Source organism: Ereboglobus sp. PH5-5 (assembly GCF_029504805.1).
GTDB lineage: Bacteria > Verrucomicrobiota > Verrucomicrobiia > Opitutales > Opitutaceae > Ereboglobus.
Genome location: NZ_JAQFIT010000015.1, coordinates 56767 through 108465 on the forward strand (window position 1 = coordinate 56767; position 51699 = coordinate 108465).

Here is a 51699-nt window from a genome sequence, read left to right on the forward strand (position 1 = left end):
ATCGTCGCCGTCCAGGTCATCCCGCGCCCCCACGAGGACATCGGCGCGCTCGGCAAGTGGATTGCGTGAAGTAATTTTCGATTTTCGATTCTCGATTTTCGATTGCGCGCTCCCGCGCGTGATCGAAATCGGGGTGGGCGCGATAGCTCCCAATCGAAAATCGAAAATCCCAAATCGAAAATTCCGCCATGAACGTTCTCGTCGCCAACCTCGGATCGACCTCGTTTAAATACCGCCTCTACGCCATCGACGGCGCGGAAGCGCGCATGCTCGCGCGCGGTGGCTTTGAGCGAGTCACCGATCACGGCGCGGTCATTGACCAGGCGATGAACGAGCTCGCCGCGGCCGGTCACAAGACAATCGACGCCGTCGGTTTCAAAACCGTGCTCGGCGGCGACATCACCGGCTGCCTCCTCGCCGACGAAAAGGTCGAGCAGGCGCTCCTCGCCACCGCCGACCTCGCGCCCGCGCACAATCCGCCCTACGCCGCGGGCATTCGCACATTTCGCGAACGCCTGCCCGCAGTGCCGCGCGTCGCGCTCTTCGAGACGGCGTTCTATCAATGGGTGCCGCCCAGCGCGCACCGCTACGCCGTTCCCGAGGCGTGGTATCAAGCCGGCATTCGCCGTTACGGTTTCCACGGGGCGAGCCATAAGTTTGTCGCCGAACGCAGCGCCGAGCTTCTCGGCCGCGACGACATCGCCCAAAAAGTTCGCGACCTCTACATCGCCGGCCCGCAATCCTCTGGCACTCTGGCCTCTGGCCTTCTGGCTTCTGGTCTCCGCGTGATTTCCTGCCACTTGGGCGGATCGAGTTCCGTGACCGGTATTCACGACGGCGTTGCCATTGGCACCAGCATGGGACTTAGCCCGCAGTCCGGCCTTCCGCAAAACAACCGCGTCGGCGATCTCGACTCCGGCGCGATTCCCTGCGCGATGCGCCGCCTCAAACTCTCGCTCGATGATGTCGAAAAACAACTCACCAAGGAATCCGGACTGCTCGGCATTTCCGGCGTGAGCAACGACGTGCGCGACATCAAGGCCGCCGCCGACAAAGGCGACGCCCGCGCCCAACTCGCGCTCGATGTATTCATACATTCGATACGCCACTGGGTGGGCGCCTTCTGGCTTGAAATGGGCGGTTGCGACGCGCTCGTTTTCACCGCCGGCATCGGCGAAAACAATTCCTGGCTCCGCGCCGCCGTGTGCGAAAACCTCACCGGGCTCGGCCTCGTGCTCGACCCCGCGAAAAACGCCGCCAACGCCACCGAGCAAAACCTCGCCGCCGCCGATTCGCGCACCCAAGTGCTCGTCATCCCCGCCAACGAGGAACTTGTCGTCGCCCGCGAAACTGCCCGGCTTTTGCAAGCAAAAGCCGGAAGAGTGAATGGTGAAGGGTGAATGGTGAAAACAAACCTAAGACAACCCGCCACAGTTCTCCTGACTCCTATATTCTGACTCCTGACTCCTTTTTTTCTTCAACCACAACAATCAACCAACCAACAAAAAACATCATGGCACAATCCGCCCTTGGACTCCTCGAAACCCGTGGCCTCACCGCGCTCGTCGCCGGTGTGGACGCGATGCTCAAATCCGCCAACGTCAAGCTCGCCGGCCCGATGAAACAGGTCGGCAACGCGCTCGTCACCGCCGTTGTCACCGGTGATGTCGCCGCCGTCAAAGCCGCCGTTGAAGCCGGCGCCGACGCCGCGCGCACCTACGGCGAAGTCGTCAGCGTGCAAGTCATTGCCCGCCCCCACGAAGACGTCGCCACCGTGCTCCCGAAGGCAGCAACCGCGAAAAAGTGATTTTTCGCGGTAAATTCCAATAACCAATACTCAAATTCCAAAGGAACCGCCGCGCGCAAACCGCGCGCCACCTTCTTTGGAATTTGGAAATTGAAAATTGGAATTTTTTTGGAATTTGGCCGCTGGAATTTGGAATTTTTCCACTGTCATTTTCACGAACAACAGCAACCCAAACGCCCACCGCACCATGTTTCTCGCACGCGTCATAGGCTCAGTGGTCTCGACCAAAAAGGACGACACCATGAAAGGCCGCAAACTCCTCGTGCTTCGCCCGGTATTTCCCGACGAGGCAAACCCGACCAAACTCAAACCCGGCGGCAGCACAGTGGTGGCGGTTGACGCCCTCGGCGCGGGCGCGGGCGACCTCGTGCTCTTTTGCCAGGGCAGCTCCGCGCGCATGACCACCGGCATGAAAACGCTTCCCATCGACGCCGCCATAGTCGGCCTCGTCGACACTGTCGAGGTGCTCGGCAAAAACGCGGCGTGATATTCCGCCGATCGTCGAACGGCTCATTTTCCCCTCCGGCAACAAAATAACAAACAGGCAAAACGCATCATGAAAAAACGGCACATTACACCGATCATTGCGTTCATCGTTGCCGCAATATGCCCCGCCGCCTCGCTTCTCGCGCAGGAACAATCGGCGCGTTTTCTGCTCACCGCCGAGGCCGAAATCCTCGCGCAAATCCCGCCGCCGCCCGCACCCGGTTCCCCCGCGGACATGGCCGACATGGAAACGCTTTACCAGGTGCAGAAAAGCCGCACGCCGGAACTGCTCGCGCGCGCCGAGCGCGTCAGTTCGCAAGACATCATGTCGCCGGGCGCGCTTGTGTTCGGATGGGCCTTCAACAGGCAAAATCTTCCGCGCACGGCGGAGATATTGGAGCAGGCATACGTTGAGCACCGCCCCGCCGTCCTTGCCTCGAAAAAACAATGGGGCCGCGTGCGCCCCTACAATCGCGGCATCGACATCACGCCCTGCGTGGAAATCGTGCCGAAGGACGAATCCTACCCGAGCGGACACTCTGCCGAAAGCGGCCTCCTGGCGATTCTCTACAGCGAGGCGATGCCCGAATACAAAAACCTTTTCATGGAGGATGTGCGCGAAACCACCTGGGGCCGCATCATCGCCGGCGTGCATTACCCGAGCGACACCCAGGCCGGATGCCTGCTCGGTTTTACCATCGCGAAGGAAATGCTGAAAAATCCGCACACCAAAAACGCGATCAAGGAAATGCGTGCCGAGATTCTTGCGTTTCTGGAAAAACATCCCGAAGCCGTAATGATCTCCGGCGTCCGTGCCGCCGGCGCCACCGCCGCGGAAATCGCCGCGCGCCCGGCGACAAAGGCGATCCGGATGCACTCCCACAACGACTACAGGCAAAAGCGCCCCTTCTACCTGGCGTATTCCCAGCACGCGGATTCCATCGAGGCGGACATTTACTCCACGCCCGCGCCCGGCGAACTGCGCGTGGCCCATGACAAGGAGGAAGTGCCCTCCGCTCCCACGCTTGACGAAACCTACATCCGCCCGCTCGTCGAGACGTTCAGGCAAAACGGCGGACGCCCTTGGAGCGGATCGGAAAAACAACTCACCCTGTTGATCGACCTGAAAACCTCCGACACCAACACGCTGGACAGGCTGGTTGCCAAGTTGAGAAGGCACCCCGACGTGTTCGACCCCGGCGTCAATCCGCGCGCCGTGCGCGTGGTGCTCACCAGTTCCGCCCCGCTCGCCGAGCGCTTCGGCAATTATCCGGCGTTTATCTTTTTTGACGGCTCGCACGCGAACTACACGCCGGAGCAGTTGGCGCGCGTCTGCATGATCAGCTACAACTTCAAAAAACTGTCGCGCTGGAAGGGCAAAACGCCGCTGCCGGACGAAGACCGCCTGCGCCTGGGCGAGACGATCAAGAAAGTCCACGCGCTCGGAAACCCCGTCCGCTTCTGGGGCGCGCCCGACACCGAAACCGCGTGGAAAACGCTCCTCGAACTCGGCGCCGATTATGTGAACACCGACAAACCCGAAGCCTGCGCCGCCTGGCTCCGAAAATAATCACCAACGAGAAAAACAACAAACGCATCTTCATTCCCAAACCATTTTAACCGCAGATAGACACAGATGAACGCAGATAACAAAACCATCCCAGCCGCCGCCGACACACGCGGCCAAAAGGAAACCTATGAAATCATAGGCTGCGCCATGGAAGTGCTCAACCTGCTTGGTCACGGCCTGCACGAAAAGCCCTACGAAAACGCCCTCGTTGTTGAGTTGAAACTCAGGGGCGTTCCGCACAGCCAGCAAAAAAGTTTTCCCGTTCTCTACAAAGACGTGCAAGTGGCCGAATATATTCCCGACCTCATCGTGCACGGCGGCATCATTGTTGACACGAAAGTCATCGATCGAATCACCGATCACGAACGCGGCCAGATGTTAAATTATCTCCGCATCACGCACCAGCCTGTCGGCCTCATTATCAATTTCAAAAAAGCAAAACTGGAGTGGGAACGAATCATCCTCACTCCGCCAACCGCCGGATAACCTCGCGCCAACAACTCCGTCATCTGCGTTAATCCGCGTCCATCTGCGGTTAAAAAAATCTCCTAAAAACAACCAATAATCTCTCGCATCCCATGGCATTACAAATCGACGAAAATCTAGTCCGCTCAATCGTCAGCGAAGTCGTGCGCAACATCCGCTCCGGCGCCACCGCATCCGCGCCAGCCGCCGCGCCTTCCGCTCCCGCAATCGTCAGCTCCTCCGGCCCCGCATACGGTGTGTTTCAGGACGTGCCGACTGCCGCCGCTGCCGCGCAAAAAGGCTACGAGCAACTCCGCGCAAAAGGCGTCGCCGCGCGCAAGCAAGTTGTCGACATCATCAAAAAACTCGCCATCGCCAACGCCGATGCCTGGGGCAAATTTGAGTTCGAGGAAACCAAGATCGGACGCCTCGAGCACAAGATCGGCAAACTCCACCTCGTCCCCCTCGTGCCCGGCGTCGAATGGTTGCGCCCCTACGCCCTCAGCGGTGACCACGGCCTCATGCACGAGGAATACACGCCCTTCGGCGTCGTCGCGGCCATCCTCCCCGTCACGCACTCCGTCCCCACGCTTTCCGGCAACATCATCAACGCCGTCGCCGCCGGAAACTCCATCCTCTTCAACCCGCACCCCGGCGGCGCGCGCTCCGCGGCCCTCGCCATCCGCGCCTACAACCAGGCCGTGCAAGCCGCCACCGGCATCGAAAACCTCATCTGCACAATCGAGAAACCCACGCTCGAATCGTTCGACGCCATCTGCAAATCCCCGCTCGTAAATCTGCTCGTCGTCACCGGCGGCCCCGGCGTCGTCAACGCCGCCATGAAATCCGGCAAGCGCGCCATCTGCGCCGGCCCCGGCAACCCGCCCGTGCTTGTTGACGACACCGTTTGCCCCGAGAAAGCCGCCAAGGACATCATCCACGGCTGCGGCTTCGACAACAACCTGCTCTGCATCGGTGAAAAACAAGTCTTCGTCCTCGACAAAGTCGCCAACGCGCTCATCCGCGGCCTCGAAAAAGCCGGCGCCGTTCGCCTCCTCCCCGCGCAAGTCGAGAAACTCGCCAGGGAAGTTTTCACCATGAAACCCGACGCCGGCGGCTGCTCGCACCCCGTGCTCAACCGCGAACTCGTTGGCAAAAACGCAAACGTCCTCGCCGCGCGCGCCGGCCTCAACCTCCCCGAGGCCACGCCCATCCTCATCGGCGAAACCGACGCCGACCACCCCTTCGTGATGGAAGAGCAAATGATGCCCATACTCCCCATCGTCCGCGTGAAATCGTTCGAGGAAGGCGTCGCCCTCGCGAAAAAATCCGAGCACGGCTACAAGCACTCCTCGATCATCCACTCGCTCAACGTCGATCGCATGACTGAAATGGGTCGCGCGATGGACACGACGCTCTTCGTGAAAAACGGCCCCAGCACGACCGGCCTCGGCCTCGACGGCGAAGGCTACCTCAGCTACTCGATCGCGACGACAACCGGCGAAGGCATCACCAACCCGCAAACCTTCACAAGAACCCGCCGCTGCGTCCTCGTCGACGCGCTGAAGATTTATTGAGAAAAAATCACCGCGTAGGGGCGTCGCTTGCGACGCCCTCCCGTGATCTCGCCTCCGACCAATGCCTAAACCAGCCAAAGCCAAAAAAGCCCGCGCCCGCGCGACCAAGAAAAAATTGGTCGCCGTGGCAGCGTCGGGCTATGGCAATTTGCTGGGCAGCATCGACACCCTGCTCGCGACCGCCCGCCGCCACACTGCGCGCGCCGTTAACGCCTGCATGACCGCCACCTACTGGCACGTTGGTCGCTACATCGTTGAATATGAGCAAAAGGGGTCTGACCGAGCTGAGTATGGAGATGCGTTGCTCAAAATTTTGGCTGCCGATTTGACCGCAAAACACGGACGCGGATTCTCGGACAGAACCCTCATCAATGCACGCTTGTTTTATCTTACATTTGATCCCGAATGGATTTACAAAACAACAACTTGTGAAATCTCAGGTCAAATTACGCAGACACTGTCTGCGCAATCTTCCGTTGATTCCCAACAACTTACAAACTCACCTTTCACCGCCGACACGCAACTCGTTCCCCGTCAACGAGACAATTTGCTCAACACCCCGCTCTCCGCTTTCGACCTCCCCACACTCGCCAAAGCCTTTCCGCTGCCCTGGTCGCATTACGTGATGCTCATCAGCCGCAGCCGTTCGCCCGAGGCGCGCGAGTTTTATCACCGCGAAGCCCTTCGCGGCGGATGGTCGGTGCGCCAGCTCGATCGCCAGATCGGCACGCAATTCTACGAACGCGCCGCGCTCTCGAAAAACAAGGCGGCGATGCTCAAAAAAGGCGAAACCCCGCGCGCCGGCGAACTCCTCACGCCCGACGAGGAAATCCGCGACCCGCTCGTCCTCGAATTCCTCAATCTCCGCGACGAATACTCCGAAACCGAGCTTGAGGACGCGCTCATCCGCCACCTCGAAACCTTCCTGCTCGAACTCGGCAACGACTTCACCTTCGTCGGACGCCAGCGGCGCCTCCGTCTCGACAACAAATGGTATCGCATTGACCTTCTCTTTTTCCACCGCCGCCTCCGCAGCCTCGTGGTGATCGACCTCAAAGTCGGCGAGTTCACGCATGCCGACGCCGGCCAGATGAACCTCTACGTCAACTACGCCCGCGAGCACTGGACGCATCCCGGCGAAAACCCGCCCGTCGGCCTCATCCTCTGCGCCGAGAAAAACGAAACCATCGCCCGTTACGCGCTCGACGGTCTCGAAACCAAAATCCAAGCCCGCGAATACAAGCACACGCTCCCCTCCGAAAAACTCCTCGCCGCCGAACTCGCCAAAACCGCCAAGCTGCTTGCGCAACGAAAAACTGAAAAATGATACGACTACTCCCAGTTTTAATACTTACCCTTTTCTTCACAGGCTGCGGCCCGAAGAAAGAGGCTCTCTACGTGCCAATTTATTCGACCGTGGAAATTCCTGTATTCGACAATGACGCAGTGAACGAATTTATGGCAATGTATGCCAAGCAACACGATGGTTCATTGGCGGCAATGGATTTGATGATTCAAGGAAATATCGATGCAGGAATGCAGAAATATAAGGAGGTCCTTGATGAAACTTCAGCTAATTCCTTCTTCGAAAGAATGAAGGAAACGACAATGGCTCTTGGCGATAAATCCTCCGAACTTTTGAAATACCAAGAATATGGGCGCAAGATTAGAGAAGAGAATCAGCAGCGCCTGAATGAACTCGCAAAAAAATATCCGGACGCCGCGTCCATGTTTATGCACTGAGACTTGTTCGAAAATACAAGCCAAACACCACGCCGTAAAATTACTTTTTAAATCTCCTTCACCATGAACCTCGCCCGCATAGACGGAACCATCATCGCCCCCGCATGCCATCCCAGCATGCGCGGCACGCGCACCGTCATTTGCCAGCCGCTCGACGAAAACGGCAACGACATCGGCAACCCCGTTCTCGCAATCGACACCCTTGGCGCGGGCCTTCACCAACGCGTCCTCATCAGCACCGACGGCTCGCGCACCCGCGAAATCGTTCGCGACAAACACAGCCCGCTCCGCAACCACATCCTCGGCGTCGTGGACGACGCCAAGGAAAATTCCAAATTCCAATAACCAAACTCCAACCGATCAGCGGCGCGGCAGCGCCCAATCGTTTCGAGGCCGCAGGCCGACAGTCTGCCAAATCGAGAATCGAAAATCCAAAATCGAAAATTTCAACATGCGCCTCGGCACAGTCATCGGCCGCGTCACCATGACGCTTCAGGAACCCGTCTACAAGGGCGGGCGCGTCCTCCTTGTGCAGCCGCTCAACCGCGCCGATTTCGCCGCGCTTTCCAACGCCAAGCTCCAAACCCAAACGGCGCCAAAACTCGCCAACGCCTCCACGCTTGTCGCCTACGATCAACTCGGCGCGGACATCGGCCACATCGTCGGCTTCACCGAAGGCGCCGAGGCCACCGCGCCCTTCACCGCCGACGCCCCCGTTGACGCCTACATCGCCTGCATCGTTGACCAAATCGACTACCGCCCGCCCAAAAGCTAATTCCAGAAACGCGCTGGCATTTCCTCCTGACTCCTGACTCCCGCATCCTGACTCCTTTCCTTAATTTTTAACACTAAACCAAAAACTCTAAACTAAACTCGCACACCATGGCACAATTCCTCACAGCACGCGACGTCGAGAAACTCATTCGCAACGGCCAGCCCGTCCCGGCCGATGCCCGCCTCACACCCGGCGCGCACGATTATCTCCGCGACCACGGCCACTCCAAGCTCAACGCCGCCGCCAAGTCCGGCTCCGCCGCATCCGGCTACGCATCCGCGCCCGTCGCGGGCATTCCCGGCAAAAAATACGACCCCGTTGTTCCCGACTACGAATACAAATGGACGCCCGGCGCCGACCCGAAAACGCCCGCCGAAATCGCCGCGTTCTTCAACTCGCCCGCCATCGTCGCCATCAAGCACCGCATGGTTGACATCGGCCAGCGCATGTGGGCGCGCAACTACACCGACGGCAACGGCGGCAACCTCACCGTGCGCGTCGGCGACAACCTCGTGCTCTGCACCCCCACGCTCATTTCGAAAGGCTTCATGAAGATGGAGGACATCTGCCTCGTTGACATGGACGCCAAGCAACTCGCCGGCGCGCGCAAACGCACCAGCGAGTGCATGACGCACATCGCGATCATGAAGCGCCAGCCCCTCTGCAAATCCTGCTGCCACGCGCACCCCCCGCACGCCACCGCGTTCGCCGTCGCCAAAGTGCAGCCCCCCACCTGCCTCATTCCCGAGGCCGACATCTTCCTCGGCAAAATCGCCATCGCCCGCTACGAAACCCCCGGCTCGCAACAAATGGCCGACACCGTCGGCGAAGTCGGCAAGGACAACCAGTGCGTCCTCCTCGCCAACCACGGCGTCATCACCTGGGGCAAGGACATCGAGGACGCGTATTGGAAAATGGAAAACGCCGACGCCTACTGCCAGACCGTCTGGATCGCCTCGCAACTCGGCGGCGAGCTCGGCTCCGGCGTTGGCGGCGCGAACGCGCGCGAGTTTATCAAAATCCGCAAAGCCCTCGGCATGCCCGACAACCGCGAAGGCCTCAAGGAATGCGAACTGTGCGACAACAGCGAATTCCGCCCCGGCGTGATGTGTCAGGTTCCCGACGCCGCCCCCGCCGAGCCGAGCGCAAACCCCGAAGTCGAGGCCCTCGTGCAACGCCTCACCGGCGAAATAATGAAACAACTCGGCGCGAAATAAGCACGCACGGAGCGGCGTTCTCCAGGACGCCGGACGAGGCGCAACGCGCCTCGCAAAAAAACCGTTCGAAAAACAAGAAAGGCAGAAAGGGCACGACTACGTCGTGTTCGGCGACCTGGAGATCGCCGCTCCGTAACATGCTCTCCAAATTCCGCTGCCATTGCGCTTGCCTCAAACTATTGCGCGCGCATTTTTCGCCATATGGAAGAACTTCGTTTCTTCAGCCCCTATGCGGACACAACGATGCTCCGCAACCGCCTGCCTCATTGGGAGCAAATGGGCGCGACATATTTCGTTACCTTTCGTCTCGCCGATTCGATTCCGCGCGAGTTGCGCGAACGCTGGATATGGGATCGCGACGCGTGGCTGAAACATAATCCGCCACCGCACACGAGTGAGCAGGAAGCGGAATATCATCAGTTGTTTTCCAACCAAATGGAGGCATGGCTTGATACGGGCATGGGCGGTTGCGTGCTGCGAAATTCCGATGCCGCTGCGCTCGTCGCCCGGGCGTTGCAGCACTTCGAGGGAGTGCGTTGTCATCAGCTCGCATTTGTCATCATGCCCAATCACGTGCATACGGTTTTTGCCACGCTCAACGGCGAGCAAGCCCCAGATTTGGTGCAATCGTGGAAAAGTTTTACCTCGCGCAAATTGAGGGAAGCGTTGGCCGGAAAATGGCCCGGCTGGCAAAAAGATTACTACGATCGCATGGTGCGTGACGAAGCGCACTTTGGACGTTGTGTGCGTTACATTCGGAAAAATCCGGGAAAGGCGAAATTGCCCGACGGCGAATTCATACTATTCGAAGGTGAACGCGCGCGCATGTGCTGACGGAGCGGCGTTCTCCAGGCCGCCGAACACGACGTAGTCGTGCCTTTCCTTTCTTGTTTTTCGAATGACTGCTTTTTTGCGAGGCGCGTTGCGCCTCGTCCGGCGACCTGGAGATCGCCGCTCCGTTCGAGCCGCCGCTCCGCAAAGGCATGCGCGTCCGTTTTTACCCAACCAGGTTTTTCAACGCCGTCAGGTATTTGGCCTGGGTGTCGGCGATCACGTTTTCGGGCAGGCGGGGGGCGGGCGGGTTTTTGTCCCAGTTGATTGCGAGCAGGTGGTCGCGCACGAATTGTTTGTCGTAGCTCGGGGGCGATTGGTCGGGCGCGTAGCTTTCGGCGGGCCAGTAGCGCGAGGAGTCGGGCGTGAGCAGCTCGTCGATCAGGATTAGGTTGCCCGCCTCGTCGGTGCCAAATTCAAATTTCGTGTCGGCGAGAATCATGCCCGCTTGCTTGGCGCGGTCGTGACCGAGCTTGTAGAGCGCGATGCTGGCGGCTTTCACTTTTTGATAAAGCGCGGCGCCGACCGCGGCCTCGCCTTGCGCGTCGTTGATCGGCTCGTCGTGCTGGCCTTTGGGCGCCTTGGTTGTCGGGGTGAAAATCGGTTCGGGCAGTTTGTCGGCCTGGCGCAGTCCGGCGGGGAGTTTGATGCCGCAGACATCGCCGGTTTTTTGATAGGAGTCCCAACCGCTGCCCACGAGATAGCCGCGCACCACGCACTCGATTGTGAGGGGCTTGAGTTTGCGCACGATCATCGAGCGCAGTTGCAGGTCGCGATCCTTGATGCCGCGGCGCGCGAACTCGCCCGGCTGGTCGGGCAGCAGGTGGTTGGGCACGATGTTTGCCTTTGCCGCCTGCGCGAACCACCAGTTGCTCATTTGCGTGAGAATGACGCCCTTGCCGGGAATCCCGTCGGGAAGAATCACGTCGAAGGCCGAGAGCCGGTCGCTGGCCGTGATCAACAGGGCGTCCCCGAGGTCAAAGATGTCGCGGACTTTTCCCGAGGCGATTTTTGGGAATGGCAGCCCGTCGATGGAAGTGACGGCCTTGGCGGGCAGGGATGCGGCGATTTCGTCGTAGGTCATGGCGTTGGAAAAAACATACTAGTGAGTGCCGAAAAATGGAAAATAAAAGCCGGAAATTAAAAAACCGGCGGTTTTTCACATTATCGTTGAGATTGCGGGCCCGACATTGCCAATTCTTGCAAAAATAACCGCGTTGGCATATCGCATTGATAGTCCACCGCAATTCAACACACGCACGCACACGGCATTCGCTCATGACCAAATCGCACACACTCTTCAGGGACACGCTTAGTGAAGCTGAGAAAGAGTTTCGCCGCATGTGCGACAACTCGCCCATTTGCATTTGGATGTCCAACACCTCGGGCACCGGGTTTTTCTTCAACAAGGCATGGCGCTCCTACACCGGGGAGGATGTGGTCGAGCGTTTCGATGAGTGGTATGAAAACATCCACCCGGACGAGCGCAACATGGTCAGCGCGCGCCATAATAAACATTTTGCCGCGCGCGCCCCCTACCGCGTCGAGTATCGCCTGCGCAGGCACGATGGCGTTTACCGCTGGATCATCTCGCACGCGTCGCCCTACTACGATTCGAAAAACCATTTCGCCGGCTTCATAAGCGTGTGCATCGATTTTAACGACCAGCACGAGTTTGAAAACACGCTTGCGATGCGCGCGCTCAAGCAGACCGCGCTCGCCGCCTACGGACGCCTCGCGCTCGAAGTGCGCAAGTTCGGCGAGCTCACGCACAAGGCGGTCAACGTGATTCTTGAGACGCTTCACGTCGATTGCGCCTACCTCGCCTCGCTCAACCACGACACGCACGAGCTCACCCTCGAGGCTTTCGCCTGCCGGCTCGGCCAGAACCCGCCGCCCGAGCTCGGCCATGTCAAACCCGCCGCGCTTTCAATCACGCGCGCGATGCAACTGGCCGACGACCGCGAAAATTTTCCGCTCGCGCAGCTCCTTGCCAGCAAGGGTATCCAGTCCTCGCTCATTTGCCCCGTCGGGTCGGGCGGGCAACTTTACGGCTACTTTTTTGCCAACACGCGCAGCGTCCGCACGTTTTCCTCGGACGCCGTTGATTTCATTCAGGGACTTTCCAACGTCCTTGCCGCCGTGCACCAGCGCGAGCACGCCGAGAAGGCGCTGGCCGAAAGCGAGCAGAAACTCCTGCAGGCGCAAAAAGTCGAGGCCGTCGGGCTCCTCGCGGGCGGCATCGCGCATGATTTCAACAACCTGCTCACTGCCATTTGCGGTTACACCGAGCTTCTTCAAAAAGACATCACCCAGCTTTCGCTCAACGAGGCCGCCACGCGAACGCTCCGCGCGCACACCGCCGGCATCGAAAACGCCGCGCTTCGCGCCTCCAAGCTCGTGCGCCAGCTCCTCACCTTCAGCCGCACCCAGTCAACGCAAATTGCCCGCATAGACATCAACGCCCTCATCCTCGATTTCAAGGACCTCATCACGGCCTTTCTTCGCAGCGGCATCCACCTCGAGCTCAAGCTCGGCCCCGAGCCGGTCTACGCCTATGTGGATCGCAACCAAATCGAACAGGTCATCCTCAACCTCGCCATCAACAGCCGCGACGCCATGTCCAAGGGTGGAAGCCTGACGATCAGTGTTGCCAGCGCGGAGGTCGCGGCCTCTTCGGAAGCCAACGGGCTCGAGCCGGGCCGTTACGCGCAAATTTCCATCGCCGACACGGGCTCCGGCATACCGCCCGAGATTCAGGATAAAATTTTCACGCCCTTTTTCACCACAAAACCCAAGAGCCGCGGCACCGGTCTCGGCCTGGTCACTTGCGCCAACATCGTTAAGAACGCGCGCGGGAAAATCAGCTTTGAGACCGCGCAAGGCAAGGGGACGACATTCACGCTGCTCCTCCCCGACATTGCGCCGGCGCGGACAGTCGCGCCCGCCGACGCCTCGGTGTCGCCCTTCTTTCTCGAACGCGACAGCAACCCGCCGATTCCCGCGCCGCGCGCCATGCCGGACGCGCCCTCGGACGAACCCGACCTGCCCACCGGCGCCGAGACGATCATTCTCGTCGAGGATGACGCAGCCATTCGCGAAGTCACCGCCGCCATCCTCGAATCACTCGGCTACACCGTGCGCGCCTATGGCACGGGCGAGGCGCTCCTCACGCAATACCGCGTCGATGTGAACACCGTGCTCGCCGACGCCAGGCTCCTCATCACCGACATCAACATGCCCGGCATCAGCGGACGCCAGCTTGCGGACCGCATGCGCGCCATGCACTCCGGGGAGATGCGCGTGCTCTTTATATCGGGCTTTGTCACCGCCTCCCTTCAAAAAAGCACCGCGCATTTCCTCGAAAAACCTTTCACTCGCGACATCCTTGCCAGAAAAGTGCGTGAAGTTTTGGATGAATAACCTTTCGCTCCATTTCAATGGATCTCATCACAACGCCCGCATTCATATTCTGCCTGTGCACCGTCGTGTGCATTGTGCTCTGCCACGCCATCTGGCGCTGGCGGGAAAATCGCAACAACGAGCGCGTCACACCCGGCTTCAAGCTCCTGCGCGGCCCCGGTGAATCGCTCCAACGGCAAATCGCCGCCATCGACGACAAACTTTTCTCGTGGCTGCTCAACATCCTCGGACTCCCGCTCATCATGCTCGCGAGCACGGCGGGCGCCTACCTCCTGTCCGGAAAAACGGCGTTCGACGGATTTGTCGCCATCCTCATCCAGTATGTGCTGCCCCTTGTTTTCATCTGGACCCTCTACTCGACGATCCACCTCCTGCGCCTCCTCTCCAAGCGCCGCAACCTCTACCTCGGTTATTTCGGCGAGCGCATTGTCAGCGAAAGCCTCGACCCGCTGCGCGCAAAGGGAGCCTGCGTTTTTCACGACGTTCCGGTTTCGGCGGAGCAGGGCCGCGTCAATATTGACCACGTCGTGATTTGCCCCGCCGGTGTTTTTGCCATCGAAACCAAAACCCGCCGCAAAGGCCCCGTGCGCGAAGGCCGCGCCGACGGCAAAATCATCTACGACGGCGCGCAACTCGCCTACCCGTGGGGAGAGGACACCTTCGGCATTTCCCGGGCTGCGAACAACGCGCTTTGGCTCGAAAAAACCATCGCCAAAACCGGCATTCCAAATGTGCCCGCGCACGCCATCCTCACATTCCCCGGCTGGCGCGTCGAGCTGACGGACTCCGCCGCCAACAGTGCCGTGCGCGTGCTCACACCCGCGCAAATCCCCCTCCACCTCGAAACGCTGCCGCCCAGGCTCGCAGCAAACCAAATCAAGCAACTCGCGCAACACATCGAAACCCTCTGTCGCGATGTGGAGTTCTAAAAAGTGGCCCGGGCCGCCAGCCCGTGACTTCGCCGACCGCTCCGCATGACCCTCGCCGAAAAACAACAACGCCTCATCGACGACTTCCTGATTATTCCCGATCCGCAGGAACGGCTCGCCGCCGTCGTGGCGCATGCAACCCGCGCGCCCGCGCTTGATCCCGCCGAACGCATCGACGCCAACCATGTCCCCGGCTGCGTTTCGACCGTGTGGCTCGTTGTCGAACTTGATCCGGTCACGCGCCGCCTCCGTGTGCGCGCCGACGCCGAATCCCCGCTCGTCAAAGGCCTGGTCGCGCTCATCTGCGAACTCCACGACGACACCGATCCCGCCGACGCCGCCACATTTCAGCCGGAGCTTTTGGAAAAACTCCACCTCGCCCAAAACCTCTCGCCCACCCGTCGCGCCGGCCTGCTCGCCGTGCAAAAACGAATCAAGGAAAAGGCCGAAAGACTAAAAGGCTGAATTAATCCAAGACAAACTACGCCTTAAAATCTTCAAGTTTTCCGATTTCAGCCCTTCAGCTCTTCAGTCTTTCAGCCTTTTGTATCACGACGCCCACAATCACCTGCAAGACCCCGCACTCGCGCCGCACCTCGACGAGATCGCCGCGGCCTATGCCGAAATCGGACTTGAACGCGCCGTCGTCAACGGCACCTGCGAAGCCGATTGGCCCGATGTCACCGCGCTCGCCCGCCGTTACCAATTTGTCCTCCCCAGCCATGGCCTGCACCCGTGGGATGCCGGCAACCGCACGCCAAACTGGTTCGACACACTCCGCGCCACCCTTGACGCCAATCCCGGCGCGCACATCGGCGAAATCGGCCTCGATCGCTGGATAATTGATCGCGCGCGTCCCGACGATCCGCGTCTCGCCGGGCTCCGCCGCGCTCCGCTCGACGAACAAGCCGAAGTTTTTCGCGCCCAACTCGCGCTTGCCGCCGAGCGCAATCTTGCCGCGAGCATCCACTGCCTCGACGCCTTCGGCCTGCTTCTAAAAATCCTCGAAACCACGCCGCTCCCCGTGCGCGGTTTTCTCCTGCACGCCTACAGCGGCCCGGTCGAAATGCTCCCGCAATTCATCAAGCTCGGCGCCTATTTCTCCTTCAACGGTTCGTTTCTATCAGAAAAAAACACCCGCCATCGCGAAGTTTTCCGCCAAATCCCCGTCGAGCGCATTCTGGTCGAAACCGACGCGCCCGCCATGCCCGCGCCCGCGAAATACCGCCCGTTTTCATTTTCTGCGCCCGACGATAAACTGAACCATCCCGCCAACATCGCCGACACGCATGCCGGACTCGCCGGCGCGCGAGAGGTTGGGCCGGCGGCGCTCGGCGTTTCTCTCGCGCAAAATTTCGCGCGCCTCTTCGGCGGATAGTCCGGCGAATGCCCACGACGACGTTTTTTGCATTTAATAAGGACTCGCCCTAAATCTCTTTTTCGTTTCCTTACGAGATTCTCAATTTTTTCGTGTAGCTGATTTTTTTATTTATCAACATGGCTTACAATACCGCACTCATCACTGGAATAACCGGCCAAGACGGCGCTTATCTCGCCAGGTTGCTTCTCGGAAAAGGCTACAAGGTTTTTGGCGCATATCGACGCACCAGCTCCGTTAATTTTTGGCGGCTTGAGGAGCTGGGTGTCACCGGGCATCCCAACTTGCAGCTTGTCGAATATGATTTGACGGATCTGGGCGCGACGATCCGGCTTTTGCAGACGGCCAACGTGACGGAGATCTACAATCTCGCCGCCCAGAGTTTTGTCGGCGTGTCCTTTGAGCAGCCCGCCACCACCGCGCAAATCACCGCGCTCGGCCCGCTCAATTTGCTCGAGGCCATCAGGATCGTGAACCCGCAGATTCGGTTTTACCAAGCCTCCACCTCCGAAATGTTCGGCAAGGTTCAGGCCATTCCGCAGTCGGAAACAACGCCCTTCCACCCGCGCAGCCCCTATGGCGTTGCGAAACTCTACGGGCACTGGATCACGATCAACTATCGCGAATCTTACGGCATTTTCGGAGCCAGCGGCATCTTGTTCAACCACGAGTCGCCTCTGCGCGGGCGCGAGTTTGTGACGCGCAAAATCACGGACGCCGCCGCCAGAATCAAGCTGGGCACGCTCGACGTGCTCGAGCTCGGCAACCTCAACGCCAAGCGCGACTGGGGCTTCGCCGGGGAATACGTCGAGGGCATGTGGCGGATGCTTCAAGCGCCCGAGCCCGACACGTTTGTCCTGGCAACGGGACGCACCGAGACGGTTCGCGATTTTGTGATCATGGCGTTCAAGGCCGTCGGAATCACGCTCCAGTGGAAGGGCAAGGACGAGCAGGAAATCGCCGAGGATGCCTCCACGGGAAAACTCCTCGTGCGCGTCAATCCAAAGTTCTACCGTCCCGCCGAGGTCGATTTGCTCATCGGCAGCCCGGCAAAGGCAAAAGAGGTCCTTGGCTGGGAGCCGAAGACCACGCTTGAGCAACTTTGCCAGATGATGGTCGAAGCCGACATGCGCAGAAACACAAACGGCGGAGGCTCCTTTTAACGCTTTAGGCTTTTCGCAACCCGCCCAAGCCTTCTTTGCAACATGCCCGAAAAAAATGCGTTCATAACCGGAATCACCGGACAGGATGGCTCGTATCTCACCGAGTTGCTTTTGGAAAAAGGCTACGCGGTGCACGGGCTTGTGACGCCGCTCGAGTCCGCCGCCAACGGCAACCTTCGCCACCTGGTCGCCGACCCCGCCATCCTCGGCAAGCGCCTGTTTCTCCACGCCGGCTCATTCGAGGAACTCACGCATCTGCGACGCATCATCGACCGGACGAAGCCCGATGAGTTTTACCACTTTGCCGGCCAGTCCAGCCCGCGCCTCAGTTTCGAACTGCCTGAAGTCACGGCAAGCAGCGTTGGGATTGCCACGCTGCGGCTGCTGGAAATCCTGCGCGATCTGCAACACCCGACCCGGTTTTTCAACGCATCCAGCGCCGAGGTGTTCGGCACGCCCGCCAATTCCCGCCAGGACGAGCAGACGCCCGTCAATCCCGCCACGCCCTATGGCGTGGCAAAGGCCTTCGCGCAGCAGATGACGCGCATCTACCGGACCGCCCACAAGCTCCCGGCGTGTTCGGCGATACTCTACAACCACGAATCCCCCCGCCGCAACGAGTCCTTCGTCACCATGAAAATCGCCCGCGCCGCGGCGCGCATAAAAAAGGGGCTCCAGGCGGAGCTAAAACTGGGCAGCATGACGGCGCAACGCGACTGGGGCTGGGCGCCCGACTATGTCGAAGGCATGTGGCGGATGCTTCAAGCCGATCAATGCGACGACTACATCCTGGCGACAGGCGAGCTGCACAGTGTGGCCGACCTTGTCGAAAAAGCCTTCCAATGCGTCGGCCTGAACTGGCGCGACCACGTGAAACAAGACCCCTCCTTGATGACCGCCGCTGAACCGGTCGCCCCATGCGGCAACCCCGCCAAGGCTGAAAAACAGCTAAACTGGTCCCGAACCGTAAACTTCGACAGCATGGTGGAGCGCCTCGTGGCATCCCAATACGACAGTGCCGGGTGATGCTTTTTGCCGTGGAGAACATAATATACAAAAAGCACGCGACATGCCGGTGTCCGGCGAAATGGTAGCCAGCGACCTTTATATCTTCGTGCCGCACACATAATATTGCCCCCCGAACGGAATCCACGACGTGTATTTTTCAAGAGGTCTGAGGAATGACAAATACCCCGGGAAAAACACCCTGAACCGGGTTGCGCATTTTTGAAGGCCGGCAGCGCGCATTATTTTTTTCGCCCTCCAAAAATGGACCAGTTTTGCGTTGATATCAAACTCGCACCTGCTGACAGCGTATAATGTCAGCGGGTTCAGCGTGTTGTGCTCGAATATAATAAAGAAGCCGCCCGGCTTTAGCACACGCCTTATTTCTCCCAAGATCGGGATGTGATCCGCATGGTCAATGTGGTGGAACACGCATGCCGCGAAAACTATATCAAATGTATTATCCGGGGCAGCGATCACATTTGAATCCAGAAAAAGCGTTTTGCATTTGGGAAAAGCGGCGGAAAGCCTGTTCAGGCTTTCCGGGGAAACGTCAGCGGCCACCAAATTGGCATCCGGAAAAAAAGCATTCCAGTAAGGCACGGACGCGCCTGTTCCGGAGCCATAGTCCAGTATTGAAATGTTTCCGGAGCGCTTTTTTTTCAGCGCAATTTTATAAACATCCTCAATTTTATATTTGGCAAAATAATCCAAGTTTTCACCGGAAAACCCTATGCTTTTTTTGTGAAATTTTTTATAGGAATCAGCATACTGATCAAATTCAGGCTTATTATCGTTTTCCTTCGGGGTCATATTGAAGTTTAAAAGAGTTTTTGGCTGGAATTTTTTGGAGGCCCGCTCTTATTTATTAAAAGTTGAGGCGCTCCCGCTCCACGACGAGCGGGCGTTTGGTGACCTTTGTGTGGATCGCTCCTATATATTCACCCAAAATGCCGATAAAGATGAGCTGGACGGCGCCAAGAAAGAAGAACCCCACGACCAGGGGCGCAATGCCGATGGAAAATTGATACCAATAGATCAGTTTGAACACCAGATATACCATGCCTGTTAAAAAAGAAAGGGCCGCCAGGATGAAACCGGTAAAGGCGGCCAGTCGCAAAGGCACTTTGGTGTGACTGGTAAAGCCCAGCATCGCGATATCGTAGAGCGCGTAGAAATTAAAACTGCTTTTGCCGCGCTTGCGCACCGGCTGTTCGAAATCAATGGTCGCCACCGGATATCCGAGCTCGCTTATCTGGCCGCGAAAATAGGGATAGGGGTCGCCCATCTCGCGCAGGTGCTGAATAACCTCCCTGTCATAGAGTCCAAACCCGGTGAAATTTTTCAGCAGGGTCACATCCGCAAGCTTTCCTATCAAATCGTAATAAAAACTGCGAATGGCGAACATGAGTCGCGATTCCTTGCTTCGGTTCTTGATGGCGGCGACAACCTTGCGCCCCTGCTCCCACAACGGGATGAATTGTTCGATGATCTCGGGAGGATCCTGCAAATCGGACGCAAGGTAGATGACCGCGTCGCCACGCGCTTGCAGCAACGCATGGTGAAACGAGCGGACAAAGCCAAAATTGCGCACATTAAAGATCACCTTGATGCGCCGGTCCTCGCCAGCGAACGCGCGCAGCACATCACCGCTTTTATCAGTGGAGCAGTTGTCTATTATAATGTATTCCCAGTTGTATTGCGGAAATTTTTTGGCAACAGCGAAAACCCTGCTGATCAAATCGGGTAGGTTTGCCTCTTCATTGTAACAACCGCTGACTACAGTGATGGTTTTCATATGCTAAGATAATTACGCAGGCGTTCGGCGTCCCCCCAAAAGGCAAAGGGCTCGAAATCACGATATGGATAATGACCCAGGTCCAGCGCGATGCTGGCGTTGTGCTCCGCAAGCCAGTTTTCCACCATGCGCCGGACGGTGGTCGGGCGACCGGAGCAGACGTTCACGACGCCCGTGCGTTTGGAGGTGGCGAGGTCGCATAACATGCGAGCCATTTCCTTCACTGGTAAATAATCGCGCAACTGTTCACCTCCGGACATGCGAAATGAGCGCTCTTTTTTTGCGAGTGCGCGCATCAGTTGGGGGTAAAGAGAATTGGGGTTTTGCCCTTCACCGTAGGTGTAAAACGGACGCGTCCACAGCAATTCAAAGGAACGCCCGGATTGCATGAACTCAAGCTGGCGCAACAGGCTGTATTTGGCCAAGCCATACCATGTCGAGGGGTGGCATGGTTGCGTTTCCTTCAAGGAGCCGTTTTGCAGCCCATACTCGGAGCAGCTGCCGGCGATCACCATTCTGGGCAAGCCGCCTTCGATCAGCCGCGACAGGAAAGTGAAGTGGCGGGGCAGTTCCCTGGTCATGTGCAAGGGGGATTGAACATTTCCGACCCCTTCCCATGCCAGGTGAATAAGCACATCCGGCGCGCCTATGCGTTCGTAAATATCGTCGCCCGCGGAGTCCAAATCGACTGCAATGGCGGACGGGACGACGCCCTGCCCGGCCAGCCAGTCCAAGCCGGGACTGGCAGTGTCGCGGCAAAGCACTGTGACTGTGTGAGGTGTGGCGAATAATGCCTTGCAAAGGTGCCTGCCAATGAAGCCGGTGGCTCCGGTGAGAACGATCTTCATGCTGTGTCGTGTGTGCTAAAGACGGTGTGGCACGTCAAGTCCAGGGCAAGTGCTTGGCGGCTGCGTTTGCCGTGTAGTTTAAAATTTGGTGTCGTGTGTGCGCACCGGCATTGGAAGGCTGCTCGGCTGCAATGCGATACCACTCAATCGTATGCGCGACCGTCTCCTCAAAATTCCACACGGGTTTCCACTCGAGAAGGTGCCGGGCTTTGTCAATGGCAAGGTTGAGAAGGGAGGCTTCATGCGGGGCCTTGGGATCGCTTTGATCGCTCCATTGGCCGGGCCAGTGCTTGAGAATTTCTTGCACGAGCGCGGCAACTGTGCGGTTCGCCTCGGGGTGCGGCCCAAAATTGAAAGCGCCAGTGTAGGCGGTTGCCGGAAAGTGAAAACGCCCGGGCAATTGACCGGAAAGTGCCACCGCTAGCCAGAGATAGCCTCCAAGCGGTTCCATCACATGCTGCCAAGGCCGCGTGGCGATTTTATTGCGCACGGGGATAGGTTCCTTGCGGACAAGGGCGCGGATGCAATCCGGCACGATGCGATCCGCAGCCCAGTCCCCGCCACCGATAACGTTGCCAGCGCGCGCCGAGGCCAGCCGTATCGGTGACCCGGCACTGGCGAAGAATGCCTGGCGGTAGGATTGGATTACAAGTTCCGCGGCGCCTTTCGAGGCGCTATAGGGATCATGCCCCCCCATCGGATCTTCTTCGCGATAGGCGTGGAGCCATTCTTTATTTTCGTAACACTTGTCGGTCGTAACAGCAACAATGGCGCAGGGGTTGGCGGCAAGCCTGGCGGCATCAAGCACATGCACAGTGCCCATGATATTGGTGTCATAGGTTTCAACGGGTTCCCGATAAGAATGGCGCACGAGTGACTGCGCCGCGAGGTGAAATATGAATTCAGGACGAATGGAGGCGACTGTGTCGCGGACGAGCGCCCGGTCGCGAATGTCGCCGATGCGGTGGCGCGAGCCAAGACGTGGCGCGAGGTCGAGTTGATCGAACAGGGCGGGCGTTGTTGGCGGGGGCAGGGAGAAACCGTGGACATCGGCGCCAAGGGCCAGCAGCCATTCAGTGAGCCATGCACCCTTAAATCCAGTGTGCCCGGTAATTAGCACGCGTTTATTCAAGAATACGCCGGAAAAACTTTTAATGTCATCAGGACTCATGTGTCACCAAACTTTCCACGGCGCTTTGCCTGAAGTCCACAATTGATCAAGATACTGGGTTTCCTGATAGGTGTCCATCGGTTGCCAGAAACCCTCGTGCCGGTATGCGTTGAGCTGACCGTCGCGCACGAGATCGTCCATCGGCTGGCGCTCCAGCATGATTCGCGGGTTGTCGGGCAAATAATTGAACATGCGATGATCGCAGACCATGAACCCGCCGTTGACGTAGGATTCCTCAAACTGGGGTTTTTCTGTGAATTGGTGGATGCCGCCGCCATCGCCGATGCTGATGATGCCGAAACGTCCGGCGGGATGCACGGCGGAAATGGTGCACACCTTGCCGGCATTGCGATGCGAAGCTATGGAGGCGTTGATGTCGATGGTGGCGAGACCGTCGCCATAGGTCAGCAGAAACGGTTCGTCGGCGGGGATATAGCGTTGAATGAGTTTGACGCGATAGGCGGTCATTGATTCTTCGCCAGTTTCGGCGAGTGTGACCTTCCAATCCACCTCATCATGAACATCGTGAAACTGCACCTCCGGCTTGGTGCCGAGCATGAGGGAAACATCCGAGGTATTCCACATGTAGTTGCGGAAAAACTCCTTAATCATGTGACCTTTGTAACCAAGGCAGAGGATGAACTCCTTGTGCCCATAATGGGCATAGGTTTTCATAATGTGCCAGAGGATGGGCCGTCCCCCGATGGGAACCATGGGCTTGGGGCGGTATTCAGTTTCTTCGCGCAAGCGGGTGCCTTTGCCGCCGCAGAGGATGACAACTTTCATCTGGAAAACAGTGCCCATGCCCGCGGATTTGTCTATCCTTTTGAACAGCGAGCGAAAAACGAAACCATTGACGCCAATGGGCTTGTTGTTCCTTTTGTCCCGAATGCACACCTTTCGCAAATCAGGACTGGCAGTATTGCGCTCCCCGGCGGTGATCTTGTTACTGCTGACGTTTGTGTTCTTTGCCGATTTGTTCCTGACAGGAAAAACTTTCCTGCTGCGTGACGGCTTTTTTCTTATAATAAAAGCGGACTTGTATGGCTTGCAGACACTGGCGGACGGTAGTTTTCCATTTTGGGATACGCAAGGGGCGGGCAAACCATACATGGAAAATCCGGGCACGGGTTTTTTCTATCCACTCTCGCTGGTTTTTTCCATGTTTTCGGTCGGATGGGCGATCAATCTGTTTTGCCTTTTGAATGTGTGGCTCTTGGGACTTGGCGTCTATTTTTTCACGCGCCAAATGCAAATAGGGCGGACACCGTCGATGGTGGCGGCGATCAGCATCATGTTCAGCACCTTCACGATGGCGTATCTGGAATTTCTGATCGCCCTAGCTGCTATGCCCTGGATTTTTTTTATTCTTGGTGTTCTGGGGCGGTTTTATCACATCGCCAAGGAGGAGGGGGGGCGGACGACCGGAACAATATCCCTTCTATGGCGACACCGCGGGCTAATGGTTGCGCTGACTTTTCTGTTCGTCCTGTCATATTGCGCAAGTTACCACGAGTTTTTCGCCTATCCTTTCCTCGGATATTTATTGTTTATCATATTGACGGCTGCCATTGAAAAAAGTTGGCGACTGTTGCTTTCGATGAGTTTGTTTTGTGGCATCGGGGGCTTTATAGCCATGTTGATTGTGGTGCCGCAACTGGGGTTGATGTGGAGCTTTCTGCCATTCACAGAGCGGGCCATGTCGTTCGACGCGCGGTTTGACATGGCTTCATTGTCGGGCGCGCATTTATTGAAAGCGATATTCCCGATGATCGGGGGGCGCCCGGGCTTTCCCGATGTTTATTGGTCCCCGGGCACGTATGAATTTTGCATCGGCACATTTTACACGGGGGCGCTGGCATTGCTGGCGCTGCCGTTTGCATTTCTCTCGCGCTGGCGCGAACGCAGTCGCGCGGAGCGTGTGTTGCTGATTTGGGGTGTCATTTTGGCGGCGTTCGGCCTGATCATTTCCCTCGGCGACAACACACCGATATATCCCTTGATGTGGAAATATGTGCCCATGATGAATAAATTGCGCTTTGCCTCCAAGTTCCTGCTTTTGGTGCTCATGGGCGAAGTGGCGCTCGTCGGGCTCGGCGTCCAGTATATACTAAAAAACCGCAAGCCGCTTGAAAAACGCGCGGTTCTGGTATTGTGCGCCGAGGCATTGCTGGCCGGACTGGCGGTGATTTTGTTGGTATACGTCATCATGGATCCATCGCGAATGCCCGCGCTTTTTAATTACAAAGGCGCGCCGGTCCCCGACGAAAAACTGGCCGCCGTGCTGCCCAGTTTGCGGTGGTCCTGTGCTTTTCTGGTGCTGGCGCTGGGCTGGATAATATGGACATTGTGGCGGGGCGCCAGCCGCGCAACGCCATTGATTGCGATCGGGCTGGCGGCGATCAATTTGATCATAGTCTCGCGTCCGGTGCAGCCAACCGCGCCCGTCGGGGTGTATGACCGTGTGCCGGCCATGACCCGGCATGCCGCCGACAGCCGGTTTCGGGCATTTTCCTTATATGAAGGCGCGCACCAGTATTTATACGCCGATCCCCGCGTCGACATTTATGAATGGGCGATGGAGTCAGGTGTCAACGCGGCATGGTATCCGTATCCGAACGTGCATATATTGTATCAAAACGGCATTAAAATGCTGAAATATAATATATGGATGCAAAACATATATTCGGGCGATGAGACTGCTAAAAAAAATTTTTTGAATGCAATAGGAGTAAAATGGATCGTCGCCGGCGAGCAGTGGCCCAATATTCTTTGGGGAGGGGCGAAAAGGGAGGCGCGGGTTGTGACGAGGCCGGCGGCGATTCCTCGATTCGCCCTGTATCAGGACTGGCATCCGGTTGCCAGCGATGGCGAGGCGCTAAGGTATTTACAACTCGTTCCGAATTTGCAACTGCATGCGCGGCCAGCCATTGAAGAAACGAGCCTGTTGCGCGGGCGCGGCACGTCCAGCACCCTGCCTCCGCGAACCATGCAATCTTTTTCGGGTTCCCTGACGGTGACGAAAGAGAGCAACAGCCGACTTGAGTTCAAGACCAACGGTGAGAAAACACAATTGCTCGTTGTGAGTGACGCGTGGTATCCCGGCTGGAGCGCGACCATTGATGGCAAAGAAACTCCAATACATCGGGTGAATTACATGTTTCGCGGCGTGTTTGTCCCCCCCGGCGCGCATGAGGTGACGTTTTCTTTCTGGCCGGTAAAACTGGGCTGGTATTGTGCGGCGTCGTGCGCGGGTTTGTTAATGGCGCTAAGCCTGCTGGTGAGTTGCTGGCGAGATTATAAAAAATATGCAAAACCTGTCTCCTGATTTGATCATAGGTTCAAGGCGTTCACCTGTCGCGTTTGAAAATAAACACCACATCCTGGTTGTGATTATAGGTGGTTATCGGTTCGAATCTGCGCCAGAAAAGTTCGGGGCGGTAGAGGTCTTTCCATAACACATCCACTTTCTTTATCAGAACGTAGCGCCCGGGCTGGCGATTATAACGGGACATGACCATCTCTAATTCTCGCAGATAATGCGGGCCGAAAGCCACCACCCAGTCGGGAAGCTCCTCCCCTCTGAAATGCGCCGCCGGCAATGAGGCGAGTTCCGGATTGGCGCGGTCATCGAGTTGCCACGCATAGATCAACTTTGGCGCCAAAAACATCAATGGATAACAACCGTCCAATCCGTTGCTGACATACACGGTGGAGCCAGGGGAGGCATGAGCGTTAAGCCAGTCGGCAACGGGGCGGTAGGGCTCTGGATTGGGATTGATGAGTTCCTTGACGTAGCACCATGTGGTCGATCTCGCGCCACACCATTTGAAAAACATGCCTCCGTGGGTGATGTTGCTGAAAAACACCAGCGCCGCCAACGGCAGCACCACGGCCATGCGCCCAAATGAAAGGCGGCACACCGCCCACGCTGTCAGCGCAACACCGAGCGGCAGCGCGGGGAGCAGATAGCGCACGTCGGCGACTTGGGTGGAGGAGACCAACTGCGTGGTAATGCCGGTCAATACAAGCGTCATTGTCACAATACCGATCAGCGCACGCAGCGCCATGGTCGGAAACGGTGTTTTTTTTATCCTCGCCACGCTCACAACGAAAGCCAGCAGGATTACCGGCCAGGAGAGAAATTCCACAACATTGATGTCGCGCAGGTGCCACCACCAAAGCACGAAACAATCCGTCAATTTATTCACCCATAAATTGCCACTGGTCCCGGTTTTGAGCGGGCACCAAACGAGGAAAACGAATGTGTTGATTATAATCTGCGGCATCCAGACAACCAGCCAGTCGCCGATGGACATCCGTCGCTCACGACGGCGCCACACCAGAAAATCCACGAACAGCGCGGCATAAACCATCACATACATTGTGTAATGGGAGGCAAACAGTAATGACGACGCGGCGGCCAGGCCTGCGAGCCAGCGTTTGCGTCCATCCCAATGCCAGTAGCACCACGCAATTACCACGGTTGCCAGCATCGCCAGCGCATAATAGCGGCAGTTGCGCGCATACAAAAAAAACGAGACATTGCCAACCATGCCCAGCGCCAGCGCCAGCAGATAGCGAAGGCTCGCCCGCCTCGCCCAAAACAACATCAGCGCCACAGTTGCCAGCCCAGCCAGGGCGAACGGCAGTCGCGCCTGCCAGTTGCCGACGCCAAACACAAAAAATGAGGCGCCCGTCGCATAATACATCGCCGGGGGCATGGCGCGAATTTTCTGGCCAACCAGCTCGCGTCCATTCAGCCAGGCCACGATGTTGCCGTTTTTTAACAGTGCCGACGTGTCTCCCGTTTCCGCCACGCTCTCGCTTACCAGCGCCGTCAGCGCCTCATCACCCCACAACGAGTAGGTTCCCAAATTCCAAAACGACAGGAACGCCGTCGCCAATAGCGCGCCAGCGATGATTATTGCCCGCCAGCGGCGGTCGCCGGTTGCCGTCGGTGACGGTGTGTCAGGCGTGTTGTCGGGATTGGTGTTCATTAAATTTTTTTCGGATTGGACTTTTCCTCAATTATCTCCTCCACGAGGTAGTGGGGGCGCCCTTTGATCTCGCGAAAGATTCGCGCCATGTATTCGCCAACGATGCCGAGGCATAACAATTGCACGCCGCCAAGCAGAAAGATGCCCACCGTTTGCGTGGCAAAGCCCATAACCATCCGTTCCGTCCACAAACCGAACCACTGCCCGATGCGTTGCACTAGCACCAGCATGGCGCAAAGCGTCCCGAAGAAACACAGGAACAGGCCGAGCCAAGAGATGAAACGCAGCGGTATTTCGCTGAAACTGGTGATTCCGTTCCATGCGTAGTTGAATAGCTTTGCGTAGGTCTGCTTTGGCGTCCCCGCCCGCTCGTGGCGGTCATACCAGACTGTCGCCTGCCGGTAACCGAGCCAGCAACGCAGCGCCGGCAAAAACAAATTGCGCTCGGGGAGCCGTTTTAATTCATCCACAACCACGCGGTCCATGAGGCCGAAGGTTCCGCTGTCCCGGGGCATCACATTGTTGGTCAGCCGGCCAAAAATCACATGGAAGCCCCGCAGCAGCAGCCCGCGAACACCGCGCTCGGGGCGCGAACGCCGACGTCCCACAACCAGTCGCGCGCCTTCGCGCCAGCGGGCGATCATTTCGGGAATAAACTCCGGGGGGTCCTGCAAGTCGGCATCGAGAAAAACCACGGCATCCCCGCTGGCGTGGTCCAATCCCGCGCGATAGGCCGCCTGCTGTCCGAAGTTGCGCGTCAGGCACACGAGTCGCGCGCCCTCCATGCCGCGCATTTCTTTGCGCACACGCGCCGCCGTGTCATCACTGCTGCCGTCGTTCACCGCCAGCCACTCCCATTTGACCGAGGTGTCCTGAAATAATTTTCGCAGCGCGGCGGCGAGGGCGGAAATCGTGTCGCTCTCGTTCCAAAGCGGCGTCACCACCGTGATGAGCGCTTGCTTGGAATCAGGCCGGGCGGCCGGCCCTGGGGATTGGGATGACGATGATGGATAAACATTATGTGCGCTCATAGCTTCATTCGTTTGAAGATAAATTCAGGAATCGACCTCACTACAAACATGATCAAGCGCCAGAAACAGGGAGTGTAAATCACGTCGCGTTTTTTCTCCGCCGCGCGCACAATGTTTCCTGCCGCACGGTCGGCGGACACTTTCAACGGGCTGCGGATATGCGCGGCCATCGGCGTGTCCACATAGCCCGGTTTGACGGTAAGCACCCGCACTCCCGCCGGGGACAGCCGGTTGCGCAGTCCTTGAAGAAAAACGGTTAATCCGGCCTTGGCTGAGCCGTAAATGTAGTTGCTCTGGCGGCCCCGATCGCCGGCCACCGAGGAGATTACCACGAGTGAGCCATGCCGCGCGGTCTCCATGTGGTTGGCAATTTCCCCGGCAAAAGAAATCGCGCTCAACAGGTTGATTTGAAAGGAATGCAACGCCTCGTCGAAATCACGCTCGCAGTCTTTTTGATTTTTGAGAACGCCGTGGCAAATGAAGGCCGCATCCATGCCGCCCAGCCACTCCCATGCGCGCCGGACCACTTGGCCGTGATTCGCACTCTCTTCAAAAACCACAGCCTCCACCTCCACTTTCACCCCGTGACGCAGCCGCAAGTCACGCGCCATAATGTCAAGTTTTGCCCCGGAGCGACCCGCCAGAAACAGCGTTGCGCCCGCCGCCGCAAGCCGCTCGGCAAGCGCTTGTGCGATGCCGGAGGTGGCTCCGATGATAAATGCTTTTTGAAGACTTGTTTTCATGGATAGGAGGGCTTGCTCAGAGAAGTCCTTTGGTGAGCCTCCGCCATGCGTTTGAGGAAAACGCCGGATCGATATACGCGCTGAATGCATTCAGATTGGGGCAGGTTCTTGCAAAGCACTCCGGCGGCATGAGCGCGTCCTTGCCTGGATTAAACACCGCGCCAGCGTCCTTCCCAATGCGGAAGATCTCATCGAAAAGTTTGCGCGTGCGCGTCCCTTTATTGGGGAAATCAATTCCGAGCGTGATCCCCGGACGCGGAAACGACATCAGGCCGGGCGAGCGCACATCTCCCATTGTTTTCAACACGGCCAGAAACGCGCCCTGCCCCAATCTGGCGGCTTGTTTGAAAATTTCCCTCAACGCTTCCTTGGCGGAATCGAACGGCAGTATGATTTGCGCTTCGTAAAACCCGGGTGTCCCATAGACACGCCTCCAGTTTTTGACCGCGTCCTGCGGATAAAAAAATGTCGAATAGTGCTGAAGTCCGAAGGTTCTTTTTCGCAACTGTCGACTATAGTAAAGCTGGTTAAAAATGCGGATGGACGTCCGATTCAATGCGAATGACGGAAACCCCGGGGGAAAATTCAACGGCGGTTCCCGATGCGGTTTGAGCCCGCCAGTATCGCTATCGGTATTGTTGCCTTGCATCAAGATTCCCCGTCCCCCCGCGACACAATCCACCCATGCGACCGTGTGCTCAAATTTTGTGTTGGAGCCTTCGGACACCTCGAAAAACTCGTTCAGGTTGCGAAACTTGATGGATTCGGTTTCGATCATCGCATTGCGAATGCGCCGCAGGCGAAACTCCACCCACGTGATCAATCCCGTGAGTCCCATGCCGCCGATCGTTGCTGCAAAATAATCGCTGTTTTCCGTGGGTGAACATACGAGTCGCCGGTTGTCCGAGCGCAGCAATTCAAAACGTGTGACATGACAGCCAAACGTTCCCGCGCGATGATGATTCTTGCCATGCACGTCATTAGCGACGGCACCGCCGACGGTGACAAATCGGGTGCCCGGTGTTGTGGGTAAAAACCAGCCGCGCGGAACGACAAGGCGCAACACCTCATCAAGGCTTGTTCCTGCTTCGCAACGGATGAGCCCCGAGTTTTCGTCAAAATCCAGCATTCGATTCATGGCTCGGGTGACAATCACAGTGCCCCCATCGTTCAAGCAAACATCCCCAAAACTGCTGCCCAAGCCATATGGAATCAATGTTCCGCCCGATGGTAATTTCGGCAGGGGCTCGCAACTCCATCGAGCCTGTTTCAACCATGATTTAGTTTTAGGGTTTCTCGAAAAATTTTCGACAACATTCATCTCTCACCTCCCGCCAGCAACGATGTGGCGTCATTTTTCGACAGCACAGGCGCCTCTGGCACCGCGCAGCCAAGTTCGCGGGCGAAGTAGGTGCAAACTTCAGAGCCGATAAGTCCTGACGAACCGGTGACGAGTAGTTTCTTGGGCATGAGTTTTGGCGAAAAAACGTAAGCTAGTTGTGAATGTGTGGATGTAAAGAGCGTAGCTGAACGCCCGGCGTGCCCGCGGGCTTTGGTGTTATGGGCGACGGGGGTCAGCTCAAATCCCGGATGCTGCCGAACTCGGGGTCGACGAGGCGGCGGTAGGTGCGGACGATCATGCCGTCGGTCAGGCCGGCGAGCCAGTCGCAGATGCAGCGGGCCTTGCCTTCGCGCGTCTTGGCCTCGTTGATTTGGTGCGCGGCACGGATGGGGATGACTTTGATCGCACGGCGGGCTTGGGGCGGCTCGACATAGTTTTCCCATGCGGCTTCCCAGAGCGTGTGCAGCACGCGGCGGGCTTTGTATTCGATTTGCTGGAGTTGCGGGCTTTCGAAAATGATGTCGTTCGCCATTTTCTTGTAGAACTCGGCCTCGGCGACGGCGGCGGGCGCGATGGTGAGTTCGAAGCGGTAGCGGTTGGTGAGCGACGACATGAAGTTGATGCGTTCCTTCAGGCGCGTGGCGCGGACGAAGGTGCCGATTTTCGCCGCGAACATGCGCTCGAGCTTGTCGGCGCGAATGCCGTCGATGAGTTTCCTCAAGCAATCACCACGGGCTTTGGCGCTGAGTTTGAGCGGGCCGGTTTGCGCGGTCCAGTGAGATTCCGTTTTTTCGGCCCAGGCCTCGATGCGTTCGATTGTGAGAAAACCGGCTTTCACGCCGTCGACGATGTCGTTGAGCGAATAGGCCGCGTCATCGGCCCAGTCCATGATCTGGCATTCAACGGACTTGAATGCGTTGAGCGCGAGGCCGTCGTGAAGCTCGCCGGGGATCTTGCGGTTCGCGAAAACAAATGAGCGCTGCTTTTCCTGATAATCGTAGAGGAAGTGGTTTGTTGGTTTCGCCTCGGAGCCGGTGAATTCGCGGTAGAGTTTTTTGTATTTGAGAACACCGTCGGTGAGGGCGCGCGTGGGCTGCATGCCGCGCACGGCGGTTTCGGATTCAAAGATGGTCTCGCCGAGGAGGCGGAGCGTTTGCGCGTTGCCCTCGAATCCCCCGTGGTCGCGCATGATTTCTTGAAGCGTGCGCTCGCCCGAGTGGCCGAACGGCGGATGCCCGAGGTCGTGCGCGAGGCAAATGGCTTCGACGAGGTCGTCGTCGATATAAAAATCGGGGGCGAGAAGGCCGCGGCTCGGGCATTCCTCCGAGGCGAGATAGTGGCAGATGGAGCGGCCGATTTGCGCGACTTCCATGGAGTGCGTGAGGCGCGTGCGGTAGAAATCGTATTCGCCGGAGAGGAACACCTGCGTTTTCGATTGGAGCTTGCGGAAGGCGTGCGAGTGAATGAGCCGGTCACGATCAACCTGAAACGCGCTGCGATAGTCTTTTTTGCGGGGTTCGCCGAGCGTTTGCGTGTCGAAGCCGGAATAAAACCGATTGTGTTTCATGGAAGGTAAGCGGCGAGTTGAGCATGAATGCGGCCGGGCAGGCGATGTTTTTTGCGAGTAGAGAAAAATGTGGAAATTAAGGGGTCCGCGGCGCGCCGCCGGGGGGATATTTTTATGTAAGGCGTGCTCGCTTTTGTCTTTGCGGCGTGTTCAGTTTGGACTCTGATTTTTGAGCATCATTTTTCAGCTACCCTTTCATACCATGAGAAAAACACTCCGAGGCGTTCATGCGTTTGTTTTTGCACTGGCGACCGTCGCGCCGCTCGCGCTTTCAGCGGGTCCGTGGGAGCCGCTTTTTAACGGCAGGGATTTGTCCGGTTGGAAACAGGTCAACGGCACCGCGCCCTACAAGGTCGTCGATGGCGCGATCATGGGCACGACGGTGCCGGGTTCGCCGAACAGTTTCCTCGCGACCGAAAAGCTTTACGGCGACTTCATTCTCGAACTCGAGGTGATGCAGGACGCGCCGAGCAACAGCGGCATCCAGTTCCGCAGCGAGTGCCGCGCCTCCGACGGGCGCGTGCACGGCTACCAAATGGAAATCGACCCGACGCCGCGCGCGTGGACGGGCGGCATTTACGATGAGGCGCGGCGCGGCTGGTTTTACACCGGCGCGATGAGCCATGCCGCGCGCGATCTCTACAAGCTCAACCAGTGGAACCGCGTTCGCATCGAGGCCATCGGCCCGTCGATTCGCACTTGGATCAACGGCGAGCCGGTCGCGCATGTGATCGACGACATGGACGCGCGCGGATTCATCGCGCTGCAAATCCACTCGATCTCGAAGAAGAAGCCCGAGGAGGCGGGCCGTCGCGTGTTCTGGCGCAACATCCGCATCCAAACCACCGACCTCAAGCCCTCGCCGGCGGACTCGCTTTTCATTCGCAACGTCATCGCCAACAACCTCGCCGACGCCGAGCGCGCGCAGGGCTGGAAGCTTCTCTGGGACGGCAGGACGACCGCGGGCTGGCGCGGCGCGGGCAAGAAGGCGTTTCCCGAAAAAGGCTGGCGCATCGAAAACGGCGAGCTGGTTGTCCAGAAATCCGACGGCAGGGAGTCGCAGAACGGCGGCGACATCGTGACCGAAGCGGAATACGCGGCGTTCGAGGTTGCGCTGGAATTCAAGCTCACCAAGGGCGCGAACAGCGGCATCAAATATTACGTGACCGAGAAATACGTGACCAAGGGTTCCGCCATCGGGCTGGAGTTCCAGTTGCTCGACGACGCGAATCATCCCGACGCGAAACTCGGCGCCGCGGGCAACCGCCAGCTCGGCTCGCTTTACGACTTGATCCCGATCAACCGGATGCCGGGCAGCCTTGGCGTCAAGCCGCGCCTCGGCGAATGGCAGCACGCGCGCATCATCTCGCGCGCCGACGGCACGGTGGAGCATTGGCTGAACGGCATCAAGGTTGTCGAATACACGCGCGGCTCGCCACTCTTCATGGCGCTTGTGGAACGGAGCAAATACAACAAGCACGAGGGCTTCGGCCTCGCGAAGAGCGGGCGCATTTTGTTGCAGGATCACGGCGACGAAGTGCGCTTCCGCAGCATCAAGCTCCGCGAATTGTGACGAACAACCAGTTCCCGCCCGTTTCACGTTTATTCACCCATCACCTTCACCCTTCACTCTTAGATGAATCGTCGCACGTTTATACAAAGTCTCTCACTCGCAGGGCTTGCCGTCGGGGCAGGCAGTTTGTCGCCGCGCCTGTTCGCGCGTGCGCGCGGCGCGAACGACCGGATTCGCGTGGGTCTGGTCGGGTTTGCCGACCGGTCGCGCGACACGCTCATCCCCGCGTTCCAACGACTGGCGGGCGAACTGAATTGCGAGATCGTCGCCGTTTCCGACATCTGGAACCGCCGCCGCGATGAAGCCGTTGCGTATTTCAAAAAAAAATACAGCCAGGACATCGCCGTTTATCGCAACAACGAGGAGATGTATGAAAAGGCCGGCCTCGACGCGGTCATCATCGCCACGGCGGATTTTCAACACGCGTTGCATTGCATCGAGGCGGTGAACGCCGGGTGCGACGCGTATGTCGAGAAACCCTTCGCCGAAACGATGGCGGACAATCGCGCCGCGCTCAAAACCGTGCGCGCCAGCAAGCAGATCGTGCAGATCGGCTCGCAACGGCGCAGCGGACGCGGTTACCACGCCGCGCATGACTACATAAAGTCGGGGCGGTTTGGTGACATCGTTTTTGCAGAGATGAGCTGGAATGTGAACCAACCCGGCCGCTGGCGCCGCCCCGAGCTCGTCGCGGGAATCAAGGAAAGCGATGTGGACTGGAAGCGTTTTCTCATGAACCGCCCGCGCGTCGCCTGGGACCCGAGAAAGTATGTCGAGTATCGCCTGTTCTGGCCGTATTCGTCGGGCATTCCCGGACAGTGGATGTGCCACCAGATCGACACCGTGCACTGGTTCACCGGACTGCCGCATCCGCGCAGCGTGAGCGCCAACGGCGGCATCTACATGTGGAAGGACGGGCGCACCAATTTCGACACGATGACATCCGTTTTCGACTACGGCCCGCTCGACGACCCGACGAGGGGATTCCAAGTCGTCTACACCTCGCGCTTCAGCAACTCGGCGGGCGGCGTGAAGGAGATTTATTATTCCAACGGCGGCGAGTTGAACCTCGACACAAACGAAGTTTCGCCGAAAGGCGGGCTGACCGAGAAACACGCCACGCGCATGAAGATGCGGCCAAACCGGCTCAAGCCCGCGTCGTTGAAAGGCGACGGCCCCGCCGCGACCGCCGCGAACACCGGCGTGGACAACATGGTGCTCGCGCACATGCGCAACTGGATGGAATGCCTGCGCTCGCGCAAGGAGCCTAACGCGCCCGTCGAGGCCGGCTACCAGCATTCCATCGCCACGATCATGGCCAACGCCGCCGCCCGCACAGGCGAAAAAGTGACCTTCGACGCCGCGCGCCAGGAAGTGCTCGCCGGCGGAAAAGTGTTTCACCTGTGATCCGTCGTCGTCGCGCCCCGCACCGGCATCCTTCCCGCGCGTCCGGTTTGCCCTCATGCCAAACCTTGACACCCCCGCCCGCGAACGCATAACCAATCAACCTTTTAACAATCGGAAAACACACATCCCTCAAACGTAACCAGCACATGCCCGCAGCAAACGACATTCGCAAAGGACAAGTTATCAAATACAATGGCGAGCCGCACCTCGTCATGGAAACACAACACCGCACGCCGGGCAATTTGCGCGCGTTCGTCCAGATCAAGATGCGCAACCTCCGCTACGGAAAGGCGCTCGACCAGCGCTTCGCATCGACCGACACCATCGAGGTTCTCCAGACCGACAAGCGCACGCTCGAGTTCAGCTACGCCGACCGCGACACCTACGCGTTCATGGATCCCGAGACCTACGAGCAGATCGAGCTCAACACGCAGCAGCTCGGCGACGTGGTCAACTACCTCGCCCCCGGCGGCAAGGTCGACATTCTCTTCGTCGATGAAAAACCGCTCAACGTCGATCTCCCCTCGGCCGTCGCGCTCAAGGTCATCGAAAGCGCCGAGGGCATCAAGGGCGACACCGCGAGCAACGTGCAAAAACCCGCCAAGCTCGAAACCGGCCTCACAATCCAAGTGCCGCTCTTTGTGAAGGAAGGCGAAGTCATTCGCGTGAACACCGCCGACGGCACCTACCTCGGACGCGCTTGAAGCGCACCTGAACGAAAAACGATTTTTCGCTTTTTAAAAACAGCCCGCCAAACCGCGGGCTGTTTTTTTTACCGCCTGCAATCAAGGAATTGTTCCTCGCGCACGCGTGCACTCCGGCGGCCTTCAATACCATCGCTTATTCATGGAAACACGGACGCCTTTTCCACTGCCTTGCGACTTGGCAAAGGGTGAAAATCTCGTGAAACTTCGCTCACTTTTCCAACAAAAACCACCACCAATCCATCCATGAATAACAACGAAAACCTGCCCGTCGTCCAACCCAAGCCCGAAGTTTCCGAAGTGCGCAAAGCCAGCTTTTGGGTCAGCCAGATATGCGTCATCATCGCGACCGTCCTCGGCGTGTATCTCGCCGCCACCCAGGGCCTCAAGCAGGCCATCGCGTTCGACGACATCCGCTCCGACAAAAACAACGCCTACCTGCGCATATCGCTCCGCACCGAGATGGCCGGCAATATCGAAGTCGTCAAAGACTACGTCGCCAAGGTGCGCAAGGACGGCTCGCTCGCATCCCGCAAACGCGCGCTCGCGCTCCAAACGTTTGTTTGGGACAACATGAAGTTCTCGTCCAACACCCTCGAAACCCCGTCCGAATTCCTCATGGCCAACGCGGACTTCCTGCGCACCATCACCTATCTCCACGGCGAGATAGCCGGCAGCGGCATCTCCACCGACAACGGACTCAAGCGCATGGAGGCGGCGATCAAAAAACTCGAGGAAACCGTGCTCCCGAAAATCGATTCCAATGTGGATGAACTTCGCACCAGTCTCAAAAAACGCGACATAGACATTTAATCCAGAAACGCCGGGCCCCGCCGCCCGGCATTTTTGCAATGGCGCCTCGCGCCCTCGCTTGCCAAACGCCCGCTTGTTCGCGAACCTGCCGTCAACATCTCCCAACAATAAACACCACACGCATAACTCCCCATGACCTATCACATCGCCCGCAACAACCAGCAACTCGGCACTTTTCTCAAGGATGAAGTAATCGCCCGCTACAACGCCGGGGCAATTCTCCCGACCGATCTCGTGTGGACCGACGGCATGGCCACGTGGGAGCCCGCCTCGAAAGTTTTCGGCGCGCCCGCCGCGCCTGTTCCCGCCGCGCCCCCGCCCGTCACCGGAGTTGCGGAGCCGATGACAACCATGCCTTCGCCGGGATTGGGCGCCGCCGGCCCCTCAATGGATACGCGCCAGCGTCCCGCGAACAACATGACGCTGGCGGTGGTGGCCACGGTGCTGAATGTTATCATATGCAATCTTCTGGGGCTGGCATGCTCGGTCATCGCGATTGTAATGTCAGCCCAGGTGAACAAAAAGTTTGACCAGGGCGATCTTTCCGGCGCCCAGAGCTCGGCCAAAACCAGCAAAGTTTTGGGATGGGTTGCGATAGGTTTGTTTGTTTTTGGCCTTGTCCTTTCAATCTTCGTTTTCGCAACGGGCATGATGGAGGCGATGAAACAATCCCGCTATTAACCAACATCCCGACGGCGACTGTGTGAAACATGGCGCAGGAGCAGCGAGACAAGCCCGCAAGTGGCTGGCTGCGCGCGGCGGCAATTATTTTGCCGCTGCTCATGCTCGCGGGGTTTGCGTGGGTCCGCCTCGCCGGGCCGGTTCCGCCGGCTTGGTATCCGCCGTGTCCGCTGCACGCGCTCACGGGGCTGTTTTGCCCCGGCTGCGGCTCGGCGCGCGTGTTTCATGACCTCGCCCACGGCAACTTCCGCGCGGCCTGCGGACACAACCTGCTCATTGTCGCGGCGATCCCTTTTATTGTTGTATGGGGCGTGCGCTCGTTGAACCGCGTTCTCCGGCGCAATCTCCCGCCGCAACAAGTTTCGCCCGGCCTGGCGCGTGTCGTGCTTGTTGCCGTTGTTGGCTTCATGCTCGCGCGCAATCTCCCGTGGTGGCCGTTCACGCTTCTCGCACCCGGCCCGTAGACGCGTTCAAAAATATAGATGTCTTTATCCGTCAAAACATCCTCGCCCTGAATGCGCAAACTCCGCTCTATTCAGCTTTTCATCGCACGATGATCGCGCCTGAACAGAATTCCGAGCTTCCCAATCCCCAAAACACCGCCTCCGCCTCGTGGCGTCGCGATTTGACATGGCTCGCGCTCATCCTCGTCGCGTGGTTCGGCCTCTTCCTCGGCTCGCGTCCGCTCAGCAATCCCGACGAGGGCCGCTACACGGAAATCCCGCGCGAGATGGCCGCGACCAACGACTACGTGACCCCGCGTCTCAATGGTGTGAAATATTTTGAAAAACCGCCGCTGCTCTACTGGCTCACCGCGCTTACCATCGAGGTTGCCGGCGTCAACGAGTGGACGGCGCGCGCATGGGTCGCCATTTTTGCGACGCTCGGCTGTCTCGCCACGTATGCCGCCGCGCGCGGGCTTTTCGGGCGCGCCGCGGGCTGGTGGGCCGCCGTCGTGCTCGCGACGATGCTGCTCTACTACACGCTCAGCCGCGTTGTGATTCTCGACATGCCCGTGTCGGTTTTTGTCGCGACCGCGCTTTTCGCGTTTCTGTTCGGCATACGCACGCCCGCCGGGCCCGGGCGCCGCTGGCTCTTCTGGGCGTTCTACGCGAGCATGGCGCTCGCCGTCCTCTCGAAAGGCCTCATCGGCTTTCTCCTGCCGTGCACCGTCGCGTTTGTGTGGCTGCTCGTGTTCAACCAATGGAAACGACTGCGGCCCTGCCATCCGTTCACCGGCGCGCTTGTGCTGCTCGCCATCGCCGCGCCGTGGCACGTGCTCGCCGCGCGCGCCAATGCCGACTTCGCGCAATTCTACTTCATCCACGAGCACTGGACGCGCTTCACAACAACCGTGCATGAGCGCTACCAACCGTGGTGGTATTTCGCGCCCGTGCTGCTCGTCGGCATTTTTCCGTGGACCGTCTTTGCGTTCCAAACGCTTCGCGAAAACGCGCGCGGCGGCTGGCGCGCGATTCGCAACGAGCGCGCCGACGAATGGTTTTTCATCGTGTGGGCCGTGGTGATTTTTCTCTTCTTCTCAAAATCGCAGTCGAAACTCCCGCCCTACATCCTGCCGATATTTCCCGCGCTCGCCGTGCTCATCGGCAAATGGCTCGCCGACGCGTGGCGCGCGCGCACGGCGCCGGGATTGCGCGCCGGCCTTGCGGTCTATGCGATTTTTTCCGCGCTACTCGGCCTCGCGCTCGCGCTCTGGCCCCTCGTCTGGTCCGTGCCGGAAAAACACGCCGCGGCCACCAAGCTCATCATCGGCGAGTCCATCTGGTTCGCCGTGATCTTCCTCGGCAGCGCCGCCGCGCTCGCCTGGTGCCTGCGCCGCGGAAAAATGCGCCGCGCCCTGGTCGTGATGACCGCCGGTTTCGCGCTCTGGCTCGCGTCGGGCAACCACCTCGGCGACGAACTCGACACGCGCTCCACAAAATCCCTCTCGCTCGAACTCGCCCGGCGCCTCGCGCCGGGCGACACCGTGTATTCAGTCGGTGAATACATTCAGGACGTCGCGCCCTACACCGGGCGCACGATAAACGTGGCGATAGATTTTGATCCGACGGCCGACGACGACCCTTTCGGCGAGCTCACATTCGGCGTGCGCGCCGAGCCGGAAAAGGCCGCGTCGCGTTTCATCGACAAAGCCGAATTTACCCGCCGCTGGTTTGCCGAATCGCGCGCCTATGCGTTTGTGCAAAAACGAAAGGCCGACCGCTATTTTTCCTCGCTGCCGCACACCGTGGTCGGCGAAACCTCGCGCTACCTGCTCCTTGTGAACAAGCCCGCCGCGCACTAATCAACACGACCATGTTTGCACAAAAACAAAACATCCACGCGAACGCCCCCGCAGGGGCGCGCCTCGCGCGCGCCCTCGCGTTCGCCCGCGTTGTGGATGCGCGCGCAAACAGTCTTTCGCAAACGAGGGCGCGCGCAAGGCGCGCCCCCACATTTCACGCATGAGCCCGATCGACGACACAAAGCCGTTTCTTCCCTTCACGCGCCCCGACATCGACGAGGAAACCATCGCCGGCGTCGCCGACGTGCTTCGCTCCGGCTGGATCACCTCGGGCCCGCAAGTGGAGGCTTTCGAGGCCGCGCTCTCGCAACGCTTCGGCGGACGCCCCGTGCGCGCCTTCAACTCCGGCACCTGCACCATGGAAATCGCGCTGCGCATCGCCGGGGTGGGGGAGGGCGACGAGGTCATCACCACGCCGCTTTCGTGGATCGCCACAAGCAACGTCGTGCTCGAAACCGGCGCGCGCCCCGTCTTCGTGGACATCGACCCGGCCACGCGCAACATCGACCTCGAAAAAATCGAGGCCGCCGTCACGCCGCGCACCAAGGCGATCATCCCCGTCGATCTCGCCGGCCTGCCCGTTGATCGCGACCGCCTCCACGCCATCGCGCAAAAACACAATCTCCGCGTCATCGAGGACGCCGCGCAAGCCGCCGGTTCCAAATGGCGCGGCAACCTCGTCGGCACAAAAGCCGCGAGCCGCGATTTCGCCTCCTTCAGTTTTCATCCCAACAAAAACATAACCTCCATCGAGGGCGGCTGCCTCGTCCTCAACGACGAACGCGAGGCCGCGCTTGCCGGGCAATACCGGCTGCAAGGCGTCGTCCGCACCGGCTTCGACGGGATGGATGCCGAGGTGCTCGGCGGCAAATTCAACCTCACCGATGTCGCCGCCCGCGTCGGTCTCGGCCAGCTCCGCCGCCTCGACGAGTTCAACGCAAAACGCCGCGCCCTCGCGCAACATTACTTCAAACTCTTCGACGCCCCCGCCGCGCGCGCCCTCAACCTCGGCCTGCCGCCCGCCGATTTTGAGAACAGCAACTGGCACATGTATCAAGTGGTGCTCCCCGAGGGCCCCGGCTGCCTCGCGCGCGCGCAAGTGATGGAAAAAATGCGCGCCGCCAACATCGGAACGGGAGTTCATTATCCGCCCATCCACCTCTTCACGCTCTATCGCAACCTCGGCTGGAAGCCCGGCGATTTCCCAAACGCCGAGCGCGTCGGCCGCACAATCCTCACGCTTCCGCTTTTCCCCGCGATGACCACTGATGACGTCGGGCGCGTGGTCGCGACGCTGGGCGAAATTCTTCAAAAGAAATGAACCGCGACATGGAAAGTAGCACAGACATTCCTGTCTGTGCAGAGAGACTTCACGAATCAAGGCACAGACAGGAATGTCTGTGCTACCTTCAAAGTTTCGCGTCCATTAGCGGTTGAAAAATTATGAGCACCGAACCCGCCTCCCTTACCCAAACGCCCTTCGCGCCGCCGTCCCTCGATGTCTCCATCGTCATTCCTGTTTACAACGAACAGGGCAACCTGCCGCTCTTGTTTCAACGGCTTTATCCCGTGCTCGACGCGCTCGGGCGCAGCTACGAAGTCGTCTTCACCAACGACGGCAGTGTGGATGCCTCCATCGAGCTGCTCACCGAGCAATTCAACGCGCGCCCCGATGTCACGCGCGTGATCGACTTCAACGGCAACTACGGCCAGCACATGGCGATCATGGCGGCGTTCGAGCGCGTGCGCGGCAACGTGGTCGTCACGCTCGACGCCGACCTGCAAAACCCGCCCGAGGAAATCCCGAGACTTTTGGAAAAAACCGACGCCGGCTACGATTGTGTCGGCGGCGCGCGCCAGAATCGTCAGGACAGTTTTTTCCGCCGCTACGCCTCGATGTTTGTGAACTTTGTGCGCCGCAGCTCGACGAACATTGAGATGACCGACCAAGGCTGCATGTTGCGCGCCTACAGTCGCGACGTTGTCGAGGGCATCGTGCGCAGCGGCGCGATCAACACCTTCATTCCCGCGCTCGCCTACACGCTCGCAAAAAATCCGACCGAGGTGCCGGTCGCGCACGAGGAACGGCATGCCGGCGTGTCGAATTATTCGCTAGGAAAACTCATCCGTTTGAACTTCGACCTCATCACGGCGTTCACGACGGTTCCGCTGCAACTGTTCACCATACTCGCGATGGCGTGTTCGGCGGGCAGCCTCCTGCTCGTCTGCGTGCTCGCCTTCCGCCGCATCTTCCTCGGCGCCGAGGCCGAGGGGTTGTTCACCCTTTTTGGAATTTTGTTTTTTCTCATCAGCGTCTGCATGGTCGGCATCGGCATCATTGGCGAATACGTGGGAAGAACGTATCAAGTGGTGAGGGGGCGGACGAGGTATCAGGTGAATCGGGTGCTGGAAAAATAATCCGAAAGAATGAACGCTCCATCTAAAAACGGTAAAATACCCCTAAAAAAAATCTCATCGGGATGTTTGAAGGGCATCTTAATATTCCTTGTTGTTGGTATTATTCTGTATGCAGGTTTAATATATGTTATCGATATCGTTACTACTAGGGCAAAAATAGTTGCAGCGACTTCTAACTTCAGGAACTTAGAAAAATATACGGCTACTTATTTGAAAAACCACACTGCTGATGGCAGTATTCCAATAACCGAGGGTGAGGGGCTGTCGGTTGTTGTGGTTGATGACAACGGTAGGGAAACACGAGCGGAATCAAGATTTTATACCCTTGAGCATATTTTGATGGCTTATGGTATTCAAGAACGTCCATTTCACTGTCGAGAACTTGGTAATGATAATTACAATTATCCATATAAAACATTTTCAACTGAAACTCGCGCATTTTTAAAAACTATCAGAAATTATGAAAAAAAAGCAGTGCCTTGTGATGATCAATCCTTGGACTGGACACCATATAATCGTGCAGAAGTATCTTTGATTGACTTGTCTAATTCGCAGGGTGCGTCAAAGAGTTTTCCTGTGATTGTTAAGAACGGCACAATAGATCGAATAAATTTCTACCTTGATGGCGTTGTCCCATTAAAAGGAACTCGCTGTGCCTATGTTGTTTTAAAGAATGTGAGTTATCGCGATGCGTGTGCTCTTTCCGAGCTAATCAATGGGGCGATGGACTGTTCCAGTGAAGCAGGCTTTCAATACGATGGGCGATTAATATTTAATAAACCATCAGCGGATAAGAAAACCGACGTATACTACTACCTGTGTCATACAGATTGATCAAGCTTATGGGTATTAATGATATTTTTCTTTTATTTGCGTCCATTGGTGTTCATTCGCGGTTAAAAAATAAAACATGAGCAAGCCCCGCATTCTCTTTCTCGGTTACAGCGAAGTAGGCTACGAGTGCCTTTCGCTTCTGCTCTCCCGTGGCGACAACGTCGTCGCGCTCATCACGCACGAGGACAATCCCGACGAAAAAATCTGGTTCAAGACACCCGCTGTTGCCGTTCGCGAGTATAATTCCGCAATCCGCAATCCGCAATCCGCATTCCCCGCCATTCCCATTTTTGCTCCCGCTTCCATCAACACGCCCGAATGGTTTGCGCGCATATGCGACGAAATCCGGCCCGACCTGATCCTTTCCGTTTATTATCGCAATATGATCAGCGAGCGCACTCTCGCGCTTCCGCGACTCGGCGCGTTCAACATGCACGGCTCGCTCCTTCCCAAATACCGCGGACGCGCCCCGATCAACTGGGCCGTTCTCAATGGCGAGCCGCGCATTGGCATGACGCTTCACAAAATGGTCAGGCGCGCCGATGCGGGCGACATTGTTGACCAGCAGGGCGTTGACATCGCCCCGCGTGACACCGCCGAACAGGCTTTCCGCAAAGTCCTCCCTTGCGCGCGCGCCATTCTCTCCCGCCAAATCGACGCGCTCCTCGCAGGCACTGCCCAGGCCACGCCGCAGGACGAATCGCAAGCGACCTATTTCGGCGGACGAAAACCCGGGGACGGACGTATTCAATGGACGGATACAAGCGTGCAAATCTTCAACCTAATCCGCGCCGTCACCGATCCCTACCCCGGCGCGTTCACGGATGTCCCACCCGTAGGGGTGTCGCTTGCGACGCCCGGCTTGCGTGGCACGGGCTTCCAGCCCGTGAATCCGAACACCCCCGCTCCAGCTCGCCTCATGGTCTGGTGGGCCGAGCAAATCGCCGCGCCGCGCCGCGCCGCGCCCGGCGAAATCCTTTCACTCTCACCGCTCATCGTCGCCACCGCCGACGGCGCGCTTGAGCTCACCCGCACCGAATGGCGGGGCGCGCCCGCGGCCCCGTTGCAAATCGGACAAATCTTATAACAGGCTCGCCCGCCCGCCGCCCTTGCCTTACTTTCCCATCATGCCACTCAAAGTCCTCATCCTCGGTGCCAACGGATTTATCGGAAGCTGCCTCACCGCCGCGATCCTCCAGCAAAAAGACTGGGAGGTTTACGGCATGGACATCGGCGACAACAAACTCATCGGCAGCCTCGGCAACCCGCGCTTCAAATTCGTCGAGGGCGACATCACCATCAACCGCGAGTGGATCGAGTATCACGTGAAAAAATGCGACGTCGTCATCCCGCTCGTCGCCATCGCGAACCCGAAGCAATACGTAATCGCGCCGCTGCGCGTGTTCGAGCTCGATTTTGAGGCCAACCTCGAGATCGTGCGCAAATGTGTTAAATATAAAAAGCGCGTCCTCTTCCCCTCGACCTCCGAGGTTTACGGCATGAGCCCCGACGCCGTGCTTGACGAAACGACCACGAACCCCGTTTACGGCCCCATCGACAAGCAGCGCTGGATCTACGCCTGCTCGAAACAACTCCTCGACCGCGTCATCTACGCCTACGGCATCCATGAAAACCTCGACTACACACTCTTCCGCCCCTTCAACTGGATCGGCCCGAAACTCGACAACGTGTTCGAGGCGAAGGAAGGCAGCTCGCGCCTCTTCACGCAGTTCATCAGCAACGTGATTTTCAAGAAACCGCTCCAGCTCGTCGATGGCGGCGCGCAAAGCCGCTCGTTCACCTACATCGACGACGGCGTGGATTGCCTGATGCGCATCATTGAAAACAAAAACGGAGCCGCCTCGCGCCGCATTTTCAACATCGGCAACCCGGCCAACAACGTCAGTGTCGCCGACCTCGCAAAAATCGTGATCGAAATCTTCCGCGAATACCCCGCCTGGCGAGAGCACGCCGATCAGGCAAAAATCGAAGTGGTTTCATCCGGCGAATATTTCGGCAAGCACTATCAGGACATCCAGACGCGCGTTCCCTCGATCAATGCGGCGAAGGAAGCCCTCGGCTGGGAACCCAAGACCGACCTCGCCACGGCGATCCGCCTGACCCTCGACTACCACCTCGCCCAAAAAGACCACGACCTCGGCGCGCACGGATGAGGAAATGACGTGAAAGCAGACTAAACGTGAGGCTCCCATGACTGTAATTTGGTCGCAACTTCATCGTCTAATTTACCTTGCTTCGGCGGCCAAATAGCAGATGCGTATTGGGTGTTCGTTTATCCATGTCCACAAAGTTTTTCACCAATGAGGAAGGGCGCGCTCTCATCGAAAAGATTGAGGGCATTTTTGAGCACAAACGAATCCACTTTTTGGATGTTCTAGTCGGCTATTTTCGAGCATCGGGCTATTTTCGCATTCGCCCATTTGTTCAAAAATCGGAACGCATCCGTATTCTCGTCGGAATCAATATCGACCGTTTGGTTCAAGAGGCATGGGACAAGGGACTTCAGTTTGGCGTGAATCCCGCCTCCTCGCGCGCCGAATTCCTAACGCACCTCGCAAGGGACATTCAGGAGTCCGCATACGATCGACCCGTCGAGGAAGGCATGCTCGGCCTTGTTGGTGACATTGTGGATGGCAGGGTGGAAATCCGCATTCACCCCGCGCAAAATATTCATGCCAAACTCTACATTTTTCGCGAAGAAACCAAGCATTCGCATGGTTACGGCGCGGTGATAACAGGCTCGTCCAACCTCACCGACGCCGGACTTGAGCGAAATTTTGAGTTCAATGTCGAGTTGCGTGATGACCACGATATCGAATTTGCCACAACCACGTTCGAGAAACTTTGGGACGAAGGCATCGCCATCAAGCCGGAGCATGTTCAGCAAATCAAACAGCAAACATTTTTGAACGACTCGTTCACGCCTTACGAACTGTTCATTAAATTTCTCACGGAATACTTTGGCGCGGCCATTCATTACGACCCGACTGTCCTTGAGGATCTGCCCTCTGGCTTTAAGAAGCTTTCTTATCAGGCCGATGCCGTCAACGACGGTTACGCAAAACTCCAGAAACATGGCGGGTTTTTTCTCTCCGATGTCGTCGGGCTTGGAAAAACCCTCGTGGCGACGCTCATCGCCAAGCGGTTTTATTATACAAACGGATTCGTCACCAATCACCACTCTGCGACACTCTTTGTTGTTCCGCCTGCCCTTGTCGAATACTGGGAGGAAACCATCCGTCAAATCGACCTCAAAAACACGCGCATCATCACCACTGGCAGTCTTCACAAAATTCGTCACCCGGAGGATTACGACCTCATCATCGTGGATGAAGCGCACAAGTTTCGCACCGACACTTCCGAGATGTATCGAGAGCTCCAGCGCATATGCAAATCACCCACGCGCCGCCGCGACGAATTGGGGCGTCTGTATGACAAAAAAGTTATTCTTATCTCGGCGACTCCGCTCAATAACCGGCCAAGCGACATCGCCAGCCTCGTTTATCTTTTTCAAGACAGCAAGGACTCCACGCTCGACGAAACGGCTAACCTTCAGCACTTCTTCGCACCGCTCATCAAAACCTACGACCGCCTCAAGCGCGAATCCGACCCGGTGGTTGTCCGCGAAGGCGTCCGCGCCATTTACGATCGCATACGCACACACGTCATCCAGCCGCTTACCGTTCGCCGCACGCGGCGGGATTTATGGGCGCACGACTCATACCGCAACGACATTGTCGCCCAAGGCATCAAGTTTCCCGATGTTCAGGCTCCGGAAAAAATTTACTACAAACTGCCGCCCGTCCTTGATGATCTTTACGACCGCACGATATGGTTGCTCTCGGATCCCGCCGGCGGTCTGACCTATAATCGCTACCGCGCCATCGCTCACCTCAAACCGGAAAAGTGCGCGCGTTACCAGCAGGCCAAGCGTATCTCCGACCAGCTCGCCACCATCATGAAGACGCTACTCGTGAAGCGTCTCGACAGCAGTTTTCACGCGTTTCGCAAATCGCTCGGTCGCTTCGCCACGGCCACGCGCCAGATGGTCGGTATGTTCGAAAAAGGCAAAATCTACATCGCGCCAAACCTGCCCGTTTCCGAATATCTCGCCGACGATCGCGAGGAGGATCTGCTCAAGCTCATCGCCGAGACTTCGGACACCGACCCCACGATTCAGGTATGCGAGCCTGATGATTTCGACGCATCCTTCGTCGAGGGACTCCGCCGCGACGCGAGCATATTGGAAAACCTCGTTTCAGCGTGGAACGACATCACCACAGACCCGAAGCTCGACGAATTCATTTCCCGTCTCAAATGCGGACTCTTCGACAAAAAGCTGAACCCCTCGCGCAAACTCATTGTCTTTTCCGAATCCGCCGAGACCACGGATTATCTCGTCCACGCTCTCGCAAACGCAGGCTTTGAGCGCACGCTCGCTGTCACAAGCGCGAATCGCAAGGACATGCTTCCTCTCGCCAAAGCCAACTTCGACGCCAGTGTCGCCGCCAAGGAGCAGGACAGCTGTTACGACATCCTCATTTCCACTGAAGTGCTTGCGGAAGGCGTCAATCTCCACCGCGCCAACATTGTCGTCAATTACGACACCCCGTGGAATTCCACGCGCCTCATGCAGCGCGTCGGTCGCGTCAATCGCATCGGCTCCCCGCACGCCGCGATTCATATCTTCAATTTTTTCCCCACCTCACAAGTCGAGGGCGACATCCAGTTGGAAAAGAAAGCCAAAATGAAACTCCATGCTTTCCACGCCGCCCTTGGCGAGGACAGTCAGATTTATTCCGACGAGGAATCGCCCGAAACCTTCGGCCTTTTTGAAAAAACGGTTAAGGAGGAAGTGGACGAGCGCCTTTCACTTCTCATGGAACTTCGCGCCTTCAAGGGCGAACACCCCGACCGCTTCAAGCAAATCAAGAACCTCCCCCGCCGCGCCCGCACGGGCCGCACTGATGGCACTCATTCCGGATCCACGCTTGCGTTCATTCGCAGCCATCGGCGCGATGCTTTCATCCAAGTCTCCGCCGATGGCGAGCATCAGGAACTCACATTTTTGGAAGCCGCCAGCCGCTTCCGTGCGGAACCTGCCGAAAAAGCGCGGCCGTTTCACCAACACCACCACGAGCAAGTGCAAACCGCCATCGCCCTCTTCAACAACATGCTTCAGGAAGACCTCGCCAGCGAGCAAAAGGTGGACCCGAAGCTCGGCCCCAACGAAAAAAAGGCGCTTCAACTCCTCTCCGCGCTTCGCCAAATGCCCGTCTCCTCGGAAAAGGAGTGCGCCCTGCTCGAATCCGCCCAACACGCCATCCGCGTTGGCAAATTCCAGCAACTTCACCGCGATCTCAACAAACTCCAGAAAGCCGTGAAAGGCACGCCGGTTGCCCCCTCCATCCTCCTTGAGCGCGTTGTTGCCATCCTTGGCAAGTATCCAATCGCGCCCGATGAGGAGGCACCGCCCGAAAGGCCCGGCGAACACACGCCGCGCACCGCCGTTCGCATGCCTGAAATCATCATTTCCGAATCTTTCGTCTGACACCACGCTCTCGTCACATGGACACCTCCACACTCGACCGTATCTTTGCCCAACCTTATCAACGTCATAACTGGTTCTCTGATCAGGGAATCCTCCGTCAAGTCTTCGCCTCGGATCGCGTGGACATCTTCAATCGACCGCGCCGACTTGGGGTTTCCTCCGACGTCACTCGCGACATTTGTCAGCTCGGCAGCATTACGCTTGCGGACGGCAACCGCCTCGGCCTTCTCGAAGTCGAACTCGCCTCCACTCAAACCCAAATCGCCCGCAACCGCATCGGTCTCCGCAACCTCGCTGGCAAGCTCATTGACCAAGCTACCATTCACGGTGCCCTCGCCTTCTATCATCACCCGCAAACCGCCGAATACCGTTTCAGCTTCATTTCCCGGCAATCGCGCCTCAATGCCGACGGCACCCTCACCACCGAGGAAACGCACCCAAGACGCTACTCTTACATTTTCGGCGACAACGCGCAGCATTACAAGACACCCGCGGAACGCTTCCAAAAACTCCAGTCCGCTCCGCCCACCCTCGCCTCCGTCACAGACGCCTTTGCCATCGAACCCCTTGGCAAGCAATTTTACACCGAACTCTTCGACTGGTATCAATGGGCGCTTTCAGATGAGGTTGGAATCACCTTCCCAAACGACGCCGCCACCCCCGTCGACGACCGCCACAACATTGAGGAAAACCTCATCCGCCTCGTCACCCGTCTGATGTTCGTCTGGTTCATCAAACAAAAGAAACTCGTCCCCAATGCACTCTTCGATCCCGGCACCCTTCGCGAAAAAATCCTTCGTGACTTTGATCCCCTGGGCACCAACTCCGGCAATTACTATAACGCCATTCTTCAAAACCTCTTCTTCGCCACCCTGAACAATGAAATTCCCAATCGAGCCTTCGCTATCGCGCATCGAGGCCCGAAAAACCAAGCGTCCGACTACGGCATAAAAACCCTCTTTCGCAACCCTGGCGAAGGTGCCGGCACATGGTTCAAAATTTCCAACAACGAAGTCATCAACCTATTCTCGACCATCCCCTTCCTCAACGGTGGCTTGTTTGAGTGCCTCGACAAGGACACGCCCGACTCCAAAAACCGCATTATCTATGCCGACGGCTTTTCCCGCGCCAGCGGACGCCAAAAACGCGCCTTCATACCCAACAACATCTTTTTCGACCCCAACCGCGGCATTATTCCCCTGCTCTCCCGCTACAACTTCACCATTGAAGAAAACTCGCCGAATGACGCCGTGGTCGCCCTCGACCCTGAACTCCTCGGCCATGTCTTTGAAAACCTCCTCGGCACCTACAACCCCGAAACTCGTGAAACCGCCCGCAAGCAAACAGGCTCCTTCTACACACCCCGCGAAATCGTCGGCTACATGGTGGACGAAAGCATTCGCGCCTTCCTTGCCAATGATTTCCCCAAGGAAACGCTCGATGCACTTTTTGATGAAAGCGCCTTCACCATTGGAAAAATAAAAAATCGCGATGCCATTGCCACCAAACTCCGCTCGCTAAAAGTTCTCGACCCCGCTTGCGGCTCCGGAGCCTTCCCGATGGGCATCTTAAATCGCATGGTCGGACTGCTCCAAAAACTCGAACCGGAGGCCGAGTCCGCCTACGAACAAAAACTCCACCTCATCGAAAACTGCCTCTATGGCGTGGATATCCAAACCATTGCCGTCCAAATCACAAAACTTCGCTTCTTCATCTCCCTTGTTTGCGAACAAGAGCCGACTGCCGACAAAGCCACCAACTACGGCATTCTCCCGCTCCCCAACCTCGAAACCAAATTCGCCGCTGCCAACACCCTCATTGGCATTACCGACGCCATCTCCGGCCTCCTCAGCGAACAGGACCCGAAGCTCCTGCGCTTGCGGAATGATTTGCTGGAAGTGCGCCACCGCCATTTCTCCGCCAAAACCTCCGCCCAAAAGAAAAAATACCGCGACCGCGACAGGGAATTGCGCGAGGAAATGCAAGCCCGCCTTGTCGAAATAGCCAGAAGGCCGGATGCCGAAAAAATCGCCCTCTGGAAACGCGAAATAGCCAAAATTCGAGAAAAGCAAGCATCGGTCGCCGCACCTAAAATCGTTTCCATAAAACGCCATGCCCAGAAAAATCTTTTTGGCGAAACTGAAAAGGAAGGCGACGCCCTTGATCTGACTGTTGATGCCAATAAAGAAGAACGTGAAAAACTTGATGCGCAAATCCGCAACCTTGAACGCGCAATAGGAGAAGAGGACGCCAAGGCCAGGAACACCAACGCCTTCGGCGATGCCGCCCTGCTGGTTCGCTGGAATCCCTATGACCAAAATGCCACCTCCCCCTTCTTTGATCCCAACTGGATGTTCGGCATCACCACTGGCTTCGACATCGTCATCGGCAATCCGCCATACGTTCACCTCGAAGATATAAAAGACGAAGCAGCGCGTTTATACAAGCCGCTCAACTTTGAAACTTACGAACCTCGTGGCGATCTCTATGCTCTTTTCTACGAACGTGGCTGGCAACTTCTCGGTGACAATGCTCACCTTTGCTATATTACATCCAACAAATGGATGCGTGCTGGTTACGGAGAAAGTCTTCGGAAATTCTTTTCCCAAAAAGCACATTCGAAAATACTCATAGACTTTGCTGGGCAAAAAATCTTTGAGTCTGCTACCGTTGATACCAATATTTTTCTTTTTTCCAAAGTAACCACAACTTCCAGTTCACCATCTAAAAACTTGGGTTTGCAGCAAAATGATGGTTCGCCTAATTTCGCACCCACACTTGCAGTTATCGCCACTGAGGAGTGTCGTGAAAATTTGAGCGTTTTTGTTCGCCAGCACGCTACACCCTGCCGCTTCAACACCTCCGCAAGTTGGGTCATCCTTAACCCCATCGAGCAGAGCATAAAAGCAAAGATCGAGAAAATTGGCATCCCTCTCAAAGATTGGGATGTCTCTATCAACTATGGCATCAAAACCGGATTCAACGAGGCGTTCATTATAAATGAGAACAAGCGCGCTGAGATTCTTGCAAACTGCAAAACTGACGATGAGCGCAAGCGGACCGACGAGCTAATACGACCCATTCTTCGCGGCAGGGACATCAAACGGTATTCATACACATGGGCAGGATTATATTTGATAACAACACACAATGGCGTTCCCGAAAAGGGAATGCCAAAAATTGATATTGAAAAGTATCCTGCTGTTAAAAAACACCTTGATACTTATTGGAAAAAAATCGAATCCCGCACCGATCAAGGCGACACACCTTATCATCTCCGTAGTTGTGCTTATATGGAGGATTTTTCTAAACCGAAAATCATATGGATTGAGTTAGTTGATAGACCCAGCTTTGCTTTCGATGAAACTGGAGTTGTTATAAACAATACCGTATTTTTTATTGTTGGGAAAAATATTCATTTTATTTTAGCGATAACGTCCGGAATCTTGCGCACATTTTTTAAAGCTATAGCAGCGGGGGACTACTCCCGATGAACCAAAAAACTGAAAACCCAGATGAAGGC

The 51699-nt window shown here is 57.6% G+C and carries 46 protein-coding genes (1 of these 46 only partly in view); 34 read left to right on the top strand and 12 right to left on the bottom strand.

What is annotated here, in order from left to right; all coding sequences use genetic code 11:
- The 13 genes from M2103_RS10810 to M2103_RS10870 all read left to right on the top strand — a co-directional run.
- Nucleotides 1-69: the 3' end of a BMC domain-containing protein gene (locus M2103_RS10810; RefSeq protein ID WP_277510517.1), read on the top strand. It extends 210 nt beyond the left edge of the window; only the last 69 of its 279 coding nucleotides appear in the window; its start codon lies off the left edge, out of view; its stop codon occupies nucleotides 67-69.
- Nucleotides 70-188: 119 nt separating this feature from the next.
- A complete protein-coding gene (locus tag M2103_RS10815) occupies nucleotides 189-1400 on the top strand; it encodes an acetate kinase (RefSeq protein WP_277510518.1) in 1212 nt (403 codons plus the stop codon).
- A gap of 113 nt (nucleotides 1401-1513) precedes the next feature.
- Nucleotides 1514-1807 (top strand): BMC domain-containing protein, encoded by a 294-nt coding sequence (locus M2103_RS10820; RefSeq protein ID WP_108824623.1) that lies wholly within the window; start codon nucleotides 1514-1516, stop codon nucleotides 1805-1807.
- A 187-nt stretch (nucleotides 1808-1994) separates the two neighbouring features.
- On the top strand, nucleotides 1995-2294 hold the full coding sequence (locus M2103_RS10825; protein WP_108826439.1) for a EutN/CcmL family microcompartment protein: 300 nt from the start codon (nucleotides 1995-1997) through the stop codon (nucleotides 2292-2294).
- 69 nt (nucleotides 2295-2363) lie between these two features.
- The gene (locus M2103_RS10830; protein ID WP_277510519.1) at nucleotides 2364-3863 is read left to right on the top strand and encodes a phosphatase PAP2 family protein; all 1500 of its coding nucleotides are present in this window, start codon (nucleotides 2364-2366) and stop codon (nucleotides 3861-3863) included.
- A gap of 66 nt (nucleotides 3864-3929) precedes the next feature.
- Nucleotides 3930-4349 carry a GxxExxY protein gene (locus M2103_RS10835; protein ID WP_277510521.1) on the top strand — a complete coding sequence of 140 codons (420 nt, stop codon included), beginning with the start codon at nucleotides 3930-3932 and terminating at the stop codon, nucleotides 4347-4349.
- 92 nt (nucleotides 4350-4441) lie between these two features.
- The gene (locus tag M2103_RS10840) at nucleotides 4442-5905 is read left to right on the top strand and encodes an aldehyde dehydrogenase family protein (protein ID WP_277510523.1); all 1464 of its coding nucleotides are present in this window, start codon (nucleotides 4442-4444) and stop codon (nucleotides 5903-5905) included.
- Between the two features lie 61 nt (nucleotides 5906-5966).
- Nucleotides 5967-7232, top strand: coding sequence for a PDDEXK nuclease domain-containing protein (locus M2103_RS10845; RefSeq protein WP_277510524.1), 1266 nt, complete (start codon nucleotides 5967-5969; stop codon nucleotides 7230-7232).
- Entirely contained in the window at nucleotides 7229-7648 is a 420-nt protein-coding gene (locus M2103_RS10850) for a hypothetical protein (protein ID WP_277510525.1), read from the top strand. The genes M2103_RS10845 and M2103_RS10850 overlap by 4 nt, the downstream gene beginning before the upstream one ends.
- A gap of 63 nt (nucleotides 7649-7711) precedes the next feature.
- On the top strand, nucleotides 7712-7993 hold the full coding sequence (locus tag M2103_RS10855; protein WP_277510526.1) for a EutN/CcmL family microcompartment protein: 282 nt from the start codon (nucleotides 7712-7714) through the stop codon (nucleotides 7991-7993).
- Nucleotides 7994-8099: 106 nt separating this feature from the next.
- Entirely contained in the window at nucleotides 8100-8423 is a 324-nt protein-coding gene (locus M2103_RS10860; protein ID WP_277510527.1) for a EutN/CcmL family microcompartment protein, read from the top strand.
- Nucleotides 8424-8530: 107 nt separating this feature from the next.
- Nucleotides 8531-9640, top strand: coding sequence for a class II aldolase/adducin family protein (locus M2103_RS10865; RefSeq protein WP_277510528.1), 1110 nt, complete (start codon nucleotides 8531-8533; stop codon nucleotides 9638-9640).
- Nucleotides 9641-9841: 201 nt separating this feature from the next.
- Nucleotides 9842-10474 (top strand): transposase, encoded by a 633-nt coding sequence (locus tag M2103_RS10870; protein ID WP_277510529.1) that lies wholly within the window; start codon nucleotides 9842-9844, stop codon nucleotides 10472-10474.
- A gap of 163 nt (nucleotides 10475-10637) precedes the next feature.
- On the opposite strand, the gene M2103_RS10875 is transcribed toward M2103_RS10870, so the two are convergent.
- A complete protein-coding gene (locus tag M2103_RS10875; protein ID WP_277510530.1) occupies nucleotides 10638-11555 on the bottom strand; it encodes a phosphoribosylaminoimidazolesuccinocarboxamide synthase in 918 nt (305 codons plus the stop codon).
- A gap of 194 nt (nucleotides 11556-11749) precedes the next feature.
- Here M2103_RS10875 and M2103_RS10880 point away from each other — a divergent pair, with 194 nt between their 5' ends.
- The 6 genes from M2103_RS10880 (at nucleotide 11750) to M2103_RS10905 (ending at nucleotide 18390) form a co-directional block, all read left to right on the top strand.
- The gene (locus tag M2103_RS10880) at nucleotides 11750-13894 is read left to right on the top strand and encodes an ATP-binding protein (RefSeq protein ID WP_277510533.1); all 2145 of its coding nucleotides are present in this window, start codon (nucleotides 11750-11752) and stop codon (nucleotides 13892-13894) included.
- A 17-nt stretch (nucleotides 13895-13911) separates the two neighbouring features.
- Nucleotides 13912-14823, top strand: a complete 912-nt coding sequence (locus tag M2103_RS10885; protein WP_277510534.1) for a nuclease-related domain-containing protein — start codon at nucleotides 13912-13914, stop codon at nucleotides 14821-14823.
- 45 nt (nucleotides 14824-14868) lie between these two features.
- Nucleotides 14869-15288, top strand: a complete 420-nt coding sequence (locus M2103_RS10890; RefSeq protein ID WP_277510535.1) for a SufE family protein — start codon at nucleotides 14869-14871, stop codon at nucleotides 15286-15288.
- Between the two features lie 79 nt (nucleotides 15289-15367).
- The gene (locus tag M2103_RS10895) at nucleotides 15368-16201 is read left to right on the top strand and encodes a TatD family hydrolase (RefSeq protein WP_277510536.1); all 834 of its coding nucleotides are present in this window, start codon (nucleotides 15368-15370) and stop codon (nucleotides 16199-16201) included.
- A gap of 119 nt (nucleotides 16202-16320) precedes the next feature.
- Entirely contained in the window at nucleotides 16321-17364 is a 1044-nt protein-coding gene (gmd, locus tag M2103_RS10900; protein WP_277510537.1) for a GDP-mannose 4,6-dehydratase, read from the top strand.
- 42 nt (nucleotides 17365-17406) lie between these two features.
- Nucleotides 17407-18390 carry a GDP-mannose 4,6-dehydratase gene (locus tag M2103_RS10905; RefSeq protein WP_277510538.1) on the top strand — a complete coding sequence of 328 codons (984 nt, stop codon included), beginning with the start codon at nucleotides 17407-17409 and terminating at the stop codon, nucleotides 18388-18390.
- Nucleotides 18391-18468: 78 nt separating this feature from the next.
- Here M2103_RS10905 and M2103_RS10910 read toward each other — a convergent pair whose 3' ends face one another.
- Genes M2103_RS10910 through rfbF form a run of 5 tightly spaced genes read right to left on the bottom strand, consistent with a single transcriptional unit; the run spans nucleotide 18469 to nucleotide 22972 of the window.
- On the bottom strand, nucleotides 18469-19182 hold the full coding sequence (locus tag M2103_RS10910) for a class I SAM-dependent methyltransferase (protein WP_277510539.1): 714 nt from the start codon (nucleotides 19180-19182) through the stop codon (nucleotides 18469-18471).
- A gap of 55 nt (nucleotides 19183-19237) precedes the next feature.
- Entirely contained in the window at nucleotides 19238-20167 is a 930-nt protein-coding gene (locus M2103_RS10915; protein WP_277510540.1) for a glycosyltransferase family 2 protein, read from the bottom strand.
- Entirely contained in the window at nucleotides 20164-21015 is an 852-nt protein-coding gene (locus M2103_RS10920; protein ID WP_277510541.1) for an NAD(P)-dependent oxidoreductase, read from the bottom strand. Before M2103_RS10920 ends, M2103_RS10915 begins: the two co-directional genes overlap by 4 nt.
- Before the next feature lie 34 nt (nucleotides 21016-21049).
- Nucleotides 21050-22186: a CDP-glucose 4,6-dehydratase gene (gene rfbG / locus M2103_RS10925; protein ID WP_277510542.1), complete on the bottom strand. Its 1137-nt coding sequence runs from the start codon at nucleotides 22184-22186 to the stop codon at nucleotides 21050-21052.
- A gap of 3 nt (nucleotides 22187-22189) precedes the next feature.
- Complete coding sequence (gene rfbF / locus M2103_RS10930; RefSeq protein WP_277510543.1) at nucleotides 22190-22972, bottom strand: glucose-1-phosphate cytidylyltransferase; 783 nt, start codon at nucleotides 22970-22972, stop codon at nucleotides 22190-22192.
- On the opposite strand from rfbF, the gene M2103_RS10935 reads away from it, so the two are divergent.
- On the top strand, nucleotides 22959-25514 hold the full coding sequence (locus M2103_RS10935) for a YfhO family protein (protein WP_277510544.1): 2556 nt from the start codon (nucleotides 22959-22961) through the stop codon (nucleotides 25512-25514). The two genes, rfbF and M2103_RS10935, sit on opposite strands and share 14 nt — an antisense overlap.
- A 22-nt stretch (nucleotides 25515-25536) precedes the next feature.
- Here M2103_RS10935 and M2103_RS10940 read toward each other — a convergent pair whose 3' ends face one another.
- The 6 genes from M2103_RS10940 to dgt form a co-directional block, all read right to left on the bottom strand.
- A complete protein-coding gene (locus tag M2103_RS10940) occupies nucleotides 25537-27186 on the bottom strand; it encodes a glycosyltransferase family 39 protein (RefSeq protein WP_277510545.1) in 1650 nt (549 codons plus the stop codon).
- The gene (locus M2103_RS10945) at nucleotides 27186-28217 is read right to left on the bottom strand and encodes a glycosyltransferase family 2 protein (protein WP_277510546.1); all 1032 of its coding nucleotides are present in this window, start codon (nucleotides 28215-28217) and stop codon (nucleotides 27186-27188) included. The genes M2103_RS10940 and M2103_RS10945 overlap by 1 nt, the downstream gene beginning before the upstream one ends.
- Entirely contained in the window at nucleotides 28214-28960 is a 747-nt protein-coding gene (locus M2103_RS10950) for an SDR family oxidoreductase (protein WP_277510547.1), read from the bottom strand. The genes M2103_RS10945 and M2103_RS10950 overlap by 4 nt, the downstream gene beginning before the upstream one ends.
- Nucleotides 28961-28976: 16 nt before the next feature.
- Nucleotides 28977-30281 carry an FAD-binding oxidoreductase gene (locus M2103_RS10955; protein WP_277510548.1) on the bottom strand — a complete coding sequence of 435 codons (1305 nt, stop codon included), beginning with the start codon at nucleotides 30279-30281 and terminating at the stop codon, nucleotides 28977-28979.
- The gene (locus M2103_RS10960; RefSeq protein ID WP_277510550.1) at nucleotides 30278-30430 is read right to left on the bottom strand and encodes a hypothetical protein; all 153 of its coding nucleotides are present in this window, start codon (nucleotides 30428-30430) and stop codon (nucleotides 30278-30280) included. Before M2103_RS10960 ends, M2103_RS10955 begins: the two co-directional genes overlap by 4 nt.
- A gap of 104 nt (nucleotides 30431-30534) precedes the next feature.
- Nucleotides 30535-31869 (bottom strand): dGTP triphosphohydrolase, encoded by a 1335-nt coding sequence (gene dgt / locus M2103_RS10965; RefSeq protein WP_277510552.1) that lies wholly within the window; start codon nucleotides 31867-31869, stop codon nucleotides 30535-30537.
- Between the two features lie 202 nt (nucleotides 31870-32071).
- On the opposite strand from dgt, the gene M2103_RS10970 reads away from it, so the two are divergent.
- The 14 genes from M2103_RS10970 (at nucleotide 32072) to M2103_RS11035 (ending at nucleotide 51670) form a co-directional block, all read left to right on the top strand.
- Complete coding sequence (locus M2103_RS10970) at nucleotides 32072-33442, top strand: DUF1080 domain-containing protein (RefSeq protein ID WP_277510553.1); 1371 nt, start codon at nucleotides 32072-32074, stop codon at nucleotides 33440-33442.
- A gap of 63 nt (nucleotides 33443-33505) precedes the next feature.
- Nucleotides 33506-34849, top strand: coding sequence for a Gfo/Idh/MocA family oxidoreductase (locus M2103_RS10975; RefSeq protein WP_277510555.1), 1344 nt, complete (start codon nucleotides 33506-33508; stop codon nucleotides 34847-34849).
- Between the two features lie 146 nt (nucleotides 34850-34995).
- Nucleotides 34996-35553, top strand: a complete 558-nt coding sequence (efp, locus tag M2103_RS10980; protein ID WP_108824643.1) for an elongation factor P — start codon at nucleotides 34996-34998, stop codon at nucleotides 35551-35553.
- A gap of 246 nt (nucleotides 35554-35799) precedes the next feature.
- On the top strand, nucleotides 35800-36366 hold the full coding sequence (locus M2103_RS10985; RefSeq protein WP_277510559.1) for a hypothetical protein: 567 nt from the start codon (nucleotides 35800-35802) through the stop codon (nucleotides 36364-36366).
- Between the two features lie 132 nt (nucleotides 36367-36498).
- The gene (locus tag M2103_RS10990; RefSeq protein WP_277510560.1) at nucleotides 36499-37047 is read left to right on the top strand and encodes a GYF domain-containing protein; all 549 of its coding nucleotides are present in this window, start codon (nucleotides 36499-36501) and stop codon (nucleotides 37045-37047) included.
- 29 nt (nucleotides 37048-37076) lie between these two features.
- Entirely contained in the window at nucleotides 37077-37511 is a 435-nt protein-coding gene (locus M2103_RS10995; protein ID WP_277510562.1) for a DUF2752 domain-containing protein, read from the top strand.
- Nucleotides 37512-37600: 89 nt separating this feature from the next.
- Nucleotides 37601-39352, top strand: a complete 1752-nt coding sequence (locus M2103_RS11000) for a glycosyltransferase family 39 protein (RefSeq protein ID WP_277510563.1) — start codon at nucleotides 37601-37603, stop codon at nucleotides 39350-39352.
- Between the two features lie 160 nt (nucleotides 39353-39512).
- On the top strand, nucleotides 39513-40673 hold the full coding sequence (locus tag M2103_RS11005; RefSeq protein WP_277510564.1) for a DegT/DnrJ/EryC1/StrS aminotransferase family protein: 1161 nt from the start codon (nucleotides 39513-39515) through the stop codon (nucleotides 40671-40673).
- A gap of 122 nt (nucleotides 40674-40795) precedes the next feature.
- Complete coding sequence (locus M2103_RS11010; RefSeq protein ID WP_277510565.1) at nucleotides 40796-41770, top strand: glycosyltransferase; 975 nt, start codon at nucleotides 40796-40798, stop codon at nucleotides 41768-41770.
- 9 nt (nucleotides 41771-41779) lie between these two features.
- A complete protein-coding gene (locus M2103_RS11015) occupies nucleotides 41780-42604 on the top strand; it encodes a hypothetical protein (protein ID WP_277510567.1) in 825 nt (274 codons plus the stop codon).
- 76 nt (nucleotides 42605-42680) lie between these two features.
- Complete coding sequence (locus M2103_RS11020) at nucleotides 42681-43691, top strand: formyltransferase (protein ID WP_277510568.1); 1011 nt, start codon at nucleotides 42681-42683, stop codon at nucleotides 43689-43691.
- Between the two features lie 40 nt (nucleotides 43692-43731).
- Nucleotides 43732-44778 carry a bifunctional UDP-4-keto-pentose/UDP-xylose synthase gene (locus M2103_RS11025; protein ID WP_277510570.1) on the top strand — a complete coding sequence of 349 codons (1047 nt, stop codon included), beginning with the start codon at nucleotides 43732-43734 and terminating at the stop codon, nucleotides 44776-44778.
- Between the two features lie 125 nt (nucleotides 44779-44903).
- Nucleotides 44904-48176, top strand: a complete 3273-nt coding sequence (locus tag M2103_RS11030; RefSeq protein WP_277510572.1) for a helicase-related protein — start codon at nucleotides 44904-44906, stop codon at nucleotides 48174-48176.
- Nucleotides 48177-48193: 17 nt separating this feature from the next.
- On the top strand, nucleotides 48194-51670 hold the full coding sequence (locus tag M2103_RS11035; RefSeq protein WP_277510574.1) for an Eco57I restriction-modification methylase domain-containing protein: 3477 nt from the start codon (nucleotides 48194-48196) through the stop codon (nucleotides 51668-51670).
- The last annotated feature ends 29 nt before the right edge of the window (nucleotides 51671-51699 follow it).

What these genes read in the sequence shown, in the direction of transcription:
- M2103_RS10935 (WP_277510544.1), top strand. Translation starts at nt 22,959, where the DNA reads ATGACAACTTTCATCTGGAAAACAGTGCCCATGCCCGCGGATTTGTCT.
- M2103_RS10815 (WP_277510518.1), top strand. Translation starts at nt 189, where the DNA reads ATGAACGTTCTCGTCGCCAACCTCGGATCGACCTCGTTTAAATACCGC.
- M2103_RS10990 (WP_277510560.1), top strand. Translation starts at nt 36,499, where the DNA reads ATGACCTATCACATCGCCCGCAACAACCAGCAACTCGGCACTTTTCTC.
- M2103_RS11020 (WP_277510568.1), top strand. Translation starts at nt 42,681, where the DNA reads ATGAGCAAGCCCCGCATTCTCTTTCTCGGTTACAGCGAAGTAGGCTAC.
- M2103_RS10845 (WP_277510524.1), top strand. Translation starts at nt 5,967, where the DNA reads ATGCCTAAACCAGCCAAAGCCAAAAAAGCCCGCGCCCGCGCGACCAAG.
- M2103_RS10840 (WP_277510523.1), top strand. Translation starts at nt 4,442, where the DNA reads ATGGCATTACAAATCGACGAAAATCTAGTCCGCTCAATCGTCAGCGAA.
- M2103_RS11010 (WP_277510565.1), top strand. Translation starts at nt 40,796, where the DNA reads ATGAGCACCGAACCCGCCTCCCTTACCCAAACGCCCTTCGCGCCGCCG.
- efp (WP_108824643.1), top strand. Translation starts at nt 34,996, where the DNA reads ATGCCCGCAGCAAACGACATTCGCAAAGGACAAGTTATCAAATACAAT.
- M2103_RS11030 (WP_277510572.1), top strand. Translation starts at nt 44,904, where the DNA reads ATGTCCACAAAGTTTTTCACCAATGAGGAAGGGCGCGCTCTCATCGAA.
- M2103_RS10875 (WP_277510530.1), bottom strand. Translation starts at nt 11,555, where the DNA reads ATGACCTACGACGAAATCGCCGCATCCCTGCCCGCCAAGGCCGTCACT.
- dgt (WP_277510552.1), bottom strand. Translation starts at nt 31,869, where the DNA reads ATGAAACACAATCGGTTTTATTCCGGCTTCGACACGCAAACGCTCGGC.
- M2103_RS10975 (WP_277510555.1), top strand. Translation starts at nt 33,506, where the DNA reads ATGAATCGTCGCACGTTTATACAAAGTCTCTCACTCGCAGGGCTTGCC.
- M2103_RS10945 (WP_277510546.1), bottom strand. Translation starts at nt 28,217, where the DNA reads ATGAGCGCACATAATGTTTATCCATCATCGTCATCCCAATCCCCAGGG.
- M2103_RS10905 (WP_277510538.1), top strand. Translation starts at nt 17,407, where the DNA reads ATGCCCGAAAAAAATGCGTTCATAACCGGAATCACCGGACAGGATGGC.
- M2103_RS10830 (WP_277510519.1), top strand. Translation starts at nt 2,364, where the DNA reads ATGAAAAAACGGCACATTACACCGATCATTGCGTTCATCGTTGCCGCA.
- M2103_RS10885 (WP_277510534.1), top strand. Translation starts at nt 13,912, where the DNA reads ATGGATCTCATCACAACGCCCGCATTCATATTCTGCCTGTGCACCGTC.
- M2103_RS11000 (WP_277510563.1), top strand. Translation starts at nt 37,601, where the DNA reads ATGATCGCGCCTGAACAGAATTCCGAGCTTCCCAATCCCCAAAACACC.
- M2103_RS10880 (WP_277510533.1), top strand. Translation starts at nt 11,750, where the DNA reads ATGACCAAATCGCACACACTCTTCAGGGACACGCTTAGTGAAGCTGAG.
- M2103_RS10870 (WP_277510529.1), top strand. Translation starts at nt 9,842, where the DNA reads ATGGAAGAACTTCGTTTCTTCAGCCCCTATGCGGACACAACGATGCTC.
- M2103_RS10950 (WP_277510547.1), bottom strand. Translation starts at nt 28,960, where the DNA reads ATGAAAACAAGTCTTCAAAAAGCATTTATCATCGGAGCCACCTCCGGC.
- M2103_RS10910 (WP_277510539.1), bottom strand. Translation starts at nt 19,182, where the DNA reads ATGACCCCGAAGGAAAACGATAATAAGCCTGAATTTGATCAGTATGCT.
- M2103_RS10940 (WP_277510545.1), bottom strand. Translation starts at nt 27,186, where the DNA reads ATGAACACCAATCCCGACAACACGCCTGACACACCGTCACCGACGGCA.
- M2103_RS10865 (WP_277510528.1), top strand. Translation starts at nt 8,531, where the DNA reads ATGGCACAATTCCTCACAGCACGCGACGTCGAGAAACTCATTCGCAAC.
- M2103_RS10995 (WP_277510562.1), top strand. Translation starts at nt 37,077, where the DNA reads ATGGCGCAGGAGCAGCGAGACAAGCCCGCAAGTGGCTGGCTGCGCGCG.
- M2103_RS10970 (WP_277510553.1), top strand. Translation starts at nt 32,072, where the DNA reads ATGAGAAAAACACTCCGAGGCGTTCATGCGTTTGTTTTTGCACTGGCG.
- rfbG (WP_277510542.1), bottom strand. Translation starts at nt 22,186, where the DNA reads ATGAGTCCTGATGACATTAAAAGTTTTTCCGGCGTATTCTTGAATAAA.
- M2103_RS10850 (WP_277510525.1), top strand. Translation starts at nt 7,229, where the DNA reads ATGATACGACTACTCCCAGTTTTAATACTTACCCTTTTCTTCACAGGC.
- gmd (WP_277510537.1), top strand. Translation starts at nt 16,321, where the DNA reads ATGGCTTACAATACCGCACTCATCACTGGAATAACCGGCCAAGACGGC.
- M2103_RS10915 (WP_277510540.1), bottom strand. Translation starts at nt 20,167, where the DNA reads ATGAAAACCATCACTGTAGTCAGCGGTTGTTACAATGAAGAGGCAAAC.
- M2103_RS10820 (WP_108824623.1), top strand. Translation starts at nt 1,514, where the DNA reads ATGGCACAATCCGCCCTTGGACTCCTCGAAACCCGTGGCCTCACCGCG.
- M2103_RS10955 (WP_277510548.1), bottom strand. Translation starts at nt 30,281, where the DNA reads ATGAATGTTGTCGAAAATTTTTCGAGAAACCCTAAAACTAAATCATGG.
- rfbF (WP_277510543.1), bottom strand. Translation starts at nt 22,972, where the DNA reads ATGAAAGTTGTCATCCTCTGCGGCGGCAAAGGCACCCGCTTGCGCGAA.
- M2103_RS10825 (WP_108826439.1), top strand. Translation starts at nt 1,995, where the DNA reads ATGTTTCTCGCACGCGTCATAGGCTCAGTGGTCTCGACCAAAAAGGAC.
- M2103_RS10960 (WP_277510550.1), bottom strand. Translation starts at nt 30,430, where the DNA reads ATGCCCAAGAAACTACTCGTCACCGGTTCGTCAGGACTTATCGGCTCT.
- M2103_RS11005 (WP_277510564.1), top strand. Translation starts at nt 39,513, where the DNA reads ATGAGCCCGATCGACGACACAAAGCCGTTTCTTCCCTTCACGCGCCCC.
- M2103_RS10985 (WP_277510559.1), top strand. Translation starts at nt 35,800, where the DNA reads ATGAATAACAACGAAAACCTGCCCGTCGTCCAACCCAAGCCCGAAGTT.
- M2103_RS10860 (WP_277510527.1), top strand. Translation starts at nt 8,100, where the DNA reads ATGCGCCTCGGCACAGTCATCGGCCGCGTCACCATGACGCTTCAGGAA.
- M2103_RS10855 (WP_277510526.1), top strand. Translation starts at nt 7,712, where the DNA reads ATGAACCTCGCCCGCATAGACGGAACCATCATCGCCCCCGCATGCCAT.
- M2103_RS10920 (WP_277510541.1), bottom strand. Translation starts at nt 21,015, where the DNA reads ATGAAGATCGTTCTCACCGGAGCCACCGGCTTCATTGGCAGGCACCTT.
- M2103_RS11025 (WP_277510570.1), top strand. Translation starts at nt 43,732, where the DNA reads ATGCCACTCAAAGTCCTCATCCTCGGTGCCAACGGATTTATCGGAAGC.
- M2103_RS10835 (WP_277510521.1), top strand. Translation starts at nt 3,930, where the DNA reads ATGAACGCAGATAACAAAACCATCCCAGCCGCCGCCGACACACGCGGC.
- M2103_RS11035 (WP_277510574.1), top strand. Translation starts at nt 48,194, where the DNA reads ATGGACACCTCCACACTCGACCGTATCTTTGCCCAACCTTATCAACGT.
- M2103_RS11015 (WP_277510567.1), top strand. Translation starts at nt 41,780, where the DNA reads ATGAACGCTCCATCTAAAAACGGTAAAATACCCCTAAAAAAAATCTCA.
- M2103_RS10890 (WP_277510535.1), top strand. Translation starts at nt 14,869, where the DNA reads ATGACCCTCGCCGAAAAACAACAACGCCTCATCGACGACTTCCTGATT.